The organism is Hydrogenophaga taeniospiralis CCUG 15921 (assembly GCF_001592305.1).
GTDB classification, from domain to species: Bacteria; Pseudomonadota; Gammaproteobacteria; order Burkholderiales; family Burkholderiaceae_C; genus Hydrogenophaga; species Hydrogenophaga taeniospiralis.
This window is the reverse complement of sequence record NZ_BCWR01000001.1, coordinates 561,652-616,311: the sequence shown is the minus strand read 5'-3', so window position 1 is coordinate 616,311 and position 54,660 is coordinate 561,652. Positions and strand designations below refer to the sequence as shown.

The following is a 54,660-nucleotide window of genomic DNA, read 5'->3' as shown; positions in this document are numbered from 1 at the left end:
GACCGGTACAGATGGGCCCGAAAGAGACCACACAGATGCATGGGGTGGTTGGCGGTCACCATGACCGTCTTCAGGCTTTTTCCTTCGGTAGCGAGAAATAGAACGTTGCACCGACATCAACCGCCCCTTCTGCCCGCGCCCGGCCGCCATGCCGGCTGATGATCCTGAAAACGTTGGCCAGACCGATGCCTGTGCCCTGAAAATCTTCCATGCGGTGCAGGCGTTGAAAGACACCGAAGAGCTTGTCGCGGTATTGCATGTCAAAGCCGGCGCCGTTGTCCCGGATGAAAACCACGGTTTCCGCCGCCTGGTCAGGCTCGCAGCCGATGGTGATCTCTGCCCTCTCACGCTTCTGGGTGTATTTCAGGGCGTTCGAGATCAGGTTGACCAGCACGACCCGCAACATGGCCTGATCGCCGACGACCACGGGCAGTTCGCCGATGCGCCAATCGATCTCTCTGCCCTCGGTCTCCGGCGCCATCTCCTGAACGACATCGGCCACCAGGGCACCCAGGTCCACAGAGGTTTTGCTCAGCTCCTGGCGCCCCATCCGCGAGAAAGACAGCAGGTCGTCGATCAGCGTGCCCATGTGGTTTGTCGCGCTGGCAATCGTTTCGATGAGCTTCCGATTGTCTGCATCGAGCGTCGGCTCAATGTTCTCCCTGAGTAGCGACAGATAACCGTCGATGTGGCGCACCGGTGCACGCAGATCGTGCGAGACGGAATGGGAAAAGGCCTCCAGCTCCTTGTTTTTCGCGGCCAGTTCGGCTGTGCGCTCGGTCACGTCGCGTTCCAGCTTCTGGCTGTATCGCCTCAGGCGCATGATCCGCAGGCGATAGCCGCTGAACGCCAGGCCCAGCAGGAGCGTCAACGCCAGACTGAGGAACCACCACGTGGCCCACCAGGGTGGCGTGATCTGCACCGTGAGCGCTGCTCCCTCTTCATTCCAGAGACCATCGTTGTTCGATGCCTTGACCCGGAACCGGTACACACCAGGATCAAGGTTGGTGTAGGTGGCGAAACGGTTTTCCGCGTCCGTGTACCGCCACTCCGTATCAAACCCTTCCAGCAAATAGGCGTAGCGGTTTTTTTTCGGAGCCGTGTAGTTGAGTGCTGCAAACTGAAAGCGAAAGACGGACTGGTCGTGGCGAAGAGTGATGCCTGGCGCAACGTTGATCGCCTGCTGGAGCGGAGAATCCTTGCCGCCGATTTCAACCGGTTTGTTGAAGAGTGAAAAACTGGTCAGCACCACCGGTGGCGGCGTCGGGTTGTCCATCATTTTGTCCGGATTGAATGCGCTCAATCCTTTGACGCCGCCAAAGAACAATTGCCCGTCTGGCGATTGGGCATGGGCTATTCGGGAGAACTCGTTGCTTTGGAGGCCGTCGTGGGCATCGTAGTTGCGAAAGGTTTTGTTTTTGGGGTCAAAGCGGGAGAGTCCGTTTGTCGTGCTCACCCAAAGGTTTCCCTGCGCATCGCCCCGCACGCCCACAATGGAGCTGCTTGCCAGACCGTCCTTTTCCGTGTAGTGGTGGGTGAATTTTTCGGACAATGGATCAAAACGGAAAAGGCCTGAACTCGCTCCTACCCAAAGACCCGTCTGGTCTGAATAGATATCCTGCACCCAATTGGCGGCTTGGTTACCGGGTTGCTCAGGGTCGAGCAGGTAGTTGGTGAATGTCCCGGTTGCTGGATCGTACCGGACCAGCCCCCTCTTGACCGTACCGATCCAGAGCACCCCGTTTTGACCTACAAAAAGTGCATAGATGTAGGGGTCGGGCAGGCTGTTGGGATCTTCTTTGTCCGGTTTGAAATGAACAAAGTTTTGCCCGTCAAAATAATCCAGCCCGAGGCCCTGCATTCCAATCCACAAACCACCCTTGGCGTCTGCGGCAATATTTTTCACCAAATTCCCGGCTAGGCTTTTCGGGTTGTCTGGCTCATTTCGGTAGTGAATGAATTGTTGACCGTCAAAGCGACTTATGCCCCCGCCGTTGGTGCCAATCCACAGCCTGCCCTGGGCGTCCTCGGTGATCGTTCGCGCGGTGCCGGGGCTGAGGCTCTTTGGGTTCTTTGGATCATGTCTGTAGTGGGTAAACGTTTGCCCGTCAAAACGATCCAGGCCCGTTTCAGTGCCAATCCAGACGTTGTGTGCTTTGTCTACGTGGATGCCTGTGACGTTGTTGTGGCTCAGGCTGTTGGTGTCGCCAGGATTGTTGCGGTAGGTGATGAATTTCCCCGGCTCTCCAGGCAAGCGGCTGACGCCGTTGTAGATGGTGCCAATCCACAGTGCACCAGAGCGATCTTCGTACAGTGCGCCGGAATTGATGACACTGTTGCCCAGACTGTCGGGATTGTGTGGATCGTGGTGGTATTGGACAAAGGTTCCCTTCTCTCGATCGAGCAGATTCAGGCCATTGTTGGTGGCCACCCAGAAGTGGCCCGCCCGATCCTCATAGGCCATCGTCACCTCGTCATCGCTGATGCTGTCGGGGTTGTTGGGGTCGGAGTGATACTGGGCGAATGTTTTGGTCTGTGCATCAAAACGGTTGAGTTTCCCCCGTGTGGAAATCCACACGGTGCCTGCACGATCCTGAAAGATGTGGGTAACGACGTTGTTGCTCAGGCTGGTGGGATCGTCTGGTTTGTGTTGATACCGTGTAAAACGCCCGGTTGACGGATCTAATACATTGACCCCGCCTTTGCGTGTTCCCAACCACAACAGACCGGTTTTCTGGTCCCTCCAGATGGCTCGTACATCGTTGTCACTCAGGCTGGTGGGGTCCTTGGGGTCATTTTTGTACGTGAAAAAGGTTCCTGCCTTGCGATCAAAGCGGCTCAGCCCACCACCGGTGGCGATCCACAGCATGCCGGCCTCGTCCTCATAAAACGCCTTCACATCGTCACTTGGCAGACCCGTCGGATGGTTGGGCTGAAAGCGGTAGCGCTCGAAGCTATCTGTTTTTGGGTCGTACCGGTTCATGCCCCCGCCAATTGTGCCCACCCATAAATCGCCGCCGCGGTCAACAAAAAGCGTCCAGACATTGTCATTGCTGAGGCTTTGATTGCTTTGAGTATTGTGTTTGTAGGACTTGAAGGTATATCCGTCGTAGCGATTCAATCCTCCCAGCCATGTGCCAAACCACATGAAGCCCTGCTGATCCTGAACGATGGCCCGTACATCCGATTGCGACAGGCCGTCCTCAATGGTCAGGCGGGAAAATACAACCTCTTTTTTTGTCTTGTAAGGAGATTTGCTGTTTTTCTCAATGAAATTTGATTCGCCTATCTCCTGGGGATTGGTTTCCATACCAGCCACTCCCTCGGCAACCAAGATGATTGCAGCCAGCAAGATTGCTTTTTTCAGCATGGCTTTGGTATTCATTATTGTCTCTGTGTTTTAAGGGTGGCCTGCCGTGAGATGGTGTCTGGTTGATTTTCAAAGATATAAAGACAACATTGAGATGGTGCATGCCAGTTTGAGTAGGACTTTACCTTTGGTATCGCTGTTCCGTGCCGTGACTGCTGTCTGTCAGATGATCGATTTGGGAAATATCAAATTACTCGAAAAACAGATGCTTCGCTCAACATTCACATGACCAGATAGAACGGAAGATATTCGGCTCCTTTTTCTGGCGCACTCATGTCCGCAATTCCTGGAAACTATTGCGTGAGCTGTGCGGCTTGGTTGGGTCGGGTTTGCATTGCATCAGGTGGCGCGCAGTCGGGTCCGATGGCAGGATGCCGGCTTCCCCGGTGCCCAGCCACAGCGCACCTGTCGCATCTTCGTGAACCGTCGAAATCGCATTGAGACTGGCCGCATCCCGCAGACCCGTGCCGATGGCTTGCCGGGTGAGGTGTCCGGTGTGCCGATCCAGCAAAGCCATGGCCCCTTCGGTCACCGTCCGGAATCTCCCGGTTGCACACCAAGGGAAGCCATGGGCGTTCTGGGCAATGCCATACACATTCCTGGAGGACAGACCCGCTTCTTCTGTGAGGGCCGCGAGCGGGATGTCCGTGCCAGCGATCACCCGCAGACCCCGCGTATCCGGAGACTCGAGCGCCTGGGCCACCATGGGCGCGGAACCCGGGAGCGCCAGCACGGTCAGGGATGAAGCAATCGCAGTCCAAAAGAATGCGTGAGCGTTCATTTTTTTCTTGTTGCCGTTCTTGTACGTTGTACGGGATCCTGTTTCACGGGGCGCTGCCATTTTCTCAGGATGGCGGTTCCTGCTGCGTTGGACTATTTTTCCTTGATTGGGTGGCAGTAGCAAGAAATAGTTAGTGTGTCGAGTCCAGGCATCGCGCCGACGTCAACCGCTTCTTCCGTACACGTCTGGCCGCCCTATCGGGCTACGATTCTGAAGACCGATGCCCTTGCTGCCTCGCGCGCGGCGCCGGTGTGTGCCGCTGACCGGTACAGATGGGCCTGAAAGAGACCACACAGATGCGGTCTGTGCGGGTCTGGCAGGCGCCAATTGGGAGGTCTGTGTGTCTGTTGCGCGAGGGCGCAAACCCGGACAGTGGAGCCTCATCCACAGGAGGCCCGCCATGCACCCCACCACAGCCCAGACCACCCGCCTGCTGCCGCGCCAGACACGCATGATCGACGCCAGCGCCGGCATGCGCCTGCGGGTGGTCAGCGGCCGCTTCTGGCTGACCCAGCCGAACGCCGCGCAGGACCTGTTTCTCGGCCCCGGCGCCAGCATCGACCTGCTGCAGGACTGGATACTGATCGGCGCCGACGCCGGGCCCTGCCCATCGGAGGACGCGCCGCCCTGCTACAGCGAGTACCTGCTGACGCCGCTGGTGGAGCCGGTGCCGCGCCGCGGCTGGAGCCTCGCCGCCTGGCGAGCTTTGCGGCGATGGGTTCGCCAAGCCGCGGCGGCGACCCGCAACGCCTGGCCGAGCGCCTTCGCCAAGTAAGCCTCAGCGGCTCCGAAGGAAATCGCGGATGGCGAACAGCGTGGCGTCGGGCGTTTCCGTCATCTGGTGGTGGCCGACCGGCAGCTTCTCCACCCGCACGGTCTTGCCCGCCGCCTGAGCCGCCTGGATCAGGCCCTGCGCCGCCCTGGGCTGGGTCATCTGGTCCTGGGCGCCGAGCAGGAACAGCACGGGGCAGGTGATGGCCGCGACGGCCTGCTCGCCATTCGCATACGTGTCGCAGGCCACGAAGCCGCGGTGAAACACGTTGACCTTGGGGTTGCTGGCCAGCACGCGCCGGCCCAGCGCCATGCTCGCACCGTAGACCCAGGTGCCGGGGCCGAGCGCCGACGGCGGAGCGGCCAGTGTGCTGCGCGAGAACACGTTGACCATGGTCAGCGCTTTCATGGGCTCGTTCAGCGAGGCCTCGATCAGCGCCGGCGAGACCTTCATGGGGAAGGCCGTGCCCACCAGCACCAGGTGGCTGACCCGTTCTTTCAGGCGCGCGGCGGCTTCGAGCGCGATCAACGAACCCCAGCTGTGGCCGATGAGGGCGGCGCGCTGCACGCCGGCCGCGTCGAGCAGGGCGCCGATGAAGTCTGCTGCTGCTTCCACGGAAGCCGGCGCTTCACCGCCACTCTTGCAGTGGCCGGGCAGGTCCACCGCGAGCACGTTCCAGCCGTGGTGGGCCAGGTAACGGCTTTGCAGGATCCACACGCTGTGGTCGTTGAGCACGCCGTGGATGAAGACCACGGTGGGTTGGGCGGCATCGAAAGCTTTGCCGCCGGTGTAGCAGTAAGTGTTGGCGCCGTTGACTTGGAGGTACATGGTCAGGCCCCCGCTTTCTCAGCAGCCTTGAGTGCGCGCTTCAGATCGTCGATCAGGTCGTCCGGGTCCTCCAGCCCGATGGACAGGCGGATCGTGCCCGGGCCGATGCCGGCGCCGGCCAGGGCTTCGTCGCTCATGCGGAAGTGCGTGGTACTGGCCGGGTGGATCACCAGCGAGCGGCAGTCGCCCACGTTGGCCAGGTGGCTGAAGAGCTTGAGTGCTTCGATGAAGGCCTTGCCTTGCGCGCGCGAGCCCTGGATGTCAAAACTGAACACCGAGCCCGCGCCTTTGGCGCCGTGGCGCAGGAGCTTCTGCGCCAGTGCGTGGCTGGGGTGCGATTCGAGCAGCGGGTGGCCCACGCGGCCCACCAGCGGGTGGCTGGCGAGGAAGCTCACCACCTTCTCGGTGTTCGCCATGTGGCGCTCCATGCGCAGCGGCAGCGTCTCGATGCCTTGCAGGATCAGCCAGGCGCTGTGCGGCGAGAGGCAGGCGCCGAAGTCGCGCAGGCCTTCGCGGCGCGCGCGCAGCAGGAAAGCCCCGACGGTGCTTTCCTCACTGAAGGTCATGCCGTGGAAGCCGTCGTAGGGCTCGGTCAGCTCGGGGAATTTGCCCGAGGCCTCCCAGTCGAAGCTGCCACCATCCACCACCACGCCGCCGATCACGGTGCCGTGGCCACTGAGGAACTTGGTGGCCGAGTGGTAGACGATGTCCGCGCCCAGTTCCAGCGGCTTCATGAGGTAGGGTGTCGTGAGCGTGCTGTCCACCAGCAGCGGCACTTTCGCTTCATGCGCGATCTGGGCCACGGTGGGAATGTCGAGCACGTCCAGGCCGGGGTTGCCCACGGTCTCGCCAAAGAACAGCCTGGTGTTCGGTCGCACGGCGGCACGCCAGCCGTCGATGTCGCCGGGTTTCACGAAGGTGGTCTCGATGCCGAAGCGGCGCAGCGTGTAGTGCAGCAGGTTCTGGCTGCCGCCATAGAGGGCGGTACTGGCGACGATGTGCGAACCCGCGCCCATGAGCGTGGCGATGGACAGGTGCAGCGCCGCCTGGCCGCTGGCCACCGCGATGGCGCCGATGCCGCCTTCGAGCGCGGCCATGCGCTGCTCGAACACCGCGTTGGTCGGGTTGCTGATGCGGCTGTAGACGTGGCCGGCGCGCTCCAGGTTGAACAGCGAGGCCGCGTGGTCGCTGGACTCGAAGACGAACGAGGTCGTGAGGTGGATCGGCACGGCGCGCGCGCCGGTGGCGTCGGGCGTGGCGCCGGCGTGCAGCGCCAGCGTGTCAAAGCCGGGGTCGGAATAACCGGGCATGAAGTTGTCTCCGTCAAAGGGTTGTGGCCCCGGGGCTGGTGGGCCTTCGGGGCAGGGCCAGCGTGGTGTCCACGGCGTGGGGATTTCGCGCATTGTGGGCTATATTCCCATGCATGCCAGCCCGACTGGCGACACCGGAAACCCGAGGAGAACAGCCATGAAAGTCAGTGACATCCTGCGCGTCAAGGGCGGAACGCTTTACACCTGCCAGCCCGATGAGCCCCTGGTCAAGGCGATCGAGATCATGGCGGAGTTCGACATCGGCTCGCTGGCCGTCATGGAGCACGGTGAACTGGTCGGCATGCTCACCTTCCGCGAGGTCATCCACACCCTGGCGAAAAATGGCGGCTCGGTCGGCACTCGGCAGGTGCGTGGCGTCATGGACGACCACCCCATGAGCTGCACGCCCGAGACCGAACTCGATCAGGTGCGCCCCATGATGCTGGAGCGTCACACGCGCTACATGCCGGTCATGGACAACCGCATGCTCATGGGCGTGATCAGCTTCTACGACGTGGCCAAGGCCGTGGTGGACAGCCAGAACTTCGAGAACAAGATGCTCAAGGCCTACATCCGCGACTGGCCGGAAGAAGAAACCGGCAAGAACGAGCCTAACTTTCCCTGAGCGGCTCCGATCCCCAAGACACCACGCCCCGCCTGCCGGGGCGTTTTCGTTTGTTTGTGCGGCGATCTTCAAGCGGTCCGCGCCTGCACCACCGGTGCCTCTGGGATAATCCGGCGCATGAGCGGCAACACCTTCGGCACCCTGTTTTGCGTCACCAACTTTGGTGAATCCCACGGCCCGGCCATTGGCTGCGTGATCGACGGCTGCCCGCCGGGCATGGCGCTCTGCGAGGCCGACATCCAGGGCGATCTGGACCGCCGCCGTCCGGGCACATCGAAGTTCGTCACCCAGCGCAACGAGCCCGATGCGGTCGAAATCCTCAGCGGCGTGTACGAGGGCAAGACCACCGGCACGCCCATCGCCCTGCTGATCCGCAACACCGACCAGCGCAGCAAGGACTACGGCAACATCCTGCAGACCTTCCGCCCCGGCCATGCCGACTACACCTACTGGCAGAAGTTCGGCGTGCGCGACCCACGTGGTGGCGGCCGCAGCTCGGCCCGCCTGACCGCGCCCACCGTGGCCGCGGGTGCGGTGGCCAGGAAATGGCTGAAGGAACGCTACGGCGTCACGTTCAGGGCCTGCATGACGCAGATCGGCGACGTGGTGATCCCGTTCGAGAGCTGGGACCATGTGCCCCACAACCCGTTTTTCGCGCCGGTGGCCGACGTGTCGGCGCTGGAGGCCTATATGGGCGAGCTGCGCAAGAGCGGCGACTCGTGCGGCGCGCGCCTGCGCGTGACGGCGCAGGGCATGCCGGTGGGTCTGGGCCAGCCGCTGTACGACAAGCTCGATGCCGACATCGCCTACGCCATGATGGGGCTGAACGCCGTCAAGGGCGTGGAGATCGGCGCTGGTTTCGCCAGCGTGACCCAGCGCGGCAGCACGCACGGTGACTCGCTCACGCCCGGGGGGTTCGTGGGCAACAACGCCGGCGGCGTGCTCGGCGGCATCAGCACCGGGCAGGACCTGGAGGTGTCGATTGCCATCAAGCCGACCAGCTCGATCCTGATCCCGCGCGATTCCATCGACGTGGCTGGCGCGCCCACCGAAGTCATCACCAAAGGCCGGCACGACCCCTGCGTCGGCATCCGCGCCGCGCCCATCATCGAAGCGCTGCTGGCGCTGGTGGTGATGGACCACGCGCTGCACCAGCGCGCGCAGTGTGGTGATGTGCACGTGGACACGCCGGACATCGCCGCGGCATCGCGTGCCTGACCGCAAGCAGCTGTTCCCGTTTGCTGCGCTCTCGGCCAGCTATTTCGCGCACATCGGCTTCTTCAACCCCTACCTGCCGCTGTGGCTGAAAGAGCTGGGCTTCAGCCTGATCGCCATCAGCGTGCTCACCTCGGTGCAGTCGGCCACGCGGTTGTTCGCGCCCTACGCATGGGGCGCGCTCTCCGACCACACGGGCGAGCGCGTGAAGCTGCTGCGCTATGGCGGCACGACAGCGTTGCTGCTCTCCATCGGGCTGTGGTTCGAGCTGGGTGGCGTGGCGCTGTTCGTGGTGTTGCTGCTCATGTTCACCCACACCAGCGCCATGATGCCCATGAGCGAAGCGGCACTGGCGCACCTGGTGAGCCAGGGTGGGGCGTTTGATGCGCGGCGCTATGGCCGGGTGCGCCTGTGGGGGTCGCTGGGCTTTCTGTTCACGGTGGTGGCCGCGGGCTGGTGGTTCGAACACCTGGGCATGGGGCATTTCCCCGGCTGGACCATGGCCACGCTTGCCGCCGTGACCCTCAGCGTGTGGCTGCTGCCCGATGCCCGGGAGGCGCCACACCCCAACGACGATCACCCCGACGTGTGGCCGGTGCTGCGCCAACCGCCGGTGCGCTGGTTTTTCCTGGCCGTGTTCTTCCACGTGCTCTCGCACATCTTCATCTACGTTTTCCTCTCGCTCTACCTGGACTCGCTGGGCTACAGCAAGACCGTGATCGGCCTGCTATGGGCGCTGTCGGTGGTGATCGAGATCGGCTGGTTCTTCACCCAGGGCCGCTGGCTGCCGCTGCTCTCGCTATCGGGCTGGCTGGTGCTGGCCGCGGCGCTGATGGCCTTGCGCATGGGCCTGACGGCGGGGCTGCCGCTGGTGTGGCCGCTGCTGTTGCTGGCGCAGGCGCTGCACGCCATCACCTTCGCCGCGCACCACACGGTGTGCATCGCGCTGCTCTCGCACCACTTCCCGGGCCGGCTGCGCGGGCGCGGTCAGGCTCTGTACTCGGTGCTGGGTTATGGCCTGCCGGGCCTTCTGGGGGGGCTGGGCGGCGGGCTGCTGAGTTCGGCTTTCGGGCTGGCCAGCGTGTTCTGGCTGTCGGCGCTGTGCGCGCTGGTGGCCACCGGTTGCGCGCTGCGGCTGCGCCAGCTGGAACACGCCTCCCACCGGGCATAGACCCCCGATTTTTTTGACGCCATGTGGCCCGCCGGCCACATGGCTGCGGGCTCGCGCCGGGCAGAATGCTGCCTGTCCCGTCGGCCCGCGTTCGATGGGGCACGCCCTCCCCGCAGCAGGCGCCTTGCTGGGCTGCTGCTCCCCAACACCGGCGTCACCGCCATCGCGTCCGTTTCCTTTTATGGCCTCACAACCGTCCACCGCCAGGGTGCGTGCGCGCAACCAGCCTCCGGAAATCCCGCCGTTCTGGCACAAGCTCAACGCGTTTTTCCTGTTCCCGTTCCAGAGCAAGCCCCTGACCTACGCCGCGTTCCTGTCGCTGTGCGCGCTGGCCGTGACCACGTCGCCGCTGATCGGCATCTTCACGGTGGTGGGCATCCTGCTGGCCACAGCGCGGTACAGCTTCAAGGTGGCGGCCATGGCGTCCATGGGCGTGATGCGCAGCGCGGACTACGACAGCACAACCAGCGACCCGGCCTGGACCCACCTGCCCTGGAAATTCCTGGGCGTGTTGGTGGTCCACGGGCTGATCATCGCCTTCATGGCCCAAGCCAGTGAAGGGCTTGCCGATCTGGGCAGCCTGGTGTCCTCGCTGCTGATCCCGGCCACGCTGATGGTGTTGATCCAGTCCTGCAGCCTGCGCAGCGCACTCAACCCCGCCGAGTTGTTGCGCGCCATGGCGGCGGTGGGCTTGCCCTACCTGCTGTTGTGCGTGTTCATGCTGCTGCTGAGCATGGGCATGCCCATGGCGTGGTCCCTGTTGGTGCCGTTGGCGCCGAAGACGCTGATCGCCCCGGTGCTGATGTTCGTGGTGGTGTACTTTTCCTGGGTCACGGCCAGCATGATCGGCTACGTGATGTTCCAGAACCACCAGAAGCTCGACATCGACCTGGTGAAGGAGCCCGAGGAAATCTTGTCGGGCACGGGGCAGGGCCGGGCGGAAAGCCCGACCGCCCGGCTGGCCCGCGAGCGCGATGCGGAGGTGGCGGACCTGGTCCGTGAGGGCCAGGTGCGTGAGGCATACGACATGGCCTACGACTGGCAGCGCGCCAACCCCGACAGCCTGGCCGATCAGCGCCGCTACCACCGGGTGCTGTTGCTGACGGATAAGAAAGACACCCTGGTGTGGTTCACGCAGAAGTACCTTCAGCGCCTGCTCAAGGAACGCAAGGGGCAGGAGGCCTTGCAGGTGCATGCGGCGACCCTGGCCAAGGCCCCCGACCTCGTGCTGGAGTCGGCCGATCTCACGCTGGAACTGGCGCAACTGGCCTGGAAGGGCCTGGACCACAAACACGCCCTGGCCCTGCTCAAGGGCTTCGACAAGCGCTACCTGCGCCACCCCACCATCCCCCAAGCCTATGAGCTGATCGCCCGCATCCTGCACCAGGGGCTGGGCCGCACCGAGCCAGCGCTGGCGGTGTACCGGGCCTTGAAAGACCAGCACCCGCAACACGCCAGCACCCAGGAAGTGGCCTGGCTGCTGCGGGACCACACGGGCGAAACGGTGCCGGCTGCGCCTGTGAGCTCGGCCTGAAAGCGCCGAGGCCTTCAGCCTAGTTGCTCCACCGCGCAGCGCGCGACCCACGACGCATGAAACGGCCCCATCCAGGGGCACCGCCGGGCCGGCTTTGCCGGACGGCCAGTGCCGCCCCCTTGAGGGGGTGACGCGAAGCGGCGCGGGGGTGTTTCATTTCAGCTGCCGAGTCAGTAGCTGGGTGACCGGCGCCATCGGCGCATGGGTCTGAAGGGCCGGCAGCCAGCCCATGGCGGCTTCCCATTGGTTGTTCTGGGTCAGGCCGTTGACCAGCAGGGTGAGCGTGTCGGGCCACTTGGGGTGGACCGAGGTGCTCCGGTGCAGCAGCCCGGCCAGCCGCTGGGCGTCGTCCCAGGCGTGCAGCTTGACGAAGGCCGGGACCAGATGGACCAGCGTGTTGGCGCTCAGGCGCGGGCCGGGTTTCGCCAGCTTCAGGTAGGTGTGGAAGTGGGCGTGCAGGCGCTTGCGCGCGGCGTGGTCGGTGTCGGGCAGGGTCAGCAGCAGCTTGGCCGCGGTGTGGAACCCTTCGCTGTCGGGGAAATGCTGCGCCACCTCGAACCACGGCTCCAGCACTTTGGGGTCACGCGGTCGCAGCCGGGCGGCGCGGTGCCAGGCCTGGTGGGCGGCCGTGTAGTCCAGTTCATCGGTCAGGCGCTGGGCGCGCTGAATGCTGGCCTGTGCTTGCGCCTCGTCGTCGGACAAGGGGGCGGCAGCGGCGGGTACCAGGTTGGCGGGGGCATCGAGCGTCTTCACGGCCATCAGGGCCGCCATCAACAGGGCCCCGCTCAGCAGACCGCCAAAGTGGGCCATGTAGTCCACGCCCTGGCCACCCAGCCATTGCTGCAGCAACTCGTGGGCCATGTACACCGGCAACATCATCAGCGCGGGCCATCTGGCGTAGTTGAAATAGAAGAACAGCATGTAGAAGAACTGGATGCGCCGCAGCTTGTACATCACCACGTACATGGCCATCAGGCCCGCAATCGCTCCCGAGGCGCCCAGGCCGTAGGTGGCCGTGCCGGCGTGGGACCACAAGGACACGGCCGACGCGCCCACGCCGCACAGCAGGTAGAGCAACAGGTACAGCCCGGAACCCAGCGCCATTTCCAGCGTGAAACCAAAGAGGAAGAGGAACACCATGTTGCCCAGCAGATGGCTCACACTGCCGTGCAGGAAGGTGGCGGTCAGCAAGGTCTCGGGCCGGTCCGTGAAGCCCCGGTCAAAGTACTGAGCCCAACGCATGGTGAAGGGCTTCGGCTCTTGGGGCGTCAGCTGGGCGCGCAGCGTCTGCCACTCGGCATGTTGCGGGTCGTCTGTCCGGATCACCTGGCCCGCCAGCAGCGCCTCGCGAAAGTGCTGCTCCTGCCACATGTCCTGGTACACCAGGGCATCTTCCCTGGCTTTCCACAGCGCTTGTATCCCTTCCAGATGGGGTTTTTCCTCCGGAGCCTGCCGCACCCGTTGTTCCAGATGGCGGATGTAGTGCGGCACCTCCAGCGCGGCCAGGCCGCTGCGGGCATAGCGTTCGGCACTGCGCTCCACCGCCCGTTCTTCCGGTGCCTGCCAGCCCCAGTACACCAGCATGTTGATCACGATGATGAGCACCGTCATCCACGGGGGCGCGTGCCAGGTGGGCTTGTTGGCAAGGGGGATGGCAAAGAACATGGGGCCACATTGTGCCGGCGCACCGAGCGGCGCCGGCGCCAAACGCTGGGCTACATCAATGCGCGCAGTGCCCGCGCCGCCTCCTGCAGCACCGGCAGCACGCGCTTGATCGCGTCTTCACTGCCTTCCTGGTTGATCGGCATGGTGATGCTGATGGCGCCCAGCACGGCGTTGTTGCGGTCCAGCAGCGGCACGGCGATGCCCCGGGCGTTCAGTTCCAGTTGTTGCTCCAGCACCGCCCAGCCCTGCCGGCGAAAGCGCTGCAACTCGCTGCGCAACTGCTCCTTGCTGGAGATGGTGTAGGGCGTGAAAGCCTGCAGCTCGCGGGTGGCGAGCCAGGCGTCGGAGGCCGCTTCGCCCATGCCCGCCAGGATCGCCACCCCCGCGGTCGACAGTTGCGCCTGGATGCGCGAACCCAGCATGTAGCCGGTGTTCATGTGCCGGTGCGCACCGCTGCGCGCGATGTAGACCGCGTCGTCGCCGTCGAGCACGCCGAGGTAGGCGATTTCCTGCGTGCCGCCCGCGATGCGCTGCAGAAAGGGTTGCACCAGCCGCGGCAGCCGCGCCGATTCCAGGTAGGCGTGGCCCAGGCGCAGGATGCGCGGTGTGAGCCAGAACAGCTTGCCGTCGGTGCCCACATAGCCCAGGTGCGCGAGCGTGAGCAGATAGCGGCGCGCGGCGGTCCGGGTAAGACCGCAGCGGGCGCCGGCCTGGCTCGCCGTCAGGCGTGGGTGCTGGTCGTCGAAGGCTTCGATGACCGACAGGCCCTTTTCGAGGCCGGCGATCCAGTCGCGTGGCTCCAGCCGGGGGGTGGTCGAAACGGTTGGATCGGGCATGGGTGTGGCGCTCGCAGGGGGGTCGGGTGCGAATGAGTGAAAACCCTTGTATCGATCGATGATCGAACGAAACTGATCGATTATCGATCAGTTCAATGGGCCGCGCGCAGGTCAAAACCCATGTGCCCTCCTACAGTGTGGCAACGGGTGACCCCGCCCGATGCTGCGCCCGCTGGCCCCTTGATGCATGGCCTGGCGCTCACCCGATGGAGACACACACATGAGTGATCTGCTGCTCAACGCCGCGGCCGACCGCGAGCCCTTGCAGGCTTCGTTCAGCGACGCCGCCAACCCGCTGGGCCTGGACGGCATCGAGTTCATCGAATACGCCACGGCCAAGCCCCAGGCGCTGGGCCAGGTGCTGGAGATGATGGGCTTTCGCCCGGTGGCTCGCCACCGCTCGCGCGAGGTGCTGCTGTACCGCCAGGGCGATCTGAACATCGTCGTCAACGCCCACCCCAGCGATGCCCAGGGCGCCACCCACGGCAGCGAGGTGCCGTCGATCTCGGCCATGGCGCTGCGCGTGCGCGACGCCCGCGCCGCCTACCACTACGTGCTCGAGCGCGGTGCCTGGGCGGTGCCCACGCACGCCGAGGTGATGGAGCTCAACATTCCGGCCATCCACGGCGCGGGGGGCAGCCGCATCTATTTCGTGGACCGCTACAAGGAGTTCTCGATCTACGACGTGGACTTCGTGCCCATCCCCACGGTGGACCAGCACCCGCCGGCCACCGCCGGTATCCACTTCTTCGGCATCGTGCAGTACATCGGCCCCGAGCGCAGCAACGACTGGATCGAGTTCTACCGCGAGCTCTTCGGCACCGAACTGATTCCCGACGAACAGCGCTTCGGCATCATGCCCAAAGGCACGCTGCTGCGCACCCCCTCGCTGGACGCCAGCCGGCTCTTCATGCTGCAGCTGATCGAACCCGAGATCAACGTGGTGGATGCGGACGAGCGCTTGCAGCGCATCGGCCTGGGCGTGCCCGATGTGCTGGCCGCCGTGAAGGCGCTGCGTGCGCTGGGCGTGGAATTCGTCGAAACCCAGGCCGCGCACACCGAGCAGCGCGGCGCCATCACCAAGACCTACCTGGGTTCGGTGGTGTTCGAGTTGGTGCACAGCGAACAACGTGCCGGGGCCTGACCGCATGAGCACCGCGCCGGGCCGTTCCCAAGCAGGCTCGCACCGCAGCCCGCTGGGCGAAGGTACTCGAATGACCATCGCAGCGCGCCGCACGGAGGACCAGCCATGAAGCCGAAACACAGCGCCATCGTCGAAGCCATCAGCGGTTTCGGCATGGACACCATCACCCTGGCCGGCCCGCTCGAAGCCAAGCTCGCGGCCATGAAGGCGGCGGGCTTCTCGCAGGTCATGCTCAAGGCCAACGACATCAACGGCCACCCCGGCGGCATGCAGGCCGCGGTGCAGGCCGTGAAAGACAGCGGCCTGCGCGGCACCGGCTTTCAGGTGCTGCGCGACTTCGAAGGCCTCAGCGGCCACCTGCACCACTACAAGATCGACATCGCCAAGGCCATGCTGGAGATGTGCGCCGCGCTGGACTGCAAGGTGCTGCTGGCCTGCTCGTCCACCTCCACCCACGCCAGCCAGGACCTGGACCACCTCGCGCGCGACCTGCGCAAGCTCGCCATGCTGGCGCTGCCGCTGGGCATCCGGATCGCCTACGAAGGCCTGTCCTGGGGCCGCACCGTCAACGAATTCACCACCGCCTGGGACGTGGTCTGCCGTGCCGACTGCCCCAACCTCGGGCTGGGCCTGGACTCCTTCCACATCTTCGCGGCCAAGACCAGCCTGGAAGAGATCGACTACCTCGACCCGAGCAAGATCTTCCTCGTGCAACTGGCCGACTTCATGTGGCAGGAGACCAAGACCTTTGCGGAGCGCATGGCCACCGCGCGCACCTTCCGGGTGTTCCCCGGCGAAGGTGTGCACAGCGAACAGCTGGTGGACCTGGTGCAGAAGCTCGACCGCCTGGGCTACGCGGGCGACTACAGCTTCGAAGTGTTCAACGACGACTACCAGCAGATGCCGCTGCCCATGGTGGCCGAACGTGGCCGCCGCTCGGCCCTGTGGCTGGCCGAAGACGTGCTGCGTCGCTCGGTGCCGCTGCCCAACCAGATGCGCTTGAAGTCGGTCGGGGGCTGAGCGTTCGTCGCGCCGGCGGTGTCGTGCCAGGGGCCGTCCACTAAACTCGTGGACCCCCGTCAGCCACAACACACAAGGAACTCCCATGGGCGCGCAGTGGAAAGCGAAACACAAGGATCTGGCGGCCAACGCCAAGGGCCGCCTTTTCGGCAAACTCGCCAAGGACATCATGATCGCCGCGCGCCACGGCGCCGACCCGGCGGCCAATGCCCGGTTGCGCCTGGTGGTGGAGCAGGCTCGCAAGGTCTCCATGCCCAAGGACACGCTGGACCGCGCGATCAAGAAGGGTGCCGGCCTGACCGGTGAGGCCGTTCACTTCGAACACGTGATCTACGAAGGCTTTGCGCCGCACCGCGTGCCGGTGATGGTGGAGTGCCTGACCGACAACGTGAACCGCGCCGCGTCCGACATGCGTGTGCTGTTCCGCAAGGGCCAGCTCGGCACCAGCGGCTCGGTGTCGTGGGACTTTGACCACGTCGGCATCATCGAAGCCGAACCCGCCGCCGCGGGTGCCGACGCCGAAGTGGCCGCCATCGAGGCCGGCGCGCAGGACTTCGAACCCGCGGACGAAGAGGGCATCACCGTCTTCCTGACCGACCCGACGGACCTCGACCTCGTGAGCCGCGCGCTGCCCTCGCAGGGCTTCACCGTGTTGTCGAGCAAACTGGGCTACAAGCCCAAGAACCCCATCGACCCCGCCAGCCTGAGCGCCGAGGCGCTGGAAGAAGTGGAAGCCTTTCTGGCCGCGCTGGACGACAACGAAGACGTGCAGAACGTCTTTGCCGGCCTGGGCGGCTGAGCGATCGAAGGCGGGGCGCCGGGGCCACCCGGTTCAGGACGTGTTCGTGGTTTTCTGCAGCTCGGCCTCGAAGCGTGCGAGTTCTTCGTCCAGGGTCCCGCGTTGGCGGAAATGCCGGTTGGCCTGGCCGTACCAGTACTCGGCATCTTCCAGATCGCCTTCCTGGGTGTGCAGAATGCCGTGCAGCCAGGCGCCCAGCGGCGAATCCTCGTTTTGCACGAGGTTGTGGGCCTCGTCCCAGCGCCCCGAACGCGTCAGAACCAGGACTTCATGAAGAGGGGTCATCGAAAGCTCCTTCGGATCGGTCGTGCCTGAAACCATTCCATGGCACGGCCCCCTTTTTTACTGCGACGCCCAGGCGCCCGCAATATCGCCCAGCAGCTGGTCAACGTCGCCGTACAGGGCGTTGCCGCGCAACAGCCGGCGTCCGTGGGCGTCCGTGACCACCAGCGCGGGCACGCCCTGCACGCCGAAGGTCCGCATCAAGGCTTGCGCCTGGCCGATGCGCGCCGCGTTGGCGGCCAGTAGCTCGGCGTCGGCTGCCGCCAGGCGGTGGGCCGCATCGGTCAGGCCCTGGTCGCGCAGCAGTTGGCCCACCACGGTCGTATCGCAGGTGTCCAGCCCTTGCACGTAGCGGGCTTCCTGCAAGACCTTCAGCGTTTCCAGCTCGCGCGCAGGCTCGGTCAGCGCCACGGCCGCCAGGGCCAGCGTCGCGGTGGCCGAATCAAAGCGGCTGCCGTGACGGCCCAGCACGTTCTGGCGGTAGGCCTCGGTGAAGCGCTGGCCGGTGAGCTTGGCGATGCGCAGGTCGTTGGACCAGGCATAAGCGGCAAAGTCCGCGTCCATGGTGCGGCCGCCGCCGGCAAACAGGCCCGTGGGCGCCAGTTCCAGCGTGAAGGCGCTTTGCTGTCCCAGCTTCTGGACCACGGGCGAAGCGCCATAGCACCAGCCGCACAGGGGATCGAACAGATAGGTGACGGTGGTGCTCATGGCTTTATCTCCTTACCACTTCATTTCGCCCTTGTTGACCTTGGCGCCGATGTCCAGCGACAAGGCGCCATCCGTCACCTGCGGGTAGGCCTTCTTCATGGCGTCGATCAGCTCGGCGCTGCTCTTGCTCGCGGCCAGGTTCTTCTCGAAGGTCTGCAGGTAGTCCTTGGTGAAGGCAATGGCGCTGGCGTCCACGGCGGAGCCGGCCTTCATGTGGCCGGGCACCACCAGCTCGGGCTTGAGCGCGGCCATCTCGTCCAGCTGGGCCACCCAGGCGGCGCGCTCGGCGGTGCTTTGCGTGTCGGCGGTCCAGACGTGCATGTTGCCGAAGACACCGATGTCACCCACCACGGCCTTGATCGACGGGATCCAGGCGTAGGGGCGGTGGGCCAGCAGGCCTTGCGTGCCGCGGATTTCAATGGTCTGCCCTTCCAGCTTCAGGCTGTTGCCTTCCAGCGCGCGCGGCGCCACGGGTTTGCGCGGTGCGTTGGCGCCCATCTTGGGGCCCCAGAACGCCACCTTGCCCGCCATCTTGGCGTTGAGTTTTTCCAGCACGGCGGGCGTGCTCACCACGTCGGCCTGGGGGAAGATTTCCTTCAGGGTTTCGACGCCGAAGTAGTAGTCCGGGTCGGCCTGGCTCACGTAGATGGTGGTGAGCTGCTTGCCGCTGTCGAGCACGTTGGCAGCGATGCGCAGGGCGTCGGCGCGGGTGAAGCCGGCGTCGATCACCATGGCTTCTTTTTCGCCGTAGACCAGCGTCGAGTTGACGTTGAAGCTGGCGCCGGCGGCGTTGTAGACCTTGACGGTCAGCGGCTGGGCGGCCTGGGCGCTGGTGAAGGCGATGGCCAGCGAGGCGGCGATGACGGTGGTGCGGATCATGGAAGGCTCCTGTTGGTTGTGTAGATAAGGGGCACTTTGCAGCGCTGGAACGAACTGTAGTTTCAATATCCGAGCAGATAAATCGCATAATCCGGCCATATATGTTTCAAAAACAGAGCAAATCATGGACCGGTTGACCGCCATGCGCGTGTTTGTGGCGGTGGCCGAGAGCGGCAGCTTCAGCGCCACGGCCGACAAGCTGGAGATGTCGCGCGCCATGGTCACGCGCCATGTGGGCGCGCTGGAGCAGTGGCTGGGCGCGCGCCTGCTGCAGCGCACCACCCGCAGCGTCACGCTCACCGACGCGGGCGAGACCTGCCTGCGCCGCAGCCAGCAAATGCTGGCGCTGATGGACGACGTGGAGCAGGAAACCAGCCGCCACGACACGGCGCTGCGCGGGCAACTGCGCGTCACCTGCAGCATCTCCTTCGCCTACGCGCAACTGGCCGCCGCACTGGCCGATTTCCTGAAGTTGCACCCGCAGCTCAAGATCGACCTGAACGCCAGCGAGGGCGCGCTCAACCTGGTGGAGGCGCGCATCGACCTGGCCATCCGCATCAGCGCCGAGCCCGACCCTGCGCTGATCGGCCGCGTGCTGGCGCCCTGCGCTTCGGTGCTGGTGGCGTCGCCCGCCTATCTGGCCGAGCACGGTGTGCCCCAGGCCCCGGCCGATCTGGAAACTCACCGCTGCCTGAGTTTTGCCAATTTCGGCAAGAGCACCTGGATGCTGCGCCGGGGCGACGAGCGTTGCCAGGTCGGCGTGCGCAGCCAGCTCAGCGCCAACGAGGCCACCGCCTTGCTGCAGGCCGCCCTGGCGGGCGGCGGCGTGGCCCTGCAGCCCACCTACCTGGCCAACCCCCACCTGGCCGACGGGCGCCTGCGGGCGGTGCTGCCGGACTGGCAGCCGCCCGACATGGCCATCCACGCGCTGTATCCCTCACGCAGGCATTTGTCACCTGCGGTGCGGGCCCTGCTGGACTTTCTGGTGCAGCGCTTCGCCAGCGTGCCCTGGTAACGCCAAGCGCAGCAGGGGCCATCCGAGCTGGCCCACCACGCCGGCGCACGATCCGCAACGCACGAAGCGGCTCAGCCAAGGACACCGCCGGGCCGGCTTTGCCGGACGGCTGGTGTGCCCCCTGGGGGGGGTAGCGCGAAGCGCTGCGGGGGGGTTAATGCTTGTGCGTGTGGTGTGCATCCGGCACGTGCGGATGCGCATGGCCCATGGGGCTGTGGTGGTGCCAGTGGCTGTGGGGGCCGTCGGGCATCACGTCGTGGCGGTGGGTGTGGTGGCCGTCGTCGTGCGTGTGGGCGTGTTCGTGCTCCAGTTCACCGTGCTCGTGCCCGTGTTCGTGGCGCTCGGCCAGGTGCAGAACCACGCCGCAGACCATCAGGAAGCCGCCCAGCGCCATCAGCCACGAGGCGGAGCGGTCGCCCAGCGCAAACGCGCCCAGGGCCCCGATGAACGGCGCAAACGCAAAGACCGAACCGGTGCGGGCCGCGCCGAACGCGCGCTGGGCCAGCAGGTAGAAGCGCAGGCTCAGGCCGTAGCCGGTGGCGCCCACGGCCAGCAGGGCCGCGGCCGCGAGCCCGCCGGGCCGGGGCTCGCCCCAGAGCGTGGCGATGACCGCCGTGGCCACACTGCCCAGCACCGCCTTCACGAGCACCACCTGCCCGGGGTCGCGCTCGGCCACCCCGCGCGAGAGGGTGTTGTCCACGCCCCAGGCCACGGTGGCGGCCGTCACGGCCAGCAGACCCAGCAGTTGGACCTGGCCGATCAGCCCCTGCTCGAACACCAGGGCCACTCCGCCCGCCAGCAGCAGCGCCACCGCGGCCGCCACCCGCCGGTCCAGCGTTTCGCCGTACCAGCGCCAGGCCAGGATGGCCGTGAACACCGCTTCCAGCGTGAGCATCAGCGACGCGCTGGAGCCGCTGGTGCGCTGCAGGCCCCAGGCCAGGGCCACGGGCCCGATCACGGCACCCATGCCAGCCATGGCCAGCAGCCGGGGCAGGTCGGCGCGCTGGAGCTGCGCCTCCCGCGTTGCCGGCCGGCGCAGCAGCCCCGCCACCAGCGCGGCGCCGGCATAGAGCAGCGCCGCGGTGGTGAAGGGGCCCATGCCGAGCCCGAAGCGCTGCACCAGCGGGGTGCTCAGCCCGAACAGCGCGGCCGCCAGCAGCGCGAGCAGGCCGCCGCGGAGCGCGGGCGAGGGCGGCGCGTGGGTCATGGGCGGGTTCTCCTGGGACGTGGGTGGTGCGGGGTGGCCTTGAGCATATCGCCGGTGTCTGGACCGGTGCGGACCCCGGGGCCATGGCGAAAAGAGGGTGTGTCCGTGAATTCTGCTGCTGGGCGCGGCGCCCGGTCCGCACTATGCTTGCGGATGGCCGTCGCCTTGGGTGGTGTTTCGCACGGGCGCGCGGGGCCTTCATTTCACCAACGGAGAACACATGGCGAGCGATTTGGACACGGTGCGGGTGCTGCGGGCGTTGTTCAACGACATGCCCCGGGCGCCGCAGGGCCTCACGCACCTGGAAACCATGGCCTGGATCAAGCAGTCGATGAACGACTTCGAGGGTGGGGACATGGCCTACACCATCGAACACATCACGCGCAACGCCATGCTCGATATCGTGCTGCGCATGCGCGAAGACGGCCCTCTGGCGGACGACGCGGCCTTTGACGAGATCGTGGCCCTGATCTCGACCAAGGAAGGCCGCAGCACGTTCATGGACCGGTGCATCCAGGCCCAGAAGAGCAACGCCGTCACCGAACGCCTGCTCGCCCGCGTGCAGCGGCCCTGGACGGAGCCCGAGCCGCTGTTCGTGCCCGACCCGCTGGAGGTGCAGCGCTTCGTGCTCGCGCAGGCCAGCGGGCCGGGGCCGATGTACGCCGAGTACGGCGCGCGGGAAGACGTGCGGCAGATCGGTGTGCTCGAGCAGCCGCCCGAGCAGGTGCACGAGTTCGCCTGGGGTTTCGTGACCGAAGACCAGGGCGACTGGAACTTCTACCTCGCCGAGGTCTGGCGCCAGGGCACGGTGGGCTATTTCGAGCGTTTCCTGAGCGCGGTGCAGCTGGAAACCACGGGCCTGCCCGAAGGCCCGGCCGCCGCCTCGCCCATGCCGGCCTGCCTGACGCTGGACGTGGGCATTGGCGCGTTCAGCAGCCTCACGCTGCACGCCGGCGCCAGCCTGGCCGATCCGGACGTGCGCCGCTGGGTTGGCGAGGTCTTCATCGCCGGGCTGCTGCCGCGCATGGCCGCACGCGTGCTCGACGAGCGCTGCGACTTCCCCGAGCGCGTTCAGTAGCTCAGGCGGGCCAGCGAGCGCAGCAGATCGGCGCTGGCGGTGGGCAGGCCGAAGAACTCCAGGTAGGCGGGGATCTGCTCGAACAGCATGTCGGTCCCGACCTGCACGCGGCAGCCGCGCGCCTGGGCCGCGGCGAGGAAGGCGGTCATCTCGGTCTTCATGACCACTTCGCCCACGAAGGTGCGCGCGTCCAGGCGCGACACGTCCAGCGGCAGCGGGTCGCCGTCCTTCATGCCCAGGGGTGTGGCGTTGACCACCAGGTCGAAGCCGGCCGGGTCGTTGTGGCCGGTGGTTACCTCGATGGCCGGGTAGGCGGCCTGGAGACGCTGGCCCAGGGCCTCGGCCGAGGCGGTGTTCACGTCGAACAGGGTGATGGCGCCGATGCCCGCGCCCGCCAGCGACGCGGCGATGGCGCAACCCACGCCGCCGCTGCCCACCACCAGCACACGAGCGCCGTCCAGCGCCAGGCCCTTGCGCATCACACCGCGCACGAAGCCCGCGCCGTCGAACATGTCGCCCAGCAGGCGGCCGTCTTCCAGGCGCCTGACGGCATTGCAGGCGCCGGCCACGGTCACGTTGGGTGTGACCTCGTCGAGCAGGCCCACCGTCACCACCTTGTGCGGCATGGTGATGAGCGCGCCACGGATGTTGGTGAGCGTGAAGACCGACTTCAGGAACACGGGGTAGTCGGCCGGCCGGCAACCCATGGGCACGACCACGGCGTTCACGCCCGCATGCTCGAAGTAGGGGTTGTAGATCATCGGCGACTTGAAGGTGTGGGTCGGGTAGCCGATGTGGGCGATGAGTTCGGTGTGGCCGTTGATCATGATGAGGGCGAGAGTCACCCCCGCCGCGCTGCGCGCGACCCCCTCAAAGGGGCGTCGTCAGCGGCCCGGCAGAGCCGGTTCCGCGACGATCCCTGGCGGCTGGCTGGGCGGGGGAATGAATGGGGTCAGGGCCTTCGGGTGGCCGCCGAGTTGACGAATTTGCGCACCAGGCCGTCCATGGCGATCAGGTAACCGTCCACCCCGAAACCGACCACGATGCCGGCCGCCGCGGGCGACACCCAGGAGTGGTGGCGGAACGCCTCGCGGGCGTGCACGTTGGAGATGTGGCACTCGATCACCGGCAGCGGCTCCACACCCTTGATGGCGTCGTGCAGTGCAACGGAGGTGTGCGTCAGCGCGCCGGGGTTGATCACCACACCCAGGGCCTTGCCTTCCTTGTAGAGCTGGCCGTACTCGTGGATCTTGTCCAGCAGCGCGCCTTCCCAGTTGCTCTGCAGGCATTCCACTTCGTAGCCGATCTGGGTGCCGTGCGCCTTGCAGAACGCCTCCACGTCGGCCAGGGTGGTGTAGCCGTACTGCGCGGGTTCGCGCGTGCCGAGCAGGTTGAGGTTGGGGCCGTTGAGGATCAGGATCTTTTTCATGGCAGAAGGGTTCAAGGGTGGATCGACAGCTGGATTCGACCACAAGCGCCGCCGCCTGAGGCGCACGGCCCACGCAGGAGCCGTGCGCTTGCCTCAGGTCACTTGCGCAGCTTGGCCAGTTCGGCCTGCACGTCCTTGAGCGTGTCGGCGCCCACGGAGTCGGCGTACTTGGCGGTCACAGGCTCCATCCTGGCGCGCAGCTTGGCCATTTCCGCGGCCGGCAGTTCGGTCACCTGCATGCCGTTCTTCTTCAAATTTTCCAGGATGCCGGCGGCCTGGCTGCGCGATTGTTCGCGCTGGTATTTGGCGGATTCGGCGGTGGCGTCCTGGATGATCTTCTGCTCGGCGGGGGTGAGCTTTTCCCAGAACTTCTTGCTGATCACCACCGACTGCGGGTTGTACTGGTGGTTGCTCAGCACCAGGTGCTTCTGCACCTCGTACATCTTGGCCGAGTTGATCGTGGCGACCGGGTTTTCCTGGCCGTCGATCGCCTTCTGCTCCAGCGCGGCGTAGAGCTCGGGGAAGGGCAGGGGCGTGGGGTTGGCGCCCAGGGCCTTGACCCAGTCCACGTTGATAGGGTTCGGGATCACGCGCAGCTTCAGGCCTTCGAGGTCTTCCACCTTGTTGATTGGGCGTTTGCCGTTGGTGATGTTGCGGAAACCCAGCTCGTAATAGCCCAGGCCGACGATGCCCTTGTCGGCCAGCTTGGCGTGCAGCTTCTGGCCGAAGGGGCCGTCGACCACGGCGTCGGCTTCCTGGGGCGTGGCGAACATGAAGGGGAAGTCGTAGATGGCGAATTCCTTGGACAGGCTGGCGAAGATGCCCGAGTTCATGGACGCCATCTCCAGCGTGCCGCCCTGGAGCGCCGAGACGTTGGCCTGGTCGCTGCCCAGCGTGCCGCCGGGGAACACGCGGACCTTCATCTTGCCGCCGGACTTGGCTTCCACCAGCTCGGCAAATTTCTCCATGCCCATCACGACGGGGTGGCCCTTGCTGTTCTGGTTGGCGAACTTGATGGTCCGCTCCTGGGCCGAGGCGACGCCCACGGCGGCCAGGGCCACGGTGGCCAGAACGGTCTTGATGAATGCGCGTTTCATGGTGGTTGTCTCCAGATCGATCAAACGGGACGCCAGGAATCGGAACCGCTGCGAGGGCGTGCCCATCACACCGCAGCGGCGTTGAACAACGGGATCAGGCATAGAACCAGCGCAGCGGTGTCATGACGATCTCGGGGAAAAAGACCAACAGGAACAGCACGATGATCTGGGCGCACATGAAGGGCAGCACGCCCTTGGCCACCTGGTCGATCTTCATGCGGCCCACGCCGGCCACCACGTTGAGCACCGTGCCCACGGGCGGCGTGGTCAGGCCGATGGCGCCGTTCATCACGAACAGCACGCCGAAATACACCGGATCGATGCCCGCGGCCTTCACCACCGGCATCAGCACCGGGGCCAGGATCAGGATGGTGGGTGTGAGGTCCATCGCCATGCCGATCAGCAGGATCATGAGCATGATGATCACCAGCAGCAGGGTGGGGCGGTCCAGGAAGGGCTGCAGCAGTTCGATGAGCTGGTCGGGCAGCTGGGCCACGGTGATCAGCCAGGCGCTGACGGCGGCCGCGGCGACCAGGAACATGATGACTGCGGTGGTCTTGGCCGCACCGACGAACACCGCGTAGAGCTGCCTGAGCCTCAGTTCGCGGTAGATCATGGTCGAGACGAAGAGCGCGTAGACGGCGGCAACCACGGCGGCCTCGGTGGGCGTGAACACCCCCATCTTCAAACCCACCAGCACGATCACCGGCAGCACCAGCGCCCAGGTCGATTCGCGCAGCGCCTTGAACTGCTCGGCGCGTGAGGCCTTGGGCGGCGTTTTGGCGCCTTCGCGGCGCGCCACGATCCACCAGGTGATGGCAATGGCCGCGCCCATCATCACGCCCGGCACGATGCCGGCCAGGAACAGCTTGCCGATGGACACGTTGGCCGCCACGCCGAAGATCACGAAGGGGATCGAGGGCGGGATCACCGGCGCGATGATGCCGGCCGAAGCGATCAGGCCGCCCGAGCGGCCCTTGTCGTGGCCGGCCTTCACCATCATGGGCAGCAGCAGCGCTGCGAGCGCGGCGGTGTCGGCCACGGCCGAGCCCGAAAGCGAGGCCATCATGACTGCGGCCAGGATGGTCACGAAGCCCAGGCCGCCCTGCACATGGCCCACCAGCGAGAGCGCCAGGTTCACGATGCGCCGCGACAGCCCGCCCACGTTCATGATTTCACCGGCCAGCATGAAAAAGGGCACGGCCAGCAGGGGGAAGCTGTTGGCGCCTTCGAGCACGTTCTGCGCCAGGATCTGCGCGTCGAACAGGTCCAGGTGCCACATCAGGGCGGTGCCCGAGAGCAGCAGCGCGTAGGCGATGGGGATGCCCAGGGCGATGGCGCCGATCAGGGCACCGAGAAAGATGGCGATGGTCATGGCGTCTGCGTCGCTCAGTTCTGGTTCGGGTGGGCGGCGATGTCGGCCTCGGTGGGCTCCAGGCCCGAGGGCAGCTGCATCTGGGCCAGGGTGAGCTGGCCGGTGAGCACCTTCCACAGGTCCAGCGCCAGCATCACGGCGGTGGACACGGAAAACACCACGCCTGCGGCAAAGATCCAGGCCATGGACAGGCCGGTTACCGGGGCCTCGACGCTCCAGTTGATGCGCGTCTGCGCCACACTGCCCGAGAACATCAGCCAGGTGACGAACAGCATGAGCACGTAGCCGATCACCAGCGCCAGCTTCTGCAGCGGGGCCGGCAGGTGGTTGATGAGCAAGTCGGTGCCCATGTGGGCGCGTTCGTGCACCGCTACGGTGGCGCCGAGAAAGATCAACCAGATGAACAGCCAGCGCGACAGCTCTTCGGACTCGGTGATGCCGGAGTTGAAGCCGTAGCGCGCCACCACGTTGCCAAACACCATGACCACCATGAGTGCCAGCGCGGCCACCATCAGCCAGCCCAGCAGGCGGCAGTAGGTGTGGATGAGTTTCTGGATCAAGGGCGTGTCTCCTGCATGGCGTTTTCCAGTAATGTACGAACTGGTTAGTTTTCTGGCACGAGGGATTACCCGAGGTGACGCCGAAGGCGGCGCGGGGGGTTACTGCCTGACGAAACGCAGCACCATGTCGACGATGCTGGCGCGGCGCTGGGCCTTGACGTCGGGCGCGGTCAGGTCGCGCTTGAAGATCAAGCCGAAGGTGTGGCGGTTGGAGACGTTGAAGAACGTCAGGGCCGAGATGGAGGCATGGATGTCGATCGGGTCCAGGCCGGGCCGGAAAACCCCGCCGGCCACGCCGCGCTCGTAAAGCCGGTGGATGGCCGAGATGGCCGGCACGTTGAGTTGCTGGATGCTCTTGCTCTGCGCGAGGAACTGCCCGCGGTTCATGTTTTCCGAGATCACCAGGCGGATGTAGTCCTCGTGGCTGGCGTGGTGGTCGAAGGTGAACTCCACCAGCCGGCGCAAGGCCGCCTCGGGCTCCAGATCGTCCAGTTGCTGCTCACTCTCGATCTCGCGCATGCGCCTGTAGGCCTCTTCGAGCACAGCCAGATACAGGCCTTCCTTGCTCTCGAAGTAGTAGTAGATCATGCGCTTGCTGGTGTGCGTGGCGGCGGCGATCTCGTCGATGCGCGCGCCCGCCAGGCCCTTTTCAGCGAACTCCGCCATGGCCACTTCGAGGATGTTGGCCATGGTCCGCTCGGGGTCGTTGGTGCGCGTAGGCGCCTTGGCCGCGAGCGGCTTCGCACGAAGGCCTTGCCGGCTGAAATGTACTGGTTCGTTCATTTTGGGCAGTATAGGGTCGGCGACCCGAAAACATGGGGTAACCGCGGCGTATACGGGTTTGCCCTTACGATCCGCCCTTGTCTTCAGCCTGCCGTCCTGCCCGGACGGCCCCACGCCATGCCCTCAGCCACCGCTCACGCCTTTGCGTCGGCATTTTCGAAGCCCTCCGTCGAGGGCCCACCCGAGCGCTGGAGCGGGCGGATCGACCCGGACGGGATCAAGCGCCCCGGCGGCCTGCTGATCGCCGCGCTGCTGCAGTGCGCGGAGGAACGGGATCTGTCGCTGAGCGAACTGGCCGCCGCCATGGGGGTGAGCTACTGGAGCCTGAGCCAGCTGCGCATCGGTTTTCGGCCCATCGAATCGCTGGACGACGACATGGCGCAGGCCTGCGCCACGTTTCTGGACTTGCCGCCCCTGACCATCGAAATGCTGGCGGGGCTGGTTGACCCGGCCGAGGCCCTGGCGTCGATGCCGCTGACGGGCGAGGACATCTGGCATGCGCGCCAGTTGCTGGACACCGAGCCGGCCGAGCTGGTGCTGCTGCCCCCGGGCAACCGTCTGCGACCCCTGCAGGCGCTGAGCGTGGACGAGCTGGCCGCGCTGCACCAACGGCACGGCGGCAACGCGGCGGTGGGCGAGGCGCTGCGCATGGAACTGGGCTGCCGGGCGTTGTCGAAGACCGAGCGCCTGCGGGCCGTGCTGGGCGCCGTGGCCGACGCCAGCGCCACGCCGCAAGCCGCCGCACCGCAACCGCCCATCCTGCGTTGTGTGTGTTGCCAGAAGCGCCTGCGCATTCCCCTGTTGGACAGCCCAGGCGAAGTGAGCTGCCCGACCTGCCAGACCGAGTACGCGGTGCATTGGCAGGCCTCGGTGTGCCTGGTGCAACGCATCGAGGCGCCCGAGGCCGAGAGCGCCACCGGCGACGATGGCCATGACCGAGAAGCCGGGCCGGACGGTAGCGCCGAAGCCTCACCCTGGGCCGTGCTGGGCCTGGAAGAGAACAGCCCCTGGGACGCCGTGGAGCGCGCGCGGCGCACGCTGCTGCAGCAATACCACCCGGACCGCCTCGGCCATGTGCCGCCGCTGGTGCACAAGCTCGCCGAAAACGCGTTCAAGCGCGTGAGCGAGGCCTACGACACGCTGCGTTCCCGGCGGTAAACACGGGCTCAGGGCGCAGGCCCCTCCGGCACGCCACTGCGGCGCAGCGGGTTGAACCCCGTCACCAGCGCGGTCGCCAGCAGCACCAGCGCAGCACCGGCGAAGATGCCGGGCGAGACCGTTTCGCCCAGGAAGAGGTGGCCCCAGGTGACGCCGAACACCGGGATCATGAAAGCCGGGCTCATGGCCGCCACGGGCGACACGTGGCGGATGATGCGCAGGTGCACCCAGTACGCCAGGCCCGAGGTGATCACGCCCAGCACCAGCACCGCGCCCAGGGCCGTGGGCGTGAACCGCGCCTGCGGCAGCGTCCACAGCGCGCCGGGCAATACCAGCACCAGTGAAGCCAGGTGGATGCCCGCCGCGATCGCCAGGGGCTGCATGCGCGTGGTGGCGCGTTTCATGAGCGGTGTGGAAAAACCGTAGCAGGCCGCCGCCGTGATGCAGGCCAGCGCCGCGGCCAGGGTCGCCGCGTCGGGCTGCACCGGCCCGAGCCGCACGATCAGGGCCACGCCCGCGAAACCGCACAGGCAGCCCAGCAGCTTGCGCGCGGTGAGGGTGTCTTCCTTGAACCAGGCCGAGGCCAGCGTGCCGAACAGCACGGCGGTGGTGTTGAGCAGGGCGCTGTAGCCGGCGGGCAGGCGCAGCGCGGCCCAGGCGTAGAGCAGGAAGGGCAGCGCCACCGAGAGCACGCCGAGCACCAGCAGCTCGCGCGCGTGTTGCCAGGGCCAATGGTGGTTGCGCCACCGCATGATGAGCGCCAGCGTGAGCGTTGCCAGCCCCACGCGCCCGCCCGCAAGCACCAGCGGCCCGAGCAGCGGGCTGGCGATGCGCAGGAACAGGAAGGAAGCGCCCCAGAGCGCGGACAGGCCGATGAGTTGGGCGAAGTGGCGGGTTTGCACCGGGGCTATTGTGCGGGGCTTCGCGCGGCCGGGGTGTCCGCTGCGGCGCAGAGGTGACAGGCGCCGCGCATGCCCGGCGCCCGTCACCGCGGGCCGTCAGATCTGCACCCGCGTGCCCAGCTCCACCACCGCGTTGCCCGGCAGGCGGAAGAACTCCACCACGCCACCGGCGTTCTGGCTCATGGTGGCGAACAGGTGTTCGCGCCAGCCGGCCATGCCCGCGCCGGGCGTGGGTACCACCGTTTCCCGGCTCAGGAAATAGGTGGTTTCAAACAGCGGGATCGGCAGGCCCTGGGCCTGGGCCAGCTCCAGCGCCTTGGGCACGTCGGGCGTGTTCATGAAACCGAAGTTCACCGTGATGCGCCAGAAACCGTGGCCCAGCGGCGCGATGTCCAGCCGCCGCTCCATCGGCACCCAGGGCACGTCGTGGAACACCACCGTCAGAATCACGTTGCGCTCGTGCAGCACCTGGTTGTGCTTCAGGTTGTGCAGCAAGGCCTGCGGCACGGTGCTCGGGTCGGCCACGGCGTAGATCGCGGTGCGCTCCGCGCGGTTCATGCTGCGCGGGTCCAGCGCTTCGATGAAGGGCAGCAGCTCCAGGCCGTCGCTGCGCAGGCTCTGCATGAGCAAGGCCCGCCCGCGCAGCCAGGTGCTCATCACCACGAAGATCAGCAGGCCCAGCGCCAGCGGGAACCAGCCGCCGTCCAGGAACTTGATGGCGCAGCCCGCCACCAGCAGCGCGTCCACCGCCAGAAAGAAAGCGGTGGCGCCGATGGCCAGCGGCGCGGGCAGGCGCCAGCCGTCGCGCACCACGAAAAAGGTGAGCACGGTGGTGATCATCATGGTCAGCGTCACGGCGATGCCGTAGGCGCTGGCCAGCGCCGACGAGCTGCCGAAAAACAGCACCACCGCCACCACGCCGGCCAGCAGCGCCCAGTTGACGGCGGGCATGTAGATCTGACCGATCTCGCGCGCCGAGGTGTAGCGCACCGTCATGCGCGGCAGGAAACCCAGCAGGATGGCCTGCTTGGTCATGGAATAGGCGCCCGAGATCACGGCCTGCGAAGCGATGATGGCCGCCAGCGTGGCCAGCACCAGCGCGGGCAGCACCCAGGCGTCGGGGAACATGCGGTAGAACGGGTTCTGGATGGCCGTGGGGTCGCTCATCAGCAGCGCGCCCTGGCCCAGGTAGTTCAGCATCAGGCCGGGGAAGACCACGAAGGTCCAGGCCAGCTGGATCGGCCGCCGGCCGAAGTGCCCCATGTCGGCGTACAGCGCTTCGGCGCCGGTGATGGCCAGCACGATGGCGCCCACGGCGGCGAACAGGTGCCAGCCGCGGCTGGCCAGGAACTCGTAGGCGTGCACCGGGTTGAGCGCGGTCAATATGGTCGGCTGCTGCGCGATCTGCAGCAAGCCGGTGAAGCCCAGCACCACGAACCACAGCACGATGATGGGGCCGAAGAACCGGCCCACGAAGGCCGTGCCCCGGCGCTGGATCAGGAACAGGCCCACCAGAATCGCCAGCGTGAAGGGCACCACATAGGACTTGAGCGCGGGCGTGACCAGTTCCAGCCCTTCCATGGCGCCCAGCACCGAAATGGCCGGGGTGATCACGCTGTCGCCATAAAACAGCGTGGCGCCAAACATGCCCAGCAGCAGCAGGCCGCCGCGCAGGGCGGGGCGGCTCTGCACGGCCTTGGCCGCCAGCGCGGTGAGCGCTAGGCCACCACCTTCGCCGTGGTTGTCGGCGCGCAGGATCAGGATCACGTACTTGAGCGTGACCACCAGCATCAGCGCCCAGAAGATCACCGAGACCGCGCCCACCAGGTGCACCGCGTCCAGCGGCACGCCGGTGTGTGGCGCAAAGATTTCCTTGATGGTGTAGAGCGGGCTGGTGCCGATGTCGCCGTACACCACGCCGATGGCGCCCAGGGTGAGCGCGGCCAGGCCGTGTTTGCGTGTGGCGGCGGAGCCGCTGGGGCCGCTGGTTTCGGCGGGTTCGTCAAGCCGCTGCGGGCTGGCCTCGGCGGTGGGGGCTGTGGATGTCGTCATGAAGGCGTCCGTGGTTCAGAAGCCTTGACGATGGCGCAGCGCGCATCAGGATCGCATAAGTGCGGCGTTCCCCGGGCTCAGTCGCCCGCCTGCGCGTCTGCCATGCGGTAGCCCACGCCGGGCTCGGTCAGCAGGTGTCTGGGCTCGGCGCTGTCGTCTTCGAGCTTGGCGCGCAGCTGCCCCATGTACAGGCGCAGGTAGTGCGTCTGCTCGGTGTGTTCGGCGCCCCACACATCGGCCAGCAGCTGCCGGTGCGTGACCACCTGGCCGGCCTGGCGCACCAAGCGCGCCAGCAGCTTGAATTCGGTGGGCGTGAGGTGCACCTCTTGCCCGTCGCGGCGCACGCGCCGGCTCGCCAGGTCAATGTCGAGCCCGCCCTGGCGGTAGCTCAGCACCGCCGGCTGGCTGTGGCGCCCGCGGTGGCGCAGGGCCACGCGCATGCGCGCCAGCAGCTCGCCGATGCCGAAGGGCTTCACCAGGTAGTCGTCGGCGCCGCCGTCGAGCAGGCGGATTTTCTGGCCCTCGGCCTCGCGCGCCGAGATCACAATCACCGGCGCCGTGGACTGGCGCCGCAGCTCGTTCAGGAAGGGCTCGCCGTCGCCGTCGGGCAGGCCCAGGTCCAGCAGGACCAAGTCGGGCGCGGTGCCGCGCTCGGCGTGCTGGAGCAGGGCGCGCGCGTCGGCCAGGCTGGCGGCGGCCTGCACCGCGTAGCCCTCCACCGAAAGCGCTTCGCGCAGGATGGTGCGCAGCTCGCGGTCGTCTTCCACCAGCAGGATGCGCTCACTCATGGCGGGCTGTCTCCGTCGCTGGGCGGTGGGTCTTGCAGCTCGCGCAGGGGCAGCAGGCAGTCGAAGCGGCAGCCGCCGTGCTGGCGCGGGCTCAGCCGCAGTTCACCGCCGTGCGCCCGGGCAATGGCGCGGCAGACCGCCAGGCCCACGCCCGAGCCCTGGCGGCTCGCCTCCACCGAGGCGGCGCGGCTGGCCTCGTCGCCACGCTGAAACACCTCGAACACCCGCTCGCGCCAGGCCGGCGCAATGCCCGGCCCACGGTCGCACACGCTCAGGCAGGCCTGGCCCTCGCGGCGCTGCACCTGCAGTTCCACCACCGAGCCTGGCGGGCTGTACTTGAGCGCGTTGTCCAGCAGGTTGTCCAGCAGCTGCGACACCAGCAGCGCGTCGCACCACAGCAGCGGCAGCTCGGGTTCTATCCAGGCCTTCACGCGCGCGCCATCGGGGCGGCGGCGCGCGCGGCGCAGCACCGCGCCCACGATCTCTTCGGCCGACTCCCAGTCGCAACGCAGCTGCACCGAAGGCATGTCCAGCCGCGCCAGCTGCAGCGTGTTGTCGGTCAGGCGGCTCAGGCGCTCGGCCTCTTCCACGATGCCGCTGGCCAGGCGGCGGCGTTGCTCCAAGTCGAGCCGGTCGGCCTGGTCGTGCAGGGCCGAGGCCGCCCCCATGATGGTGGCCAGAGGGGTGCGGTAGTCGTGCGAAATGGCGGCCAGCAGCGCGTTGCGCGTGGCCTGCAGCTGGGCCTGCTCGCGGGCGCGCTGCTCTTGTTGGCCCATCAGCGAGCGGTGCAGGGCGCCCCCCATCTGGTCGCACAGCGCCTGCAGGTGGGGCCGCAGCTCGGGGCCGGCGCCGCGCGTATCCATGCCTTCGAGCACGGCCGCGCCCAGCGTCACCCCGCGCCCGCGCAGCGGCAGGTACCAATCGCTCAGTTCGTCGTAGCGGCCGGTGCCCGCGCCCATGGGCCGGCCGTCGCGGATGCACAGGGCCAGGCCGGCGCGCTGGTCGTCCGTCACCGCGCCCACCTGCAGGGTGGCCTGGTCTTCGGGCTGGGCGCCCAGGCCGCGCAACACCGCCACCGCCACCGGCACCCGCGCGGCCTCTTGCAGCGCCGCGTGCAGCGCGCTGGCGTGGGCGGCCGGGTCCACCGCGTCGCGCAGCGTGTCGCCCCAGGTGCGCAAACGGGCCTCGCGCTCGGCCAGCTGGCTGGCGGTTTCGGCCAGGCGCCGCTGGCGCACCACCAGGCCCGAGATGATCCAGTTGACCGCCAGCATCGCCAGCAAGAGCAGGGCGTGTTGGTGCAGGTCCACCGTGAAGGTGTAGCGCGGCGGCACGAAGCTCCAGTTGAAGCCGACCACCGCCAGCGCGCTGGCCGCCGCGCTGGCCCAGCCGGGCCACCACAGCGAGGCGATGGCCGAGGTGAGCATCAGCACCATGGCCAGGTTGGCCAGGTCCAGATGCCTGTCCAGCACCAGCATGAACGCCCAGCCGGCCAGCCAGGTCAGCCAGGGCCACACAGCCGGCCGGCGCAGCGCAGGCCGGCGGCCGCCTTCAAGGGGTTGGGTGGGGTTCTGCATGGAGGGCAAGCCTAGCGGCGGGGCCATCAGGAAAGCATAAGGCAGCGGGGTTGCCTGATTGAAAACAGCCGCTTGAGCCGCGCACTGCCGCACAATTTGCTTCACCCAGAAAACAGGACTTCGCGATGAACCCAGCAAACTTTGGCAAGGCGATCCCGGTGCTCGCGTCTCTCGATATGGCGCGCACCTTGGATTTCTACAAGACCGTGCTGGGGTTTCAGACGCGCCAATTCGAGGAATTCAACTATGGCATCGCGGTGCGCGGCGATACAGAGCTGCACTTCTGGGCCTGCGACGACAAGCACATCGCAGAGAACACCTCGTGCTACATCCGCGTAGACGACATCGCGGCCGTGCATCGGGAACTGAGCCCAAAGCTGCCCTCGCTAAAGGATGTGGTTCGCACAGCTTGGGGGATGGACGAGATCTATGTTCTCGATCCGGACGGCAACCTGATCAAGTTCGGACAGGAGTCGTCTGTGCGGTAGTTCTCAATGCGGCCGAGGGGCGTTGGACTTCAAATTGGATCTCTTGCAAGAACGTTGGTCGCTGGCCGACACTTGTTGGTCGCGACGGTCCCATGCCGGCCCTGAGCGGGCATCCGAGTTCAGACCTCAAACGGGTCATGCCGAACGCGGCAGATCAGGCATCGGAGCTTCAGAAAACGTCGGGAAGGCATGTTCCTTCTGGGCTTCCCCCGGTTTCCCGGACGGTTTGCTTAGCCCACTAAGCCTTGCTCAAAGTCGATTGGGCTGAGGAAGTCTAGCTTTGAGTGTTTGCGCACCGGGTTGTAGAAGCGCTCGATGTAATCGAACACGTCAGACCTGGCTTCTTCCCTTGTCCGGTAGACCTTGCGGCTGAGCCGTTCGGTCTTCATGGATGAGAAGAAGCTCTCCATCGCGGCGTTGTCCCAGCATTCACCACGACGGCTCATGCTGCAGGTGATGCCCTGTGCCTTGAGCAGTTTCTGGAAGTCGTCGCTGGTGTACTGACTGCCCTGGTCCGAGTGATGCATCAGCGAGCTGGGTTTACCGCGTCGCCAAAGAGCCATCAACAAAGCGTCGCTCACCATCTTGGCCTGCATGGTGTCGCTCATCGACCAACCCACGATTCGGCGTGAGTACAGGTCCATCACCGCTGCCGCATACAGCCAGCCCTCAGCCGTCCAGATGTAGGTGAAGTCGGCCACCCACTTCTGGTTCGGACCACTGGCCTCAAAGTCGCGCTGCAGATGGTTGGGCGCGATGTGGTTCTCAAGCCTGCTGCCCGTATCGCCAGGTAGCCTGCGTCGCTTGTGGCGGGCTTGTAGCTTGGCCTGGTGCATCAGCCGGATGACCCGGTTCATCCCGCAGCTCTCCCCCAGCGCTCGCAGGTCGTGCCAGACACGTGGACTACCGTAGGTGCGGTCGCTGAGCTCGAAGCTCTCTCGGATGAGGCGGGTGAGCCTGGCGTCGTCCTGGCTGCGCTGACTCGGCGCTCTGCCCATCCATTCATAGAAGCCACTGTGGGAGACCGCCAGAACCCGGCACATGGTGCGGGTGGGCCAGACACTACGATGCCGCGCGATGAAGCCGTACTTCACTGCGGGTCCTTGGCAAAGTAGCCGAGCGCTTTTTTTAGGATGTCGCGCTCCGTGGTCACGCGGCGCAGTTCGCGTTGCAACCGCTCCACCTCCGTGGCTGCCTCACTTCGAAGTGGCCGATTCGGTCGGAGGTCCAACACCCCACCGCGCTCTTGGGTGACCCACCGCCTGAGCACGCTGGTCTGGATACCCAGGTCCCGCGCAATGTGCGTGACGGTGGTGCCTGGCTGCTTGCACAGCTTCACTGCCTCACGTTTGAATTCGTCCGTGAAGCTCCTTCGGGTTCTTGTCATGCCTATCTCCTGAACACATCATGTCATTGGACGTGTCCGGGAAACCGGGGGAAGCCCATTCTGAAGGCTATAGTGGCAGAACAGGATGCGCTCCAAAACCAGGTTCAAAGGCCGGTTGAGAAACTGAGGGCTGCCGGGTTTTAGATCTTATTTATACCTGTATAAAAATCAGGTCAACATGCGCAAGTCGTTGATCTGCAACCGCTTTCGGAGGAAATACATGACCAGAATATCCCGCGTCGTACAGCTTATCCTGCAGGTTCTGCTGGATACATTACGTTAAGCGCTTTCCACATATGCGTGCCGCCCAGCTTCTCGAGACCTTCTGGTTCTCCTTCCCGCAAGATCCTCAGCTTCCATTTGGCATTGGTGTAACGGCCTACTCGGAAGGAGACGCCCGGGCACTGCTGGAAGAGCGCGGTGTCTCCGCCTGGTTCGCCGAAGCGAAGGAAATAGTGATTCGGCAAGGTGTTCGAGTTCAAGATCTCGATCAAAGCAACGTCGTGCCCAACATCGGCCCTATGCAACTTCGTGGCGTTTGGTACCCGTGCATGAATGTCGGCTTTGGTGCACCAAGAACGTAGACAGAGAAGAAGCCCATATGGTCAGCTCTAGAGTCTGTGCAAAACCTTCAGAGTCTCTTTGCTGCCAGCAAGCGCCTAACCCCTCCGTCAAGGGGACGTTGGGCCACACAAGATGATCGCTGCCCCTCGAAACCTGATTGAGGTAATTTCATGCAGCCAACCGTAGCTGTTTTCGGAATTCTTAGATTTCCACCGGAACGAATGTCAGAGGTTCGTCTCCACCTAAAAACCTTGGTCGAGACGACCTGCCGAAACGATGGATGCATTGCCTACGATGTAGCTGAAGATCCATTTGATCCCGGGCTAATTCGCTTCTCCGAACTGTGGCCAGATCACGAAAGCCTTGCTCTGCACCTTCAGGCACCGCATATTGAGCCTTGGCGAGTCGCTGCTCGCAGTTGTGGTTTGCTTGATCGAAAGTTCACTGCGTATGACATTACCGGATCGCGTAGTGTTTAGCACCACGTGCGGCCCAACCCATCATTCCACCGGTCCTGCGCGAAAAGCCGCGCAGTTCGGTGAATTCAAACGTTATGGCGCTTAAATCCCTGCCTCGCATCCGCGTCGATTTCAATGAGTTGGTCGATTCGGACTTGGTGCTGCTCGCGAAGACTAATCTCGTCATTTGTGAAGACGGAAGAAAACTCACACTTCAGGCTGGGCTATCAGTAATCGCTTATGAGTACAACGAGTACGCCGATGGGACAGCCGAATACCTGTACGTTCAGGGCTGCGCGGAGAGGAACGATCCGACGCTCAACGGCGAATGGACGCGAAATGCCCAATGGTGTTGTCGGTTTAGTGGTGGCGTTCAGTCGTCGGGATCAAGAATATGAATGGCCCAATTTGGCATCACTTCGCCACGCGCCATAACCTATCATTGGAGTGGACCGCCTTCGGTGCCCGCTCATTTTCACGTTAGATTCGCGAGGCACACATGAGCAACGACAATTCAGTCTCAGAGTCTGCGAAGGCAGTGCAGGAAGTTGCGAAGGCGACGGGCAAAGCAATAGACGCGGGGCAGAAGTTTGGTGGATTTATTTCACGCTTCGTTGCCGGCCCGCTTGAACAAGGTATGGGAATATTTGAGGATAAGCTCAAATACATGCGTTGGGAACGCCAGCTTCGGCTCATGCAGCGAGCCGACCAGATGCTCAAAGAAATCGGGCTTACCCAACCCACCCGGCACATCCCTCTAAAGCTCGCGATTCCTCTCCTTGAAGCGGCATCTCTTGAAGATGATGACTTTCTTCAAGACTTATGGGCAAAGCTATTGGTCAATGCAGCAAGCAGTGCTAGTTCAGCCACGTTGCAGCGCTCATATATATCCGTCTTAGAGCAACTCACCCCATTGGAGGCTGCAATCCTGCAAAAGATCTATGCACTTCCGTATGACCAGACTAGGCATGATGGAGTTAAAGTCGGAAAACTGCCAGACGAGGTATCCGTTGGAAAAGACGATGGGAAGCAAGACGAACTGCCGGAGGCGCCTGAAGACATCCGGCTTGCTCTTGCAAATCTCGCGCGGCTAGGTTGCGTTGTGATTCAGAAGTCTTGGGGTGGTGGCGAATTGTTCAGGAAGGTCAATCCGACTCTCCTAGGAAAGTCATTTGTTGAGGCGTGCACGCTGCAACCGAGCGCACGAATTTAACCCTTCAATCGAGAGGACGTGCCCCGGCAAGCCGGGTCACGCCTTTCGTCTCAAACGTTAAGTATCTCCATATGCAAGAAGTTAAGCAGGAAGGTCGTTGGCTCGCCGAATCGCCGTACGAAGGCAAGATACTCTTCCTTGCCGCACTAGCTCACGAACTCACCGTTGTCGCCCGCAACACCTATCGACCGCAGACTGAAGAACTGGACAGATCAAACCAATTGCGAAGCGTTAATGAGATCCAGCATCGAATCCTGGCTTGCTTGGTTCAGTCGCTTGGGGGCGTCTGTGAACGAAGCTTCCAAGAATCGATCGCTAGCGATGTTCTGCAACAGTCTGACCCGGAACTAGGCGACCTCATGGAGTTCGCATGGCGTCATAGGAAGGATTGTTTGGGATCATGAAACTTAGCCCTTTGCTGCATCGGACGGCTTCGCCGCCCGCTGAGCGCCAACGTTAACCCACATGCTGACACTGGCCGAAGTTCTAGATGACGCCGCTGCGCTGGCCGAATTCAGCGGAGTTCAAGTAATGGGCGTCACGAGTCGCGGAGCCGCTGGGCAGACGCCGTTGCATTGGATGGCTGCGCTGGGCGATGTCTCTGGAATCGACGTGCTTCTTGCCGCTGGAGCGGATATAGACGCTGCGGATTTCCAAGGCACCACGCCGCTTCACGAGGCAGTCTCCTCGCGGCAACATGTAGCGGTCCGGACCTTGTTGCAGCGCGGAGCCCGAGTCGACATTCAAAACTCTGCCGGCAGAACCCCCTGTGACTTGGCAGAGGCGGAAGGGTACGCTCCGGTACTGAAGGCCTTCAACGATGCAGGTTAACTTGTCCATCGACACGGACCCACAACCGCAGGAGGCGGCTTCTCCGCGAGTGTTGGTTGTCCGGTCATTTTTACTTTAGCTGCCATGGATCGAGTACTCGTTCTACGAAAATTTGCCGAGAATTTTGTTCGAGATGAGTTTCGTGAACGTTTTATTCACGAGGCCATGAAAAAACCACGCAAGCTGCATGCTCGCGTATGTCATGAAATATTTCACATATTTGATGACAAATACAAAGATGGCACACCGAAAATTGGTGTCAATGAACAATGTCTGTATTTGGGCTGGTCTAGCGAAATCTCAGAACTCACATGGCAAGAGGCATGCGAAAAAATGGCGGGCGGTGGCGGTGGGTATCTTGTTATCAGCGCCGCTGGCACTGCGTTCTATGCTCAAACCGAAGGTTATCCGGCACTTAATTATGCAGGGCACTGCTAACGAGTAAGGATAGATTGCACACGAAATGTCATTGCCATTTCTCGTTTTTTGTAAATTGCCAGCGCCACTTCTGTATGAACTCAAGGATGGCCGCTTTCAGCTCATGGAATCGGGCACGTTGCCGCCCTTCCTTGCGGGTTACGGATATCTTCTGGTTGAACATGCTCTTGCAACATACCTGCAGAGCCTGGACATCGAGCGAGCAACCTTTGAGCCTGCAGTTTTGTTCAACCCCGCCACAAAGGAGGAGCACAACACATATACCCGTATTCGTGTTCACCAGTTCTTTCGGTCGGGTGAGCTCTCTGATCTGTCGCTCGAAGGGTTGCGCTTGCTGACTCTGAATAATCAGTACTATTTTGTGAGCCCCGAGCTCAAGGCCGCGCTCGAAGACGGTCCATTCCAATATCTCAGTTTCAGTGAAGGTTTGAGTGCATTCGCGGGTAGTGCAACGTAGCCCGGCGCTCAATCGGACCCGCATCGCCGCCCGCTCAACTCAACTCCAACTCCCCCGCCGCGTTGAAGGTGTAGAGAAAGTAGAACCACTTCTTGGTGTCCGAGCCGCTTTCGATGCGGAACGCGGTCATCAGCCGTTCGCCGTCGGTCTTGAGGTAGATCGCGCCGTACACCTCCACGTTGCTGCTGCCCAGCTGGCGTATGTCTTGTTTGATGCGCTCCAGTTGCGCCGGGGTGATGCCCGCGTTCAGGGCGTCCACTCGGGCCAGCAGGGCGTCCACGGTCTGGCGGTTTTCCTGTGCGCGGGTGGAGCGCTGCAGCTCGGTGGACAGGATCACCGGCGCCACGCCGCGGCCGGCGGCGCCCAGGCGGCCCAGCAGGTCGGGCCGGGGGTGCACGTGGCCTTCGGCGTCGCCCGATGAAATGACGAAGGCCGCGGGGTGCACCGCCTGCAGGAAGGCGTCGGTCACCTGGCTTGAGCCGTGGTGGCACGACTTCATCACTTCGGCGCTCAGGGCGGTGCGCGCGATGTCGATCATCTGGCGGTAGGCGGCGCTGCCTTCGCGGGGCCAGGTGTCCAGGCCGGCGTAGTGCGTGAGTAGAAACTTCTCGGCCGGCAGGTTGAGGTCGCCGCCGAAGAGCACGCTGAACCGGCCGTGCTGGAGCCGGAGCAGCACCGAGTGGCCGTTCTTGGTTTCGCCGTACGAGTTGAAGCGGCGCAGCCGCGGCGCCTGCTGCGCATCGGGCTCCACCACAGGGCCCAGCACCTGGATGGTGTAGCCCCGCTGGTCCGAGGGGCCGAAGCCAGGCATCCACGCCAGGCCCTGCTCTTGCTGGGCGTGGGTGGTGGAGAGCATGCGGATGTCGCCGATCTTGGGGTTGTCCAGCGCGGCTTTCATGACGCGCGGGAACAGGTAGCGCGTGTCGTCGGTGACGCCGCCAAACGCGGCCTCGATGGCCGGGCGGTCCACCGCCAGGTCGTGGATGTAGGAGCGGCCGGTGGCGCTGTCGACCACGGGCTGGCCGATCTTGTCCCAGGTGCCGGGCACGGGACGCTCCACCAGGCCGTTGTGGTAGACGGTCTTGAAGCCGACCTTCAGGTTCTGGAACAGCTGCAGGAAGCCCTGGTAGTGGTCCTGGTCGGGGTGGGTGAGCACGGCGGCGTGGAAGTTGAAGCCGGCGTAGGTCTGGAAGCGTGCTTTGAGAAAGGCGTTCATGTTGCCGGCCTCGCCCGCGTCGATCACCATGATGCGTTCGTGCGCGCCGCGCTCGGGCGAGACCACGACGGCGCCGTCGCCCTGGCCGACGTCGACAAAGATGATCTCCAGCGGGCGCTGGGTCACCACGTCTTGCTCGGGGATGTAGAGCGTGCGGCGGGCGGTGGGCGAGCGTGGCGCCCAATCCACCTCCAGCCAGCCGTCGCCCAGCTCCTGGCGGATGTTGAGGTAGTCGCCCCAGAGGACTTGCCGGGCCTTGGTCTTGCGGTTGCTCTCGTACAGGTACGAGGGTTTGCCGTCTGCGCGCAGCGCCACGAATCGATGGGCCATGGTCCGTCCCTCCTTGTGCTGAGCGGAGCGTAGGCGCAAGTGGTGCCGGCGTCCAGTGGGGTGGGGCGCACCGGCCGGTGCCTCCAGTGAGCCTGGCCATGGGCTTTCATGGCCTTTGTTAGGATGCGAAGTTGCCTTTTTGCCCCTCACCCCAGCCCCATGTCGAACCCCTTACACACCGACAACTACCGCCCTGATGTCGACGGCCTGCGCGCCGTTGCCGTCTCTGCGGTGGTGATCCACCATGCCTTCCCCCAGTTTTTTCCGGGCGGCTTCATCGGGGTGGACATCTTCTTCGTGATTTCGGGCTACCTGATCAGTTCGATCATCCTGGACAACCTGGCGCGCAACCGCTTCAGCTTCGCGGACTTCTACGCCCGCCGGGTGAAGCGGATTTTTCCGGCGCTGTTTCTGGTGCTGGCGTTCACGCTGGTCTACGGGTGGTTCGTGCTCTCGCCCCTGGAATACAAGGCGGTGGGCAAACACGCGCTCGCGGGCAGCTTCTTCGTGTCCAACTTCGCGTTCTGGCAGGAGGCGGGTTATTTCGACGCGTCGGCGGTTGAAAAGCCGCTGCTGCACCTGTGGTCGCTGGCGATCGAGGAGCAGTTCTACATCTTCTGGCCCGTGACGCTGTTGGCGCTGCACCGCTTCGGGCAACCCCGGAAGATATGGATTCTGGCCCTGCTGCTGCTCTCGCTGGCGGTGAACCTGTGGCTGGTGCGGCAGGACCTGACGTCGGCGTTCTACAACCCGCTGGGCCGCTTCTGGGAAATGATGATTGGCGCCTACCTGGCCGCCAGCCGCCCGGCCCCTGGGGCGGCGCAGAGCTCCAATACCCGGGCGCAGTGGTTGTCGACCGCGGGCATCCTGTTGCTGGCCCTGGTCATGTTCAAGCTGCACCCGGAGCGGCGCTTCCCGGGGGGCTGGGCTTTCGCCGGCACCCTGGCCACCTGCCTGCTGATCGCCGCCGGCCCGCGCGGCTGGTTCAACCGCTACGTGCTGTCGAGCAAGCCCATGGTCTGGATCGGGCTGATCAGCTACCCCTTGTACCTGTGGCACTGGCCGCTGCTGGCCTATCCGCACATTGAGCTGGGCGAGGCACCGCCCGCGCTGCAGCGGGCCGGCTCGGTGCTGCTGGCCGTGCTGGCGGCCTGGCTGACCTACCGGCTGGTGGAGCGCCCGATCCGCTTCGGGCACTGGCGCCAGTGGCGCTTCACCACGGTCGCCCTGAGTGCCGGCGTGGCGCTGTCCGGCCTGACTGGTTTCACCATCTACAAGCAGGAAGGGCAGCCCGAGCGCCTGCAGATGCTGGCCGCCAACCGAGCCACCAGCGACGGCACGCCCGAGCAGACCCAGGCGCTGCTGGCCACGCTGTCTTCCAAGGGGGGGAAGCCCGCCGTCATCGAAGGCTGGCGCGACGGCGACTGCATGCTGGACTACAAGCTGCCGGCCAGCCACTACAAGCCGTTCTGCGTTGAAAAGAAGCGCCCGCTGGTCTTCCTCTGGGGCGACTCGCACGCGGGTTCGCTGTACCCGGGGTTCAAGGCGCTGCAGGACAGCGGCCAGTACAGCTTCGGCCTCGGTGAGCGCACGGCCGCCATCTGCCCGCCCATCCTGGGCATCGAGCCGCGCCCGCTGTGCAAGAGCCTGAACGACGACACCATCCGCGTCATTCGCGAAACCAAACCCGACATCGTCGTGCTCTACGCTTGGTGGCACGAGGGCAAGGTCAAGGGCCGGTACAAAGACACCTCGGGCCTGGAGCCCACCGTGGCCGAACTGAAGAAAGCCGGCGTCAAACGCATCGTGATGCTCGGCGCCGTGCCGTACTGGCGCGAAGAGCTGCCCAAGCTGCTGCTGAAGGAATGGAAGACCAAGCAGCGCCTGCCGCTGCGCCTGGGCGACGAGTTCCTGGACCCGCACGTGAAGGCCGCGACCGCCGAGATGCGCCAACGCGCCGCCGCCATGGGCATCGAGTTCATTTCGGGCATGGACTACTTCTGCAACCGGGACGGCTGCCTGTCGCGCCTGGAACCCGGCTCCGCCGAGCCCCTGAGCTACGACTACGGGCACCTGTCCTTGCCCGCGTCGAAGTACTACGTGCAGCAGATCGCGCCGCTGATCCTGGGGAAACGCTGAGATCGGTGTCGGCCTTCCGCACGCGCGACGACTGGGTGATCGTGGCCATTTGCTCTGGTTTGAGAAACGAACTTTACGAAATTGACGAAGAGATCGAACTTAACTAAACTGGCGGAACTCCTTTCCCTATTCCTGTGGCAAGGCCAACAGGCGCAATGCGCAAGAACAGCGGGCATCCGTGAACGCACATGAACATCTTGACCGTCCCCTTCTCGGTTGCCCTTGACACCCCCACACGCCGCTCGGTTGCAACCGACCCCTACGCCAGCGTAGCGCAGACCGATGCGCTGCTGCGTTCGGGCGCGGTCTACCGGCGTGAGCGCATCCAGGCGGCCGACATGATCACCACCGACGAAGCCGCCGATCTGGCGGGCGCCACGCGCGTGACCATCAACGCCTGGATCAAGGCCGGCCGCTGCATCGGTGTCTCGCACCTGCGGCGCGGCTTCAAGCTGCCGCGCTGGCAGTTTGAACCCTTTGTGTTCCCTCACCTTCAGCCGCTGTCACAGGCGCTGGGCACCACCGATGGCTGGCCACTGCTGGCCTTCCTGGAAAGCCCGCACCCTGCGCTGGATGGCCAGACGCCCCGCGTGGCGTTGGAGCAAGGGGTGGACGCGCAGCGCGTGCTGGGCCTGGCAACAGCAGAGGGACATTGATGCCCCCTGCCCATGAACCTCAAAGAACTCAAACCCCCGCTGATTGAGCTGCCCGCCGGGCAGGTATTTTTTCGAGTGCAGTTGCTGCGCGCACGGCCCGGCACTGTCAAAACCAACGGGCTGCTGTTGCCGCCGGCCGGGGTGTTGTCGGGGCGCTTCTGCCTGCCGGATCAGGTCACCGCCTATCTGGCCGACAGTGCCGACACCGCGCTGTTCGAGTCGCAGTTCCGCCGCGACACGGCCAGCCGCAGCCTGGGCGATTTGCGCAAGCGCGCATTGCTGCGGTTCACCACCACCCAGCCGCTGCGGCTGGTGGATCTGCGCCCTCTGGCGGAGCCGTATCCGCTGCTGCAGAGCCTGCGCATCGCGCAGACCCAGGCGTTGGCCCGAGACTGCTTCAAGGCGGGCCAGCAAGGCCTGGTCTACGCATCCGCACAGCACCCGCAACACGTCTGCGTCTGCCTGTTTCCGAATGGCATCACGGCGCTCAAGCGCCAGCAGCAATGGCCGCTGGTCAAGCCCGGCACACGCCAGCTGCTCCATGCGGTGGTGGACGCGGCGCGTCGGTCAGGGGTGCCGCTGCTGGACATAGACGCATCTGAGTGACATCAGACCGCAGCGGCCTGCGCGCGCGGTCTCGCCAGCAGGCGCATCCCGATGGGCACCACCAGCATCAGCGCCGCCGCCACCCACAGACCGATGGCGATGGGGCTGCCCACGAGGATGGCCGCGTCGCCGTTGCTGATGGACAGCGCGCGGCGCAGGTTCTGTTCCATCATGTCGCCGAGCACGAAGCCCAGGATCAGCGGTGCCATCGGTATGCCCTGCTTGCGCAGCAGGTAGGCGGCAAAACCCAGCCCGGTCATGAGAACAAGGTCAAACGTCGTGGCGTGCACCGCGTACACGCCCACGCTGCTGACGGCCACGATGCCGGGCACCAGCAGCCAGTTGGGCACGCTCAGGACTTTGGTGAACACGCCCACCAGCGGGATGTTGAGCACCAGCAGGATCACGTTGGCCAGGAACAGCGAGGCGATCAGGCCCCACACCAGATCGGGCTGCTGGGTGAACAGCGCCGGGCCGGGTGTGATGTTGTAGAGCGAGAGCGCGCCGACCATGACCGCCGTGGTGCCCGAGCCGGGCACGCCCAGCGTGAGCATGGGCACGAAGGAGCCGGTGGCGGCCGAATTGTTGGCCGCTTCAGGCGCGGCCACGCCGCGGATGTCGCCCTTGCCGAAGGTGCCTTCGGTGTCGGTCAGGCTTTTTTCCATCGAATACGTCATGGCGCTGGCGATGGTGGCGCCCGCGCCCGGCAGCACGCCCACGCCAAAGCCCACCACGCTGGAGCGCAGGGTGCCCCACCAGGTGGCCTTGAGTTCCTTCCAGTTGAAGAGCATGCGCCCGGTCTGCGTCACCAGTCCGGCGTTGCTGTGGTGTTCCTGCAGCATCAGCAGCAGCTCGCTGATGGAGAACACGCCGATGACGACCACCACGAACTGGATGCCGTCGGAGAGGTGGATGTCGCCGCCCGTGAAGCGGTAGACGCCCGAGTTCGAGTCCAGGCCCACGCAGGACATCGAGAGGCCGATGAGGGCGGCCAGCCCGGCCTTGACGGGCGCGTCGCCCATGAGCCCGGCGATGCAGGCGAAGGCGAAACACATGAGCGCGAAGTACTCGGCCGGCCCGAAGGACAGCGCCCAGCTCGCCAGCAGCGGCGCCATCAGCACGATGCCGATGGTGGCCACCAGTGAGCCCACGAAAGAGCTCCAGGCCGAGATGGACAGGGCCACACCGCCCAGGCCCTGGCGCGCCATGGGGTAGCCATCGAGCGCGGTCATGATGGCGCCCGCGTCGCCGGGCACGTTGAGCAGGATGGACGAGATGCGCCCGCCGTATTCGCAGCCGATGTAGACGGCGGCCAGCAGGATCAGCGAGGTCTCGGGCGGCAGCTTCATGGCAAAGGCCAGCGGCATCAGGATGGCCACGCCGTTGATCGGGCCCAGGCCAGGCAGCAGGCCGACGATGGTGCCGATGAGGCAGCCAAAGGCGGCGATCAGCAGATTGGTGGGGCTCAGCGCCACGCCGAAACCCGCCACCAGATGTTGAAGGATGTCCATGTCAGCTCCCTCCGAGCAGTGAAGCCAGCGGGCCGGCGGGCAGCACCACGTCGAGCAGCTTGTCGAACAGCAGGAACAGCACTCCGCCCAGCGCGGCGCCACCGGCCAGCGACTGTTTCCAGCTGCCGCCAAACGCCATGCCCACCGGCAGCGCCATCAGCGCCGTGGCGAGCACAAAGCCCAGCCACTGGAACAGCAGCGCGTAGACCAGCACGGCACCCGCGCACAGGGCGGTGGCCTTCCAGGGAACACCACGGAAGGCCTCGGCCCCGGCCGCAGGCCGCAGCACCAGCCACAGGCCACTGAGGCCCAGGCCGCACGCCAGCAGCAACGGGAAGGCGCGCGGGCCGACGGGTTCGTAGGAGATGGCGGCGGCATAGTCCTGCGCGGCCCAGGCCATGGCGGCGGACGCGACAACACACACCGCACCGAGCAGGCGGTCACTCATGAGGGGACTCCGGTGAGGGGAAGGGGGGGCGCCACCGCTGAGGTGGCGGCGTTCAGCAAGGCCGTGGCCTTGCGGGGATCACTTGGCGGGCACGACGTTCAGGCCGAACTCTTCGGCCAGCTTGCGGTAGCCGGCCACCTGCTTCTTGACGTAGGCGTCCAGCGGTGCGCCGGTCAGGGCCATGGGGAACAGGCCGCGCTCGCTGCGCAGCTTGTCGTAGGCGGGCGTGGCCATCAGCTGGGTGAAGGTGTCGGCCCAGACCTTGTAGTCGGCGTCGCTCACCTTGGGGCCGACGTAGAAGCCGCGCACGATGGGCCATTCGACGTCGTAGCCCTGTTCGGCGGCGGTGGGGATGTTCGCCATGTCGCCGGTCAGGCGCTTGTCGTTCATCACCGCCAGGATGCGGATCTTGGCGCCTGCTTTTTGCTGCTGCTGGGCTTCGGCCGCGTCGCCGGTGAACACGTGGATGTGGCCGCCTTGCAGCGCGGTGAGCGCTTCGCCACCGCCTTCAAAGGCCACGTAGCGCATGGTCTTGGGGTTCACGCCGCCAGCGCGCGCGGTCAGCGCGGCCTTCATCCAGTCCTGGCTGCCCACGGTGCCACCCGCGCCCAGCACCACCTTGGTCGGGTCAGCCTTCATCGCGGCCATCACGTCCTTGAGGGACTTGTAGGGCGAGTTCTCGGCCACCACCACCGCCCCGTAGTCGGTGCCGATGGCGGCGAGCCAGCGCACGTCGTTTTCGTTGTAGCGGCCGAACTTGCCCTGGGCCAGGTTGAGCAGCGAGCCGCCCGAGAACGCGACGATGGCGTTGGCCGCGTCGGGCTTCTGCGCGATCACGGTGTTGTAGGCCACGGCGCCGATGCCGCCAGGCATGTAGGTCACGCGCATCGGGTCGGCGATGAACTTGCCCTCCTGCAGCGCGCTCTGCACCAGCTTGCAGGTGAGGTCGAAACCGCCACCGGGCTTGGCGGGGGCGATGCACTCGGTTTTTTCCAGGGCGCCCGCAGCGAAGGCGGTGAGGGCGCTGGCCGAGACGGCCGCGGCGATGAACTTGGAAGCGATGCTCATGAAAGTGTCTCCTCGAAGGGGTGGAATCCTCGCAACGGAGGTGCTGCGATGAGGGCACTGTAGAAAAGACGCACTTTCAGAGCGCTTTCAGGCCAGGGGCGAATTTTTCAGGGTTTACCCGCATGAAGCGACGGGTCGCCGGTGCCGGCCAGTTCCATCGTGACGGCCAGCCCGCGCCCCTCGGGCCCGGCGCTCACCCGCATCTCGCCGCCATGGCGCTCGGCCACGGTGCGCGCAATCGCCAGCCCCAGGCCGGAACCGGGCAACTGACCGTGGCGGCCTCGGAAGAAGCGCTCGCCGGCGCGTGCCAATTCCTCAGGCGGCAGGCCAGGCCCGTCATCGACAACGCTGAAGCGCACCAGGCGTCCTTCGGCGGCCACGGCGAGCGTCACGTGGCAACCCGCGCCGCCGTGGCGGATGGCGTTGTGCAGCAGGTTGGACAAGGCTTCCTTCAGCAGGCCGGGCTCGCCGCGAAAGGGCAGCGTGGCCATGGGCGCGTGCAGGCCCAGGTCCACCCCCTGCTCGCGTGCCAGCGGCCACCAGCGACGCACCAGGTCTTCGGCCAGCACCACGGCGTCCAGCGCCTCGGGCTCGGGCGCGGCACTGTCGGCCTTGGCCAGCGAGAGCATCTGGTTGGTCTGGCGGATGGTCTCGTCCAGTTGCTGGCGGATGTTGTCCATCACCTCGCGCAGCGCGGCGGGGTCGGCCTCGCGCTGGGCAAAGGCCACCTGGGTGGCCAGCGTGGTCAGTGGCGTGCGCAGTTGGTGCGAGGCGTCGTCCACGAACTGGCGGCGCGCTTCGGCTTGCTCGTGGTTGCGCTGAATGTGGTGGTTGATGGCGCCCACCAGCGGCAGCAGCTCGGCGGGCACGCCGTCGCTGCCCATCGGGGTCAGGTCCTGCGGGGCGCGGGCCTCCACGTCCTGGCGCAGGCGGGCCAGCGGTCGCATGGCCCAGGCGATGGCCAGGCCGAACAGGGTGCTGGCCACGGCGACCAGCAGGAAGTCGCGCGCCACCGACTGCAGCACCAGGCTGCGCTGAAAACCGGTGCGGGCCTCCAGCGTTTCGGCCACCTGGATCACCACCCGCTGCGGTCCCGCCTGGCCGGCCAGCGGCGTGGCCAGTTCACGCGCGTAGCTGCCCACGCGCACCGGCTCGCCAAAGTACACACCCTCGTGAAACTGCGGCTTGCCCGAGAGCAGGGGCTTTGGCGGCGGCGGCAGGTCGGAGCTGCCGATCTCGACCAGCCCGTCTTCGGTGGCCACGCGGTAATACACCTGCCCGTTGGCGGTGAGTTCGAAGAATTCGAGCATGCGGTAGGGCAGCTCCACGCCCAGGCCGCCGCTGGCGGTGGAGATGCTGGAGTCGATGGACTTGACCGCGCCCAGCAACGAGCGGTCGTAGGCGGCGTCGGCCGCTTCGCTGGCGGTGCGCCAGGCCAGCCAGAGTTCGGCCGAAAACACCAGCAGCAGGCCAGGCACCAGCACCGCCAGCAGCATGCGGCGGATGCTGCCGCCCAGCCAGCGTGGCATCTTCACGGCGGGCATTCCAGCAGGTAGCCCATGCCGCGCAGGGTGGTGATGCGCACCGGCGAGGCTTCCAGCCGCTTGCGCAGGCGGTGCACCAGCACCTCGATGGCTTCGGGGTTCACGTCCTGCTCGTCGGAAAACACGCGTTCCACCAGTTCGCGCTTGGACAGGGCTTCGCCGCTGTGTTGGATCAGTGCGCGCAGCAGCGCGTGTTCGCGCGGGGTGAGGGTGAGCGGCTCGTGTTGCAGGCGGAACTGTTTGGTGGCGCTGTCGTAGCCCAGCGGCCCGCAGGCAAAGCGCGGGTGTTCGTTGCCCCGCGAACGGCGGATCAGCGCGATCAGGCGCGCTTCGAGTTCACTCACCTCGAAGGGCTTGGCCAGGAAGTCGTCGGCGCCGCCGTGCAGGCAGCTCACGCGCTCCATGAGCGAATCGCGCGCGGTGAGGATGAGCACGGGCAGGCGTTCGTCGGCCTCGCGCAGGTCGGTCAGCACATCGTGCCCGCCCAGGCCGGGCAGACCGAGGTCGAGGATGAGCGCGTCGTACTTCGTGGCCTTGAGGCTGCGTCGCACCAGGCGGCCGTCGTTCACCCAGTCGACCTGGAAGTCGTTCTGTGCGAGCGCCTTGACCAGCCAGGTGCCCAGTTCGGTTTCGTCTTCGGCGAGCAGGATGCGCATGGCGCCATTGTCGGACAGAAGCCGGTGGGCAGGCTCCGTGGTTCACTGCACGGGGTCATCCGTTGGCGTGGTCGTCGGGTGCGGGCGGCCGCACATCTGCCGCTGCGCCATGGCATCAGCGCTGGTGCGGAAACAGGCGCTCGATCGGGCAGTGGGTCTTGATGAAAGGGGATTTGATGACGATGTAGCTGAAGTACTTCGCAATGCCGATGTTGCGTTCCAGCAGGTCTTCAATGACCTCCTGGTAGTGGTTGACCCCTCGGGTCAGGAAGCGCAGCAGGTAGTCGTAGCCGCCGCTCACCAGGTGGCATTCGAGCACCTCGTCCACTTCCCGGATGGCCGCCTCGAAGCGGGCGAAGTCTTCGCGGCGGTGGTCTGACAGCGTGACCTCGGTGAACACCGTGAGCGTGTCGCCCAGCTTTTCCAGCCGCAGATGCGCGCCATAGCCTGCGATGTAACCCGCCTGCTCCAGCCGCTTGACCCGGATGAGGCAGGGGCTGGGTGACAGGCCCACCGCATCGGCCAGGTCCACATTGGTCATGCGCCCGTTCTTCTGCAGTTGGGCCAGGATGCGCAGGTCGAGTCGGTCGATCTTGGTGGCGTCGTTCATCGCGGTGTCCTGTGGACTGTTGGGAATGCTGGCATTTTGCCGCTGCGCAGGTGTTTGCAGGGCTATGGAATACCAGTGTTCAGTCTTTCAGCGCAGCGCGCACGTCGGGCGCGGCCAGCACGTCGTCGAGTGTCTTTTTCAGCCGCTCGAACATCAGGCCGAAGTCCGACTCGGTGAAGGTGAGGGCCGGGGCGAAGCCCAGGATGTTGTCGCCGAACGCGCGGAAGACGATGCCGTTCTGGTAGGCGGTGGCCGCCATGCGGTTGGGCAGGTCCAGCGCGGCGTCGAAGCCAGCCTTGGTGGATTTGCTGCTCACCAGCTCCAGCGCACCCAGCAGGCCGCGGTGGCGCGAATCGCCCACCAGCGGGTGGGACAGCAGGTCGTCCAGCCCCTGGCCAAAGGCGCTGGCCACGCGCTGGCCATTGGCCAGCACGCCACCTTCTTCGTACAGGCGCAGCACTTCCAGGGCCACCGCGGCGCTTACCGGGTGGGCCGAGTAGGTGGCGCCGTGACCGATGGGGGCGCCCTTGGGCGCGCCGTCGGCTATTGCCGAGTAGACCTTGTTGCTCATGAGCGTGGCGCCCATGGGCACGTAGCCCGAGGTCAGGCCCTTGGCCACGGTCATCAGGTCGGGCTCCACACCTTCGGCGTCGCACGCGAACATGGGGCCGGTGCGGCCGAAACCGGTGATGACTTCGTCCACCACGAACAGGATGTCGAGCGCGCGGGCGGCTTCGCGCATGGCCTTGAGCCAGCCCTTGGGCGGCACGATCACGCCGCCCGAGCCCTGGATGGGTTCGCAGAAGAACGCGGCCACGTTCTCGGCGCCCAGTTCGGCCACCTTGGCCTTGAGGGCCGCCACCGAGGCGTCGATGATGGCCTGCCCATCGGCAGGGTTGGCGGCGCGGTAGGGGTTGGGTGAGGGGATGTAGTGCTGCGTGGGCAGCGGCAAATCAAAGCCACGGTGGAACACGGGCAGCGCCGTCAGCCCCGCGCCGGTGGACGACGAGCCGTGGTAGCCGCGCTCCAGCGCAATGAAGTGCTTCTTGCCCGGCTTGCCGATGGCGTTGTGGTACTGCACGATGAAACGCACGGCCGCGTCCACGGATTCAGAGCCACCCAGCGTGAGGTACACGTGCTGCAGCGAGGCCGGCGAGATCTGCACCAGCTTGGCGGCCAGGCGAATGGCGGGCTCGCTGCTGAAATGGAAGTAGCCCGTGGCGTAGGGCAACTGACGCATCTGTTCGGCGGCGGCCTGCACCACGCTCTCCTGGCCGTAACCCACGTTCACGCACCACAGGCCGGCAAAGGCGTCGAGCAGTTGTTGGCCCTTGCCGTCGGTCAGCCAGATGCCCTGGGCGCCGGTGAGGATGTTGGGGCCGCGCTTTTCGTGCACGCGCCAGGGTGCGACGGGGTGGATGAGGTGGGCGCGGTCCAGCGCGTCCAGCGCGGCGATCTGGGGAAGGGCTTCGGAGTGGGTCATGGCGGTATCCGTTGGTGACAGAGGACAAGGACACGAGGGGCGGTGCGACCAGCATCGCCGCTCTTCTTCATGTGTCCAAGGTTAGGGGGATTACCGGCCAAGGTGGTGCTGCATTGAGGGGCTTGCACGCAGTAGCGTGCGGTTGTTGGAGGCCAGACAGCACATCGTTTGGCCGCGACCGTTCCGGACGCGTTGGTGTGCAGCGCGGTGTGCGGCGGTCACCCGAATCGCGTTGGCAAAAAATGCCGGAACCCCATTGGATTGACAACGAATCTGCGTGGAGTCGGATGCGATATGGCATCTCCTGAACGGGGGGCAGCCATAGACTAATTCCGTCTCAACGCAGAGGATCAATCCATGACCTTCCAACCCAAATTCATCAGTTTCGATTGCTACGGCACCCTCATCAACTTCGAGATGGGGCCGACGGCCAAAGTCCTGTTCAAGGACCGTGTACCGGCCGACCGCATGCCGGCCTTCCTGGACAGTTTCCGCGCCTATCGCCTCGACGAGGTGCTGGGCGACTGGAAGCCGTTTTTCGACGTGGTGGAGAATTCCATTCAGCGCGCCTGCAAGAAACATGGCATCGAATGCCTGGCCTCGGACGTGGCCGCTTTGTACGCTGCGGTGCCGACCTTTCAGCCGCATCCGAACGTGGTCGAGGTGCTGGAAGCGATCGCGCCACACGTGCCGCTGGTGATCCTGTCCAACTCGATGGTGGACCTCATTCCCCACAGCGTCGCGCACCTCAAGGCCCCTTTCCACAAGGTGTACACCGCCGAGGAAGCGCGCGCCTACAAGCCACGCATGCAGACCTTCGAATACATGTTCGACCAGCTCGGCTGCAGGCCCGAACAGATGATGCATGTCTCGTCGAGCTTTCGGTACGACCTGATGACGGCGTCCGACCTGGGCTTCATGGCCAAGGCCTTCATCGACCGTGGTCACGAGCCCACGTCGACCAACTACGGCGTGAGCCGTCTGACCGACGTTCGTCAGCTGCCGGCTCTGCTGGGTCTGTGATGTTCAGCCCCGATGCACACCGTGGTCCACCCGGGGCGGCGGCACCGGAAGGCCCGAACGAGGCCGCGGAGCTGAGCACCGCGGCGCCCAATCTCGCTCCGGCCGAGGTGCAGGCGCTGGTGGCGCGCCTCTACGGCATTGACGGCAGCAGCATCCATCCCCTGGCCGGCGAGCGTGACCAGAACTGTGCGGTGGAGACGGCAGAAGGCACCCGCTATGTGTTCAAGATCAGCAACCCCTCCGAGCCGGTGCCGCTGGTCGATTTCCAGATCGCCGCCCTGGAGCACGTCGCCCGCACATCGCCCAGCCAGCCCGTTCCCCGCGTGGTGCGCACGCTGGACGGACGAACGCGCGACACCGTGGTGCTTGCTGACGGTGCACGGACCTCGGTGCGCATGCTCACCTACCTGGAGGGCATCCAGATCCGGGAGACGCCGCGCACCGCCGCGCAGCGCGTGGCGATGGGCCGGACACTGGCCGAACTGAACCTCGCCCTGCAGGGCTTCACGCACCCCGCAGCCACGCACGACCTGCTCTGGAACGTGTCGGCCGCGCACCGGCTCACGGTGCAGCTGAACAGCCTGCCCCAAGGGCCAAGGCGCACGCTGGCACAGGCGTTCATGGCGCGCTTCGCCGAGCATGTGCTGCCCCGCCTGGGTTCGCTGCGGGCGCAGGTGATCCACAACGATTACCACCTCTACAACGTGCTGGTTGCGCCCCATGACCAGGCGCGCATCACCGGCATCATCGACTTCGGCGACATGCTCCATGCGCCCCTGGTCGGTGAGGTGGCCACGGCCGCCGCCTTCCACATGACCGGCAACGCCGACCCGTTCGAGGGACCGTCGCAGTTCGTCGGCGCCTACCAGACCGTGCTGCCTCTGACCGAGCCGGAGCAGGAGATCGTTGGCGACCTGATGGCGACGCGCCACCTCATCACCGCCCTGATCTCGGAGTGGCGCGCCCTGCGCTATCCCGAAAACCGGGCGTACATCATGCGCCACAACCCCGCAGCCTGGGAGGCGCTGTCGCAGTTGGCGGACCTTCCTCGCCACGAAGTGCGCGACCGCTTGTTGACTCCCTCTCTGAAAGGATTCGCTTCATGAAAACCACCGCCGACTTCAACATGGTCAACGCCTACATTCCCGGGCGCGCCAACATCGAACCCGCCACCGAGGCCATGATTGCGCGGCGCAATGCGCTGCTTGGCCCGGCCTACCGGCTGATGTACGAACACCCGCTGCACATCGTGCGCGGCGAAGGCGCGTGGCTGATGGACCCACAAGGCCGCCGCTACCTGGACGCGTACAACAACGTCACCTCGCTCGGGCACTGCCACCCCGCAGTGGCGGAAGCCATCTGCCGCCAGGTGCAGACCCTCGCGACCAACACGCGCTACCTGCACGACACCATCCTGGAGCTGGCCGAACGCCTGCTCGCCAGCGTGCCTGGTACCGACCTGGCCCACCTGATGCTGACCTGCACCGGCAGCGAGGCCAACGATCTGGCCTACCGCATTGCCAAGGTGCGCACCGGCGGCACGGGTGTGATCGTTACCGACACGGCCTACCACGGCA

The 54,660-nt window shown here is 65.5% G+C and carries 53 protein-coding genes (1 of these 53 only partly in view); 24 read left to right on the top strand and 29 right to left on the bottom strand.

The features are described 5' to 3' along the window. Positions 1–70 precede the first annotated feature (70 nt). Together HTA01S_RS24515 and HTA01S_RS02805 are read right to left on the bottom strand one after the other, a co-directional pair. Positions 71–3,385: a two-component regulator propeller domain-containing protein gene (locus tag HTA01S_RS24515; RefSeq protein WP_084235789.1), complete on the bottom strand. Its 3,315-nt coding sequence runs from the start codon at positions 3,383–3,385 to the stop codon at positions 71–73. 256 nt (positions 3,386–3,641) lie between these two features. Continuing rightward, entirely contained in the window at positions 3,642–4,211 is a 570-nt protein-coding gene (locus tag HTA01S_RS02805) for a hypothetical protein (RefSeq protein WP_157571940.1), read from the bottom strand. A gap of 340 nt (positions 4,212–4,551) precedes the next feature. Between HTA01S_RS02805 and HTA01S_RS02800 the strand changes: the two genes are divergently transcribed. Next, the gene (locus HTA01S_RS02800; RefSeq protein ID WP_068167018.1) at positions 4,552–4,926 is read left to right on the top strand and encodes a DUF2917 domain-containing protein; all 375 of its coding nucleotides are present in this window, start codon (positions 4,552–4,554) and stop codon (positions 4,924–4,926) included. A 3-nt stretch (positions 4,927–4,929) separates the two neighbouring features. Here the strand turns inward: HTA01S_RS02800 and HTA01S_RS02795 are convergent, their stop codons facing one another. Continuing rightward, complete coding sequence (locus HTA01S_RS02795) at positions 4,930–5,751, bottom strand: alpha/beta fold hydrolase (RefSeq protein WP_068167017.1); 822 nt, start codon at positions 5,749–5,751, stop codon at positions 4,930–4,932. Positions 5,752–5,753: 2 nt separating this feature from the next. Further along, a complete protein-coding gene (locus HTA01S_RS02790; RefSeq protein ID WP_068167016.1) occupies positions 5,754–7,061 on the bottom strand; it encodes an O-acetylhomoserine aminocarboxypropyltransferase in 1,308 nt (435 codons plus the stop codon). 157 nt (positions 7,062–7,218) lie between these two features. Between HTA01S_RS02790 and HTA01S_RS02785 the strand changes: the two genes are divergently transcribed. From HTA01S_RS02785 to HTA01S_RS02770, 4 genes are all read left to right on the top strand, one after another. Next, positions 7,219–7,686, top strand: a complete 468-nt coding sequence (locus HTA01S_RS02785) for a CBS domain-containing protein (protein WP_068167015.1) — start codon at positions 7,219–7,221, stop codon at positions 7,684–7,686. 117 nt (positions 7,687–7,803) lie between these two features. Beyond that, positions 7,804–8,904, top strand: coding sequence for a chorismate synthase (aroC, locus tag HTA01S_RS02780; RefSeq protein WP_068167014.1), 1,101 nt, complete (start codon positions 7,804–7,806; stop codon positions 8,902–8,904). Beyond that, positions 8,897–10,072 carry an MFS transporter gene (locus tag HTA01S_RS02775; RefSeq protein WP_068167013.1) on the top strand — a complete coding sequence of 392 codons (1,176 nt, stop codon included), beginning with the start codon at positions 8,897–8,899 and terminating at the stop codon, positions 10,070–10,072. The genes aroC and HTA01S_RS02775 overlap by 8 nt, the downstream gene beginning before the upstream one ends. Positions 10,073–10,253: 181 nt before the next feature. Then, positions 10,254–11,606: a tetratricopeptide repeat protein gene (locus HTA01S_RS02770; RefSeq protein WP_068167012.1), complete on the top strand. Its 1,353-nt coding sequence runs from the start codon at positions 10,254–10,256 to the stop codon at positions 11,604–11,606. Between the two features lie 153 nt (positions 11,607–11,759). Here the strand turns inward: HTA01S_RS02770 and HTA01S_RS02765 are convergent, their stop codons facing one another. Together HTA01S_RS02765 and HTA01S_RS02760 are read right to left on the bottom strand one after the other, a co-directional pair. After that, on the bottom strand, positions 11,760–13,271 hold the full coding sequence (locus HTA01S_RS02765) for a rhomboid family intramembrane serine protease (RefSeq protein WP_068167011.1): 1,512 nt from the start codon (positions 13,269–13,271) through the stop codon (positions 11,760–11,762). Positions 13,272–13,321: 50 nt separating this feature from the next. After that, positions 13,322–14,107 carry an IclR family transcriptional regulator domain-containing protein gene (locus HTA01S_RS02760; RefSeq protein ID WP_068167010.1) on the bottom strand — a complete coding sequence of 262 codons (786 nt, stop codon included), beginning with the start codon at positions 14,105–14,107 and terminating at the stop codon, positions 13,322–13,324. A gap of 220 nt (positions 14,108–14,327) precedes the next feature. On the opposite strand from HTA01S_RS02760, the gene HTA01S_RS02755 reads away from it, so the two are divergent. The 3 genes from HTA01S_RS02755 (at position 14,328) to HTA01S_RS02745 (ending at position 17,070) form a co-directional block, all read left to right on the top strand. Continuing rightward, positions 14,328–15,251, top strand: coding sequence for a 4-hydroxyphenylpyruvate dioxygenase (locus tag HTA01S_RS02755; RefSeq protein WP_068167009.1), 924 nt, complete (start codon positions 14,328–14,330; stop codon positions 15,249–15,251). 105 nt (positions 15,252–15,356) lie between these two features. Then, the gene (locus HTA01S_RS02750) at positions 15,357–16,271 is read left to right on the top strand and encodes a sugar phosphate isomerase/epimerase family protein (protein ID WP_068167008.1); all 915 of its coding nucleotides are present in this window, start codon (positions 15,357–15,359) and stop codon (positions 16,269–16,271) included. 85 nt (positions 16,272–16,356) lie between these two features. After that, entirely contained in the window at positions 16,357–17,070 is a 714-nt protein-coding gene (locus tag HTA01S_RS02745; protein WP_068167007.1) for a YebC/PmpR family DNA-binding transcriptional regulator, read from the top strand. Positions 17,071–17,103: 33 nt separating this feature from the next. Here HTA01S_RS02745 and HTA01S_RS02740 read toward each other — a convergent pair whose 3' ends face one another. From HTA01S_RS02740 to HTA01S_RS02730, 3 genes are read right to left on the bottom strand one after another with little or no spacing between them, the layout of a single operon-like run. Beyond that, positions 17,104–17,355, bottom strand: coding sequence for a hypothetical protein (locus HTA01S_RS02740; RefSeq protein WP_068167006.1), 252 nt, complete (start codon positions 17,353–17,355; stop codon positions 17,104–17,106). Between the two features lie 57 nt (positions 17,356–17,412). Continuing rightward, a complete protein-coding gene (locus HTA01S_RS02735; protein WP_068167005.1) occupies positions 17,413–18,060 on the bottom strand; it encodes a DsbA family protein in 648 nt (215 codons plus the stop codon). A gap of 12 nt (positions 18,061–18,072) precedes the next feature. After that, positions 18,073–18,939: an MBL fold metallo-hydrolase gene (locus tag HTA01S_RS02730; protein ID WP_068167004.1), complete on the bottom strand. Its 867-nt coding sequence runs from the start codon at positions 18,937–18,939 to the stop codon at positions 18,073–18,075. Between the two features lie 124 nt (positions 18,940–19,063). Between HTA01S_RS02730 and HTA01S_RS02725 the strand changes: the two genes are divergently transcribed. Then, complete coding sequence (locus HTA01S_RS02725) at positions 19,064–19,954, top strand: LysR family transcriptional regulator (protein ID WP_068167003.1); 891 nt, start codon at positions 19,064–19,066, stop codon at positions 19,952–19,954. 154 nt (positions 19,955–20,108) lie between these two features. Here HTA01S_RS02725 and HTA01S_RS02720 read toward each other — a convergent pair whose 3' ends face one another. Further along, positions 20,109–21,161 (bottom strand): DMT family transporter, encoded by a 1,053-nt coding sequence (locus tag HTA01S_RS02720; RefSeq protein WP_068167002.1) that lies wholly within the window; start codon positions 21,159–21,161, stop codon positions 20,109–20,111. 220 nt (positions 21,162–21,381) lie between these two features. On the opposite strand from HTA01S_RS02720, the gene HTA01S_RS02715 reads away from it, so the two are divergent. After that, the gene (locus tag HTA01S_RS02715) at positions 21,382–22,239 is read left to right on the top strand and encodes a hypothetical protein (RefSeq protein WP_068167001.1); all 858 of its coding nucleotides are present in this window, start codon (positions 21,382–21,384) and stop codon (positions 22,237–22,239) included. Here HTA01S_RS02715 and HTA01S_RS02710 read toward each other — a convergent pair. The 6 genes from HTA01S_RS02710 to HTA01S_RS02685 all read right to left on the bottom strand — a co-directional run bounded on the left by HTA01S_RS02710 (position 22,233) and on the right by HTA01S_RS02685 (position 27,483). Further along, positions 22,233–23,066, bottom strand: coding sequence for a shikimate dehydrogenase family protein (locus HTA01S_RS02710; protein WP_068167135.1), 834 nt, complete (start codon positions 23,064–23,066; stop codon positions 22,233–22,235). The two genes, HTA01S_RS02715 and HTA01S_RS02710, sit on opposite strands and share 7 nt — an antisense overlap. A 125-nt stretch (positions 23,067–23,191) precedes the next feature. Next, entirely contained in the window at positions 23,192–23,668 is a 477-nt protein-coding gene (aroQ, locus tag HTA01S_RS02705) for a type II 3-dehydroquinate dehydratase (protein ID WP_068167000.1), read from the bottom strand. A 98-nt stretch (positions 23,669–23,766) separates the two neighbouring features. Then, positions 23,767–24,765, bottom strand: a complete 999-nt coding sequence (locus tag HTA01S_RS02700; RefSeq protein WP_068167134.1) for a TRAP transporter substrate-binding protein — start codon at positions 24,763–24,765, stop codon at positions 23,767–23,769. 94 nt (positions 24,766–24,859) lie between these two features. After that, positions 24,860–26,140, bottom strand: coding sequence for a TRAP transporter large permease subunit (locus HTA01S_RS02695; protein WP_068166999.1), 1,281 nt, complete (start codon positions 26,138–26,140; stop codon positions 24,860–24,862). Positions 26,141–26,154: 14 nt separating this feature from the next. Further along, positions 26,155–26,700, bottom strand: a complete 546-nt coding sequence (locus tag HTA01S_RS02690) for a TRAP transporter small permease (protein WP_245637972.1) — start codon at positions 26,698–26,700, stop codon at positions 26,155–26,157. Between the two features lie 99 nt (positions 26,701–26,799). After that, entirely contained in the window at positions 26,800–27,483 is a 684-nt protein-coding gene (locus HTA01S_RS02685) for a TetR/AcrR family transcriptional regulator (protein ID WP_068166998.1), read from the bottom strand. A gap of 117 nt (positions 27,484–27,600) precedes the next feature. On the opposite strand from HTA01S_RS02685, the gene HTA01S_RS02680 reads away from it, so the two are divergent. Further along, positions 27,601–28,641: a DnaJ domain-containing protein gene (locus HTA01S_RS02680; protein WP_068166997.1), complete on the top strand. Its 1,041-nt coding sequence runs from the start codon at positions 27,601–27,603 to the stop codon at positions 28,639–28,641. A gap of 8 nt (positions 28,642–28,649) precedes the next feature. Here HTA01S_RS02680 and HTA01S_RS02675 read toward each other — a convergent pair whose 3' ends face one another. The 4 genes from HTA01S_RS02675 to HTA01S_RS02660 all read right to left on the bottom strand — a co-directional run bounded on the left by HTA01S_RS02675 (position 28,650) and on the right by HTA01S_RS02660 (position 33,957). Beyond that, positions 28,650–29,543 carry a DMT family transporter gene (locus tag HTA01S_RS02675; protein ID WP_068166996.1) on the bottom strand — a complete coding sequence of 298 codons (894 nt, stop codon included), beginning with the start codon at positions 29,541–29,543 and terminating at the stop codon, positions 28,650–28,652. Between the two features lie 96 nt (positions 29,544–29,639). Beyond that, positions 29,640–31,595 carry a potassium transporter Kup gene (locus HTA01S_RS02670; RefSeq protein ID WP_084235786.1) on the bottom strand — a complete coding sequence of 652 codons (1,956 nt, stop codon included), beginning with the start codon at positions 31,593–31,595 and terminating at the stop codon, positions 29,640–29,642. A gap of 77 nt (positions 31,596–31,672) precedes the next feature. Continuing rightward, positions 31,673–32,383, bottom strand: coding sequence for a response regulator (locus HTA01S_RS02665; RefSeq protein ID WP_068166995.1), 711 nt, complete (start codon positions 32,381–32,383; stop codon positions 31,673–31,675). Then, positions 32,380–33,957 (bottom strand): sensor histidine kinase, encoded by a 1,578-nt coding sequence (locus HTA01S_RS02660; protein ID WP_084235813.1) that lies wholly within the window; start codon positions 33,955–33,957, stop codon positions 32,380–32,382. The genes HTA01S_RS02665 and HTA01S_RS02660 overlap by 4 nt, the downstream gene beginning before the upstream one ends. Before the next feature lie 125 nt (positions 33,958–34,082). On the opposite strand from HTA01S_RS02660, the gene HTA01S_RS02655 reads away from it, so the two are divergent. Then, a complete protein-coding gene (locus HTA01S_RS02655; RefSeq protein ID WP_068166994.1) occupies positions 34,083–34,445 on the top strand; it encodes a bleomycin resistance protein in 363 nt (120 codons plus the stop codon). Positions 34,446–34,675: 230 nt separating this feature from the next. Here HTA01S_RS02655 and HTA01S_RS02650 read toward each other — a convergent pair. Further along, positions 34,676–35,832, bottom strand: a protein-coding gene (locus tag HTA01S_RS02650; RefSeq protein WP_157571938.1) for an IS3 family transposase whose coding sequence is annotated in 2 segments (ribosomal slippage) — positions 34,676–35,565 and positions 35,565–35,832 — 1,158 coding nt in all. Because the reading frame shifts where the segments join, the coding sequence is not laid out codon by codon here. Between the two features lie 296 nt (positions 35,833–36,128). Here HTA01S_RS02650 and HTA01S_RS25070 point away from each other — a divergent pair. From HTA01S_RS25070 to HTA01S_RS02635, 6 genes are all read left to right on the top strand, one after another. After that, the gene (locus tag HTA01S_RS25070) at positions 36,129–36,416 is read left to right on the top strand and encodes a hypothetical protein (protein WP_157571937.1); all 288 of its coding nucleotides are present in this window, start codon (positions 36,129–36,131) and stop codon (positions 36,414–36,416) included. 150 nt (positions 36,417–36,566) lie between these two features. After that, positions 36,567–36,875, top strand: a complete 309-nt coding sequence (locus HTA01S_RS26240) for a putative quinol monooxygenase (RefSeq protein WP_084235785.1) — start codon at positions 36,567–36,569, stop codon at positions 36,873–36,875. 478 nt (positions 36,876–37,353) lie between these two features. Next, on the top strand, positions 37,354–38,067 hold the full coding sequence (locus HTA01S_RS24505; protein ID WP_084235784.1) for an Abi-alpha family protein: 714 nt from the start codon (positions 37,354–37,356) through the stop codon (positions 38,065–38,067). A gap of 465 nt (positions 38,068–38,532) precedes the next feature. Beyond that, positions 38,533–38,898, top strand: a complete 366-nt coding sequence (locus HTA01S_RS26235; protein WP_084235783.1) for an ankyrin repeat domain-containing protein — start codon at positions 38,533–38,535, stop codon at positions 38,896–38,898. Between the two features lie 84 nt (positions 38,899–38,982). Next, complete coding sequence (locus tag HTA01S_RS25060) at positions 38,983–39,336, top strand: hypothetical protein (RefSeq protein WP_157571935.1); 354 nt, start codon at positions 38,983–38,985, stop codon at positions 39,334–39,336. 25 nt (positions 39,337–39,361) lie between these two features. Next, on the top strand, positions 39,362–39,793 hold the full coding sequence (locus HTA01S_RS02635; RefSeq protein WP_157571934.1) for a hypothetical protein: 432 nt from the start codon (positions 39,362–39,364) through the stop codon (positions 39,791–39,793). Positions 39,794–39,827: 34 nt separating this feature from the next. Here HTA01S_RS02635 and HTA01S_RS02630 read toward each other — a convergent pair whose 3' ends face one another. Next, positions 39,828–41,339 carry a ComEC/Rec2 family competence protein gene (locus HTA01S_RS02630; protein WP_068166989.1) on the bottom strand — a complete coding sequence of 504 codons (1,512 nt, stop codon included), beginning with the start codon at positions 41,337–41,339 and terminating at the stop codon, positions 39,828–39,830. A 159-nt stretch (positions 41,340–41,498) separates the two neighbouring features. On the opposite strand from HTA01S_RS02630, the gene HTA01S_RS02625 reads away from it, so the two are divergent. The 3 genes from HTA01S_RS02625 to HTA01S_RS02615 all read left to right on the top strand — a co-directional run bounded on the left by HTA01S_RS02625 (position 41,499) and on the right by HTA01S_RS02615 (position 44,740). Further along, complete coding sequence (locus HTA01S_RS02625; RefSeq protein ID WP_068166988.1) at positions 41,499–43,478, top strand: acyltransferase family protein; 1,980 nt, start codon at positions 41,499–41,501, stop codon at positions 43,476–43,478. A gap of 188 nt (positions 43,479–43,666) precedes the next feature. Beyond that, on the top strand, positions 43,667–44,134 hold the full coding sequence (locus HTA01S_RS02620; RefSeq protein ID WP_068166987.1) for a hypothetical protein: 468 nt from the start codon (positions 43,667–43,669) through the stop codon (positions 44,132–44,134). 12 nt (positions 44,135–44,146) lie between these two features. Beyond that, on the top strand, positions 44,147–44,740 hold the full coding sequence (locus tag HTA01S_RS02615) for an RES family NAD+ phosphorylase (protein WP_068166986.1): 594 nt from the start codon (positions 44,147–44,149) through the stop codon (positions 44,738–44,740). Positions 44,741–44,742: 2 nt separating this feature from the next. Here the strand turns inward: HTA01S_RS02615 and HTA01S_RS02610 are convergent, their stop codons facing one another. From HTA01S_RS02610 to HTA01S_RS02580, 7 genes are all read right to left on the bottom strand, one after another. Continuing rightward, the gene (locus tag HTA01S_RS02610) at positions 44,743–46,251 is read right to left on the bottom strand and encodes a tripartite tricarboxylate transporter permease (RefSeq protein ID WP_068166985.1); all 1,509 of its coding nucleotides are present in this window, start codon (positions 46,249–46,251) and stop codon (positions 44,743–44,745) included. 1 nt (position 46,252) lies between these two features. Then, positions 46,253–46,699 carry a tripartite tricarboxylate transporter TctB family protein gene (locus HTA01S_RS02605; RefSeq protein WP_068166984.1) on the bottom strand — a complete coding sequence of 149 codons (447 nt, stop codon included), beginning with the start codon at positions 46,697–46,699 and terminating at the stop codon, positions 46,253–46,255. A 78-nt stretch (positions 46,700–46,777) separates the two neighbouring features. Continuing rightward, the gene (locus HTA01S_RS02600) at positions 46,778–47,767 is read right to left on the bottom strand and encodes a Bug family tripartite tricarboxylate transporter substrate binding protein (RefSeq protein ID WP_068166983.1); all 990 of its coding nucleotides are present in this window, start codon (positions 47,765–47,767) and stop codon (positions 46,778–46,780) included. Between the two features lie 107 nt (positions 47,768–47,874). Then, the gene (locus tag HTA01S_RS02595) at positions 47,875–49,296 is read right to left on the bottom strand and encodes a sensor histidine kinase (protein WP_245637983.1); all 1,422 of its coding nucleotides are present in this window, start codon (positions 49,294–49,296) and stop codon (positions 47,875–47,877) included. Between the two features lie 2 nt (positions 49,297–49,298). Continuing rightward, complete coding sequence (locus HTA01S_RS02590) at positions 49,299–49,967, bottom strand: response regulator (RefSeq protein ID WP_068166981.1); 669 nt, start codon at positions 49,965–49,967, stop codon at positions 49,299–49,301. A gap of 115 nt (positions 49,968–50,082) precedes the next feature. Continuing rightward, positions 50,083–50,577, bottom strand: coding sequence for an Lrp/AsnC family transcriptional regulator (locus HTA01S_RS02585; protein WP_068166980.1), 495 nt, complete (start codon positions 50,575–50,577; stop codon positions 50,083–50,085). A gap of 79 nt (positions 50,578–50,656) precedes the next feature. Continuing rightward, a complete protein-coding gene (locus HTA01S_RS02580; RefSeq protein WP_068166979.1) occupies positions 50,657–52,060 on the bottom strand; it encodes an aspartate aminotransferase family protein in 1,404 nt (467 codons plus the stop codon). Between the two features lie 357 nt (positions 52,061–52,417). Between HTA01S_RS02580 and HTA01S_RS02575 the strand changes: the two genes are divergently transcribed. The 3 genes in view from HTA01S_RS02575 to HTA01S_RS02565 are tightly spaced (each overlapping or abutting the next) and all read left to right on the top strand, a layout consistent with a single transcriptional unit that may run on beyond the window. Beyond that, positions 52,418–53,083, top strand: a complete 666-nt coding sequence (locus HTA01S_RS02575; protein ID WP_068166978.1) for a haloacid dehalogenase type II — start codon at positions 52,418–52,420, stop codon at positions 53,081–53,083. After that, positions 53,083–54,189, top strand: a complete 1,107-nt coding sequence (locus HTA01S_RS02570; protein WP_068166977.1) for a phosphotransferase — start codon at positions 53,083–53,085, stop codon at positions 54,187–54,189. The genes HTA01S_RS02575 and HTA01S_RS02570 overlap by 1 nt, the downstream gene beginning before the upstream one ends. Continuing rightward, positions 54,186–54,660 carry the beginning of an aspartate aminotransferase family protein gene (locus tag HTA01S_RS02565; RefSeq protein ID WP_068166976.1) on the top strand. It continues 884 nt past the right edge of the window, so the window shows 475 of its 1,359 coding nt (coding positions 1–475); its start codon is at positions 54,186–54,188; its stop codon lies beyond the right edge, outside the window. The genes HTA01S_RS02570 and HTA01S_RS02565 overlap by 4 nt, the downstream gene beginning before the upstream one ends.

What these genes read in the sequence shown, in the direction of transcription:
- HTA01S_RS24505 (WP_084235784.1), top strand. Translation starts at nt 37,354, where the DNA reads ATGAGCAACGACAATTCAGTCTCAGAGTCTGCGAAGGCAGTGCAGGAA.
- HTA01S_RS02670 (WP_084235786.1), bottom strand. Translation starts at nt 31,595, where the DNA reads ATGACGACATCCACAGCCCCCACCGCCGAGGCCAGCCCGCAGCGGCTT.
- HTA01S_RS02730 (WP_068167004.1), bottom strand. Translation starts at nt 18,939, where the DNA reads ATGATCCGCACCACCGTCATCGCCGCCTCGCTGGCCATCGCCTTCACC.
- HTA01S_RS02725 (WP_068167003.1), top strand. Translation starts at nt 19,064, where the DNA reads ATGGACCGGTTGACCGCCATGCGCGTGTTTGTGGCGGTGGCCGAGAGC.
- HTA01S_RS02655 (WP_068166994.1), top strand. Translation starts at nt 34,083, where the DNA reads ATGAACCCAGCAAACTTTGGCAAGGCGATCCCGGTGCTCGCGTCTCTC.
- HTA01S_RS02800 (WP_068167018.1), top strand. Translation starts at nt 4,552, where the DNA reads ATGCACCCCACCACAGCCCAGACCACCCGCCTGCTGCCGCGCCAGACA.
- HTA01S_RS26235 (WP_084235783.1), top strand. Translation starts at nt 38,533, where the DNA reads ATGCTGACACTGGCCGAAGTTCTAGATGACGCCGCTGCGCTGGCCGAA.
- HTA01S_RS02625 (WP_068166988.1), top strand. Translation starts at nt 41,499, where the DNA reads ATGTCGAACCCCTTACACACCGACAACTACCGCCCTGATGTCGACGGC.
- HTA01S_RS02665 (WP_068166995.1), bottom strand. Translation starts at nt 32,383, where the DNA reads ATGAGTGAGCGCATCCTGCTGGTGGAAGACGACCGCGAGCTGCGCACC.
- HTA01S_RS02575 (WP_068166978.1), top strand. Translation starts at nt 52,418, where the DNA reads ATGACCTTCCAACCCAAATTCATCAGTTTCGATTGCTACGGCACCCTC.
- HTA01S_RS02805 (WP_157571940.1), bottom strand. Translation starts at nt 4,211, where the DNA reads ATGGCAGCGCCCCGTGAAACAGGATCCCGTACAACGTACAAGAACGGC.
- HTA01S_RS02615 (WP_068166986.1), top strand. Translation starts at nt 44,147, where the DNA reads ATGAACCTCAAAGAACTCAAACCCCCGCTGATTGAGCTGCCCGCCGGG.
- HTA01S_RS02785 (WP_068167015.1), top strand. Translation starts at nt 7,219, where the DNA reads ATGAAAGTCAGTGACATCCTGCGCGTCAAGGGCGGAACGCTTTACACC.
- HTA01S_RS02600 (WP_068166983.1), bottom strand. Translation starts at nt 47,767, where the DNA reads ATGAGCATCGCTTCCAAGTTCATCGCCGCGGCCGTCTCGGCCAGCGCC.
- HTA01S_RS02695 (WP_068166999.1), bottom strand. Translation starts at nt 26,140, where the DNA reads ATGACCATCGCCATCTTTCTCGGTGCCCTGATCGGCGCCATCGCCCTG.
- HTA01S_RS02620 (WP_068166987.1), top strand. Translation starts at nt 43,667, where the DNA reads ATGAACATCTTGACCGTCCCCTTCTCGGTTGCCCTTGACACCCCCACA.
- HTA01S_RS02715 (WP_068167001.1), top strand. Translation starts at nt 21,382, where the DNA reads ATGGCGAGCGATTTGGACACGGTGCGGGTGCTGCGGGCGTTGTTCAAC.
- HTA01S_RS02790 (WP_068167016.1), bottom strand. Translation starts at nt 7,061, where the DNA reads ATGCCCGGTTATTCCGACCCCGGCTTTGACACGCTGGCGCTGCACGCC.
- HTA01S_RS02755 (WP_068167009.1), top strand. Translation starts at nt 14,328, where the DNA reads ATGAGTGATCTGCTGCTCAACGCCGCGGCCGACCGCGAGCCCTTGCAG.
- HTA01S_RS25060 (WP_157571935.1), top strand. Translation starts at nt 38,983, where the DNA reads ATGGATCGAGTACTCGTTCTACGAAAATTTGCCGAGAATTTTGTTCGA.
- HTA01S_RS02660 (WP_084235813.1), bottom strand. Translation starts at nt 33,957, where the DNA reads ATGCAGAACCCCACCCAACCCCTTGAAGGCGGCCGCCGGCCTGCGCTG.
- HTA01S_RS02605 (WP_068166984.1), bottom strand. Translation starts at nt 46,699, where the DNA reads ATGAGTGACCGCCTGCTCGGTGCGGTGTGTGTTGTCGCGTCCGCCGCC.
- HTA01S_RS02685 (WP_068166998.1), bottom strand. Translation starts at nt 27,483, where the DNA reads ATGAACGAACCAGTACATTTCAGCCGGCAAGGCCTTCGTGCGAAGCCG.
- HTA01S_RS02570 (WP_068166977.1), top strand. Translation starts at nt 53,083, where the DNA reads ATGTTCAGCCCCGATGCACACCGTGGTCCACCCGGGGCGGCGGCACCG.
- HTA01S_RS02630 (WP_068166989.1), bottom strand. Translation starts at nt 41,339, where the DNA reads ATGGCCCATCGATTCGTGGCGCTGCGCGCAGACGGCAAACCCTCGTAC.
- HTA01S_RS02750 (WP_068167008.1), top strand. Translation starts at nt 15,357, where the DNA reads ATGAAGCCGAAACACAGCGCCATCGTCGAAGCCATCAGCGGTTTCGGC.
- HTA01S_RS02765 (WP_068167011.1), bottom strand. Translation starts at nt 13,271, where the DNA reads ATGTTCTTTGCCATCCCCCTTGCCAACAAGCCCACCTGGCACGCGCCC.
- HTA01S_RS02735 (WP_068167005.1), bottom strand. Translation starts at nt 18,060, where the DNA reads ATGAGCACCACCGTCACCTATCTGTTCGATCCCCTGTGCGGCTGGTGC.
- HTA01S_RS02595 (WP_245637983.1), bottom strand. Translation starts at nt 49,296, where the DNA reads ATGCCACGCTGGCTGGGCGGCAGCATCCGCCGCATGCTGCTGGCGGTG.
- HTA01S_RS02745 (WP_068167007.1), top strand. Translation starts at nt 16,357, where the DNA reads ATGGGCGCGCAGTGGAAAGCGAAACACAAGGATCTGGCGGCCAACGCC.
- HTA01S_RS02760 (WP_068167010.1), bottom strand. Translation starts at nt 14,107, where the DNA reads ATGCCCGATCCAACCGTTTCGACCACCCCCCGGCTGGAGCCACGCGAC.
- HTA01S_RS02680 (WP_068166997.1), top strand. Translation starts at nt 27,601, where the DNA reads ATGCCCTCAGCCACCGCTCACGCCTTTGCGTCGGCATTTTCGAAGCCC.
- HTA01S_RS02585 (WP_068166980.1), bottom strand. Translation starts at nt 50,577, where the DNA reads ATGAACGACGCCACCAAGATCGACCGACTCGACCTGCGCATCCTGGCC.
- HTA01S_RS24515 (WP_084235789.1), bottom strand. Translation starts at nt 3,385, where the DNA reads ATGAATACCAAAGCCATGCTGAAAAAAGCAATCTTGCTGGCTGCAATC.
- HTA01S_RS02740 (WP_068167006.1), bottom strand. Translation starts at nt 17,355, where the DNA reads ATGACCCCTCTTCATGAAGTCCTGGTTCTGACGCGTTCGGGGCGCTGG.
- HTA01S_RS25070 (WP_157571937.1), top strand. Translation starts at nt 36,129, where the DNA reads ATGCGTGCCGCCCAGCTTCTCGAGACCTTCTGGTTCTCCTTCCCGCAA.
- HTA01S_RS26240 (WP_084235785.1), top strand. Translation starts at nt 36,567, where the DNA reads ATGCAGCCAACCGTAGCTGTTTTCGGAATTCTTAGATTTCCACCGGAA.
- HTA01S_RS02720 (WP_068167002.1), bottom strand. Translation starts at nt 21,161, where the DNA reads ATGACCCACGCGCCGCCCTCGCCCGCGCTCCGCGGCGGCCTGCTCGCG.
- HTA01S_RS02770 (WP_068167012.1), top strand. Translation starts at nt 10,254, where the DNA reads ATGGCCTCACAACCGTCCACCGCCAGGGTGCGTGCGCGCAACCAGCCT.
- aroC (WP_068167014.1), top strand. Translation starts at nt 7,804, where the DNA reads ATGAGCGGCAACACCTTCGGCACCCTGTTTTGCGTCACCAACTTTGGT.
- HTA01S_RS02590 (WP_068166981.1), bottom strand. Translation starts at nt 49,967, where the DNA reads ATGCGCATCCTGCTCGCCGAAGACGAAACCGAACTGGGCACCTGGCTG.
- HTA01S_RS02710 (WP_068167135.1), bottom strand. Translation starts at nt 23,066, where the DNA reads ATGATCAACGGCCACACCGAACTCATCGCCCACATCGGCTACCCGACC.
- HTA01S_RS02795 (WP_068167017.1), bottom strand. Translation starts at nt 5,751, where the DNA reads ATGTACCTCCAAGTCAACGGCGCCAACACTTACTGCTACACCGGCGGC.
- HTA01S_RS02610 (WP_068166985.1), bottom strand. Translation starts at nt 46,251, where the DNA reads ATGGACATCCTTCAACATCTGGTGGCGGGTTTCGGCGTGGCGCTGAGC.
- HTA01S_RS02700 (WP_068167134.1), bottom strand. Translation starts at nt 24,765, where the DNA reads ATGAAACGCGCATTCATCAAGACCGTTCTGGCCACCGTGGCCCTGGCC.
- aroQ (WP_068167000.1), bottom strand. Translation starts at nt 23,668, where the DNA reads ATGAAAAAGATCCTGATCCTCAACGGCCCCAACCTCAACCTGCTCGGC.
- HTA01S_RS02635 (WP_157571934.1), top strand. Translation starts at nt 39,362, where the DNA reads ATGTCATTGCCATTTCTCGTTTTTTGTAAATTGCCAGCGCCACTTCTG.
- HTA01S_RS02580 (WP_068166979.1), bottom strand. Translation starts at nt 52,060, where the DNA reads ATGACCCACTCCGAAGCCCTTCCCCAGATCGCCGCGCTGGACGCGCTG.